The 43,177-nt window shown below is 75.4% G+C and carries 37 protein-coding genes and 1 pseudogene; 18 read left to right on the top strand and 20 right to left on the bottom strand.

Features of this window, described 5'->3' with window-relative positions:
- On the bottom strand, positions 1–1,692 hold a 1,692-nt coding region (locus IE287_RS35950), incomplete at its 3' end, for a hypothetical protein (RefSeq protein WP_189853610.1).
- Positions 1,693–2,143: 451 nt separating this feature from the next.
- On the opposite strand from IE287_RS35950, the gene IE287_RS35945 reads away from it, so the two are divergent.
- Complete coding sequence (locus tag IE287_RS35945) at positions 2,144–3,574, top strand: polysaccharide lyase 6 family protein (RefSeq protein WP_189853609.1); 1,431 nt, start codon at positions 2,144–2,146, stop codon at positions 3,572–3,574.
- 49 nt (positions 3,575–3,623) lie between these two features.
- On the opposite strand, the gene IE287_RS35940 is transcribed toward IE287_RS35945, so the two are convergent.
- On the bottom strand, positions 3,624–5,192 hold the full coding sequence (locus IE287_RS35940) for a serine/threonine-protein kinase (RefSeq protein ID WP_189853608.1): 1,569 nt from the start codon (positions 5,190–5,192) through the stop codon (positions 3,624–3,626).
- 513 nt (positions 5,193–5,705) lie between these two features.
- Between IE287_RS35940 and IE287_RS35935 the strand changes: the two genes are divergently transcribed.
- The 5 genes and pseudogenes from IE287_RS35935 (at position 5,706) to IE287_RS38935 (ending at position 10,358) form a co-directional block, all read left to right on the top strand.
- A complete protein-coding gene (locus IE287_RS35935; RefSeq protein WP_308436916.1) occupies positions 5,706–6,506 on the top strand; it encodes a hypothetical protein in 801 nt (266 codons plus the stop codon).
- A 295-nt stretch (positions 6,507–6,801) separates the two neighbouring features.
- A pseudogene (locus tag IE287_RS35930) lies at positions 6,802–7,185 on the top strand (threonine--tRNA ligase); the annotation flags it as partial.
- A gap of 262 nt (positions 7,186–7,447) precedes the next feature.
- Positions 7,448–8,185 (top strand): VOC family protein, encoded by a 738-nt coding sequence (locus tag IE287_RS35925; protein WP_189853607.1) that lies wholly within the window; start codon positions 7,448–7,450, stop codon positions 8,183–8,185.
- An 87-nt stretch (positions 8,186–8,272) separates the two neighbouring features.
- Positions 8,273–9,313 (top strand): vWA domain-containing protein, encoded by a 1,041-nt coding sequence (locus IE287_RS35920; RefSeq protein WP_189853606.1) that lies wholly within the window; start codon positions 8,273–8,275, stop codon positions 9,311–9,313.
- Positions 9,314–10,052: 739 nt separating this feature from the next.
- A complete protein-coding gene (locus IE287_RS38935) occupies positions 10,053–10,358 on the top strand; it encodes a hypothetical protein (protein ID WP_229883962.1) in 306 nt (101 codons plus the stop codon).
- A 245-nt stretch (positions 10,359–10,603) separates the two neighbouring features.
- Here the strand turns inward: IE287_RS38935 and IE287_RS35910 are convergent, their stop codons facing one another.
- Entirely contained in the window at positions 10,604–11,212 is a 609-nt protein-coding gene (locus IE287_RS35910; RefSeq protein WP_189853605.1) for an SMI1/KNR4 family protein, read from the bottom strand.
- 94 nt (positions 11,213–11,306) lie between these two features.
- Complete coding sequence (locus tag IE287_RS35905) at positions 11,307–11,759, bottom strand: anthrone oxygenase family protein (protein WP_189853604.1); 453 nt, start codon at positions 11,757–11,759, stop codon at positions 11,307–11,309.
- 90 nt (positions 11,760–11,849) lie between these two features.
- Here IE287_RS35905 and IE287_RS35900 point away from each other — a divergent pair, with 90 nt between their 5' ends.
- Positions 11,850–12,428 (top strand): TetR/AcrR family transcriptional regulator, encoded by a 579-nt coding sequence (locus IE287_RS35900; protein WP_189853603.1) that lies wholly within the window; start codon positions 11,850–11,852, stop codon positions 12,426–12,428.
- A gap of 117 nt (positions 12,429–12,545) precedes the next feature.
- On the opposite strand, the gene IE287_RS35895 is transcribed toward IE287_RS35900, so the two are convergent.
- The 3 genes from IE287_RS35895 to IE287_RS35885 all read right to left on the bottom strand — a co-directional run bounded on the left by IE287_RS35895 (position 12,546) and on the right by IE287_RS35885 (position 15,151).
- The gene (locus IE287_RS35895; RefSeq protein ID WP_189853615.1) at positions 12,546–13,322 is read right to left on the bottom strand and encodes a 2OG-Fe(II) oxygenase family protein; all 777 of its coding nucleotides are present in this window, start codon (positions 13,320–13,322) and stop codon (positions 12,546–12,548) included.
- On the bottom strand, positions 13,306–14,577 hold the full coding sequence (locus IE287_RS35890) for a hypothetical protein (protein ID WP_189853602.1): 1,272 nt from the start codon (positions 14,575–14,577) through the stop codon (positions 13,306–13,308). Before IE287_RS35890 ends, IE287_RS35895 begins: the two co-directional genes overlap by 17 nt.
- 145 nt (positions 14,578–14,722) lie before the next feature.
- Positions 14,723–15,151, bottom strand: a complete 429-nt coding sequence (locus tag IE287_RS35885; protein WP_189853601.1) for a YunG family protein — start codon at positions 15,149–15,151, stop codon at positions 14,723–14,725.
- A gap of 342 nt (positions 15,152–15,493) precedes the next feature.
- Here IE287_RS35885 and IE287_RS35880 point away from each other — a divergent pair, with 342 nt between their 5' ends.
- The gene (locus IE287_RS35880) at positions 15,494–16,078 is read left to right on the top strand and encodes a hypothetical protein (protein WP_189853600.1); all 585 of its coding nucleotides are present in this window, start codon (positions 15,494–15,496) and stop codon (positions 16,076–16,078) included.
- Positions 16,079–16,156: 78 nt separating this feature from the next.
- Here IE287_RS35880 and IE287_RS35875 read toward each other — a convergent pair whose 3' ends face one another.
- From IE287_RS35875 to IE287_RS35865, 3 genes are all read right to left on the bottom strand, one after another.
- Positions 16,157–19,306 carry a tetratricopeptide repeat protein gene (locus IE287_RS35875; RefSeq protein WP_189853599.1) on the bottom strand — a complete coding sequence of 1,050 codons (3,150 nt, stop codon included), beginning with the start codon at positions 19,304–19,306 and terminating at the stop codon, positions 16,157–16,159.
- On the bottom strand, positions 19,307–21,196 hold the full coding sequence (locus IE287_RS35870) for an HSP90 family protein (protein ID WP_189853598.1): 1,890 nt from the start codon (positions 21,194–21,196) through the stop codon (positions 19,307–19,309).
- A gap of 384 nt (positions 21,197–21,580) precedes the next feature.
- Positions 21,581–22,555, bottom strand: a complete 975-nt coding sequence (locus IE287_RS35865) for a hypothetical protein (RefSeq protein ID WP_229883961.1) — start codon at positions 22,553–22,555, stop codon at positions 21,581–21,583.
- Between the two features lie 611 nt (positions 22,556–23,166).
- Here IE287_RS35865 and IE287_RS39575 point away from each other — a divergent pair.
- On the top strand, positions 23,167–23,439 hold the full coding sequence (locus IE287_RS39575; RefSeq protein ID WP_373307974.1) for a hypothetical protein: 273 nt from the start codon (positions 23,167–23,169) through the stop codon (positions 23,437–23,439).
- A 53-nt stretch (positions 23,440–23,492) separates the two neighbouring features.
- Here IE287_RS39575 and IE287_RS35855 read toward each other — a convergent pair whose 3' ends face one another.
- Positions 23,493–25,076: a carboxylesterase/lipase family protein gene (locus IE287_RS35855; RefSeq protein WP_189853613.1), complete on the bottom strand. Its 1,584-nt coding sequence runs from the start codon at positions 25,074–25,076 to the stop codon at positions 23,493–23,495.
- Between the two features lie 213 nt (positions 25,077–25,289).
- On the opposite strand from IE287_RS35855, the gene IE287_RS35850 reads away from it, so the two are divergent.
- Complete coding sequence (locus IE287_RS35850) at positions 25,290–26,174, top strand: NAD-dependent protein deacetylase (RefSeq protein WP_189853597.1); 885 nt, start codon at positions 25,290–25,292, stop codon at positions 26,172–26,174.
- Between the two features lie 47 nt (positions 26,175–26,221).
- On the opposite strand, the gene IE287_RS35845 is transcribed toward IE287_RS35850, so the two are convergent.
- From IE287_RS35845 to IE287_RS35835, 3 genes are all read right to left on the bottom strand, one after another.
- Positions 26,222–27,070, bottom strand: a complete 849-nt coding sequence (locus IE287_RS35845; protein WP_189853596.1) for a sulfite exporter TauE/SafE family protein — start codon at positions 27,068–27,070, stop codon at positions 26,222–26,224.
- Positions 27,071–27,203: 133 nt separating this feature from the next.
- Entirely contained in the window at positions 27,204–27,971 is a 768-nt protein-coding gene (locus IE287_RS35840) for a helix-turn-helix transcriptional regulator (protein WP_189853595.1), read from the bottom strand.
- A 131-nt stretch (positions 27,972–28,102) separates the two neighbouring features.
- Positions 28,103–29,812, bottom strand: a complete 1,710-nt coding sequence (locus IE287_RS35835) for an amidohydrolase (RefSeq protein ID WP_229883960.1) — start codon at positions 29,810–29,812, stop codon at positions 28,103–28,105.
- Between the two features lie 433 nt (positions 29,813–30,245).
- Here IE287_RS35835 and IE287_RS35830 point away from each other — a divergent pair, with 433 nt between their 5' ends.
- On the top strand, positions 30,246–30,905 hold the full coding sequence (locus tag IE287_RS35830; RefSeq protein ID WP_189853593.1) for a hypothetical protein: 660 nt from the start codon (positions 30,246–30,248) through the stop codon (positions 30,903–30,905).
- A 101-nt stretch (positions 30,906–31,006) separates the two neighbouring features.
- Entirely contained in the window at positions 31,007–31,738 is a 732-nt protein-coding gene (locus IE287_RS35825) for a class F sortase (RefSeq protein ID WP_229883959.1), read from the top strand.
- 40 nt (positions 31,739–31,778) lie between these two features.
- Here the strand turns inward: IE287_RS35825 and IE287_RS39235 are convergent, their stop codons facing one another.
- Positions 31,779–33,887 carry a glycosyltransferase gene (locus IE287_RS39235; RefSeq protein WP_189853592.1) on the bottom strand — a complete coding sequence of 703 codons (2,109 nt, stop codon included), beginning with the start codon at positions 33,885–33,887 and terminating at the stop codon, positions 31,779–31,781.
- A 364-nt stretch (positions 33,888–34,251) separates the two neighbouring features.
- Between IE287_RS39235 and IE287_RS35815 the strand changes: the two genes are divergently transcribed.
- A complete protein-coding gene (locus IE287_RS35815) occupies positions 34,252–35,658 on the top strand; it encodes a glycosyltransferase (protein ID WP_229883958.1) in 1,407 nt (468 codons plus the stop codon).
- On the opposite strand, the gene IE287_RS35810 is transcribed toward IE287_RS35815, so the two are convergent.
- Together IE287_RS35810 and IE287_RS35805 are read right to left on the bottom strand one after the other, a co-directional pair.
- Complete coding sequence (locus tag IE287_RS35810; RefSeq protein WP_189853590.1) at positions 35,597–36,166, bottom strand: RNA polymerase sigma factor; 570 nt, start codon at positions 36,164–36,166, stop codon at positions 35,597–35,599. The genes IE287_RS35815 and IE287_RS35810 overlap by 62 nt on opposite strands.
- Positions 36,167–36,557: 391 nt before the next feature.
- Positions 36,558–36,941 (bottom strand): DUF6479 family protein, encoded by a 384-nt coding sequence (locus tag IE287_RS35805; protein WP_189853589.1) that lies wholly within the window; start codon positions 36,939–36,941, stop codon positions 36,558–36,560.
- A 378-nt stretch (positions 36,942–37,319) separates the two neighbouring features.
- Between IE287_RS35805 and IE287_RS35800 the strand changes: the two genes are divergently transcribed.
- From IE287_RS35800 to IE287_RS35785, 4 genes are all read left to right on the top strand, one after another.
- A complete protein-coding gene (locus IE287_RS35800; RefSeq protein ID WP_189853588.1) occupies positions 37,320–37,526 on the top strand; it encodes a hypothetical protein in 207 nt (68 codons plus the stop codon).
- A gap of 236 nt (positions 37,527–37,762) precedes the next feature.
- Positions 37,763–38,017 carry a DUF6479 family protein gene (locus IE287_RS35795; RefSeq protein WP_189853587.1) on the top strand — a complete coding sequence of 85 codons (255 nt, stop codon included), beginning with the start codon at positions 37,763–37,765 and terminating at the stop codon, positions 38,015–38,017.
- A gap of 69 nt (positions 38,018–38,086) precedes the next feature.
- The gene (locus IE287_RS35790) at positions 38,087–38,803 is read left to right on the top strand and encodes a nitroreductase family protein (RefSeq protein ID WP_189853586.1); all 717 of its coding nucleotides are present in this window, start codon (positions 38,087–38,089) and stop codon (positions 38,801–38,803) included.
- A 327-nt stretch (positions 38,804–39,130) separates the two neighbouring features.
- Entirely contained in the window at positions 39,131–39,589 is a 459-nt protein-coding gene (locus IE287_RS35785) for a VOC family protein (protein ID WP_189853585.1), read from the top strand.
- Here the strand turns inward: IE287_RS35785 and IE287_RS35780 are convergent.
- From IE287_RS35780 to IE287_RS35770, 3 genes are all read right to left on the bottom strand, one after another.
- Positions 39,574–40,125, bottom strand: coding sequence for a lyase family protein (locus tag IE287_RS35780; RefSeq protein ID WP_268255018.1), 552 nt, complete (start codon positions 40,123–40,125; stop codon positions 39,574–39,576). The genes IE287_RS35785 and IE287_RS35780 overlap by 16 nt on opposite strands.
- A gap of 135 nt (positions 40,126–40,260) precedes the next feature.
- A complete protein-coding gene (locus IE287_RS35775) occupies positions 40,261–40,908 on the bottom strand; it encodes a fasciclin domain-containing protein (RefSeq protein ID WP_189853584.1) in 648 nt (215 codons plus the stop codon).
- An 85-nt stretch (positions 40,909–40,993) separates the two neighbouring features.
- Entirely contained in the window at positions 40,994–42,577 is a 1,584-nt protein-coding gene (locus IE287_RS35770; protein WP_189853583.1) for a molybdopterin-dependent oxidoreductase, read from the bottom strand.
- 304 nt (positions 42,578–42,881) lie between these two features.
- Between IE287_RS35770 and IE287_RS35765 the strand changes: the two genes are divergently transcribed.
- Positions 42,882–43,177 (top strand): sigma factor (locus IE287_RS35765; protein WP_268255017.1); only part of this gene is annotated, 296 nt, incomplete at its 3' end.

Raw genomic sequence — 43,177 nt, 5'->3', positions numbered from 1 at the left:
GCCCGTCTTGTCGCGGGCGACGAAGTCGGAGGGGCCGGAGCCGACCGAGCCGAGCACCTCGATCCGGTCGTAGGCCTGCCAGCCGCCGCCGATCCTGACGGGCGAGTGGACCTGGGCGAGGGTCTTGCCGGCGGCGTCGTACTCGCCGTTGAGCTTCCACAGCACGCCCGCGGTGTCCCGGGCCAGCAGGTCGGGGCTGCCGTTCCAGCCGAGGTCGTGCTGGGTGGCGGCGTTCTTGACGGCGGTGAAGCTGCCGGAGGCCTCCACGGCCGGGCCGACGCCGTTCTGGGGGCGGGCCGTGAACGACCAGTCGTAGGTCCCGGTGGCGGCGTCCCGGCCCATCTCGGACTCCTCCGCGATCTGCGACCACCTGATGCCGAAGACGTCGTCGCCGTAGTAGTACTCGCTGCCGGCGGACTCGCTGTAGAGGTGCAGCGTCTTCGAGAAGGACTTGCCCGTCGCCCGGTGCGTGATCCTCAGGTCGACGTCGGCGTTCTCCCGCGACAGCTTCCACGTGAGTGCCATGTGGGAGGCGAGGTCGAACGGCTGCGGGACCCGCGCGCCGAGGTGGCGCAGGGCCACCGGCCTCCCGGTGACGGCGACCGCCTGCGCGGTCGGCACGCCGTCCGCGCCGATCGAGATCCGGTAGAGCCCGTCGCCCTGCTCGACGGTGCCGCCGCGCACGTACGCCGTGTTGCCGGGGCCGGCCATGACCGTCCCGTAGGCGTAGTCGAGGAGCTCGACCGTCCGCCCCGAGGCCAGGGACTTCGCGGCGAAGGGCACCAGCGTCCGCGGGTTGCCCGTGCCGTCGCCCTCCAGGGTGGTCCAGGTCCCGTACAGCTGCCACGAGTCGAGCAGGCCGACGACCATGCCCTCGTCCTCGGTGAGGCGGAAGTCGGTCACGGCCTCCGCGCCGGTGGCGCGGTCCTTGGAGTGGACCTTGCCCTCGTCCGTCCATACCAGGTGCGTGGCGGAGAGCGCGCCCCGACGGGGGCGGGAGTCGGGCCGGTGGACGGAGGTCACCTTCGCGGTGGCGAGGTCCACCACGGCGAACTCGCTCCTCCACTCCGTCCCGTCCTGCAGGGAGTACGTGAGCAGGACCGAGCCGTCGCGCGCCTCGGTGGAATGGGGGTACTGGATGCCGGCCGGGACGCCTTCGACCTTCCGCTGGGTGAGGGTGCCGCCGGCACTGGTGACCAGGTGCAGCTCCACGGAGCCGTCGGCCTTCGTCACCTGCGCCAGGATCGTGTCCGGGGAGACGGCCTTGACGTAGGTGGCGTTCAGCGGGCGGAGGTCCATGGTGACGGTGCCGCCGCCGGGGGCCATGTCGCGCAGCTGCAGCACCAGGGAGCGGGCGGGGGTCGACCCCTTCCCGGTCATGATCACGTCGGTGCCGGTGGAGTCGGCCACCGGCGCGTCGATCACGGTGGTCGCCCCGTCCGCGAACCGGGTCCACCGGAGCATCCGCTTGCCGTTCACGGTCGTCTGGTTGAGGAAGCCGGTCCGCCCCACCGCAGCGGGCGGCTCGCCGCCCACCGGATAGGGGACGGGTGCCGCCGCCGTCACGGCCGTCACCGCGGCGGGCAACGGGGCGGCGTGGGCCGGGGCGGTCAGGACGCCCGCGCCGAGCGTGACGGCGAGGACGGTGGTGATCGCGGCGGACACACCCCGGCGGGACGCGGATCCGGACATGAAGTTTTCCTCCCGATAAGCGAGCTAGCGGCGCATTGGTACCGGCGCCGCTCTCTGAGACCTCCGTCCGGACCGGAAGGTTGTACGAGTGAACCGTCCGGCCTGCTCAGGGCCGTCCCGTGACCGTTGGTCACGGAAGGGGACGAGGCGGAGCGCACGGTCGTCTCCTTTCCTGAAGCCGCGATCGGCCCTGACGCCCCCCGCCGGTCCGATTCCCACGGCGAGGTCCGGCAGTTCGGGTCCGGGGACAGGCCTGGGGCGGGCTGGGACGGGCCTGGGCACGGGCCCTGCGTCCGGGCCCGGGTGCGGCTGTGCACACCGGTCCGTGGGCGCTCGTGGCCCGTCCGGTCTCCGGCGGCGAGGGACTCCGGGACGCTCGCGCGTTAGCGGGGCGTCAGCGAGGCGTCAGGGCGGGGGCCGAAGGTGGAGGCCGACCACACCAGGAGGCATCATGCGTCGACGTACGTTCCTCAAGGGGACCCTGATGGGCGCGGCCGCCACGGCCGTCCCGCTCTCCGCCCTGGCCCAGGGCTCGGCCGCCGCGGCCGGCACCGTGACCGTCGGCAGCATCGCGGCGCTGCAGAGCGCGATCGACGGCGCGGTCGCCGGGGACCGGATCGTCCTGGCCGACGGCTCCTACACCGTCCCGTCGTCCGGCATCCGCGTGACCGGCCGGAACGGCACGACCAGCGCCCCGATCAGCATCGTCGCGGCCAGCCGCGGCGGGGCCGTCCTGAACGGCCCGGTCAGCTTCGTCCTGTCGGCCTCCAGCAACATCACGATCAGCGGCTTCGCCTTCCGGCAGACGACCGGCCTCGCCATCCCCGCGGACTGTCCCCGCATCCGCCTCACCCGCAACGACTTCAAGCTGGCGGACACCGCCGGGCTCGACTGGGTGACGGTCCGCGGCGACGACGCCAAGGTCGACCGCAACCACTTCCACCACCGGACCTCGCAGGGCATCTTCCTGGTGGTCGACGGCCCCGGCACCACCGCCATGGCCCAGCGGACCCACATCCTCCGCAACTACTTCGCCGACCACTCCTACTCCGGCGCCAACGGCGGCGAGGCCATCCGCCTCGGCGTCAGCCACCGCGCCCTGTCCAGCGCCGCCGCCCTGGTGGAGCACAACCTCTTCGAGCGCTGCGACGGCGACCCCGAGGCGATCTCGGTCAAGTCCTCCGGCAACACCATCCGCTACAACACCCTCCGCGACAGCAAGGGCGGCATCGTCCTGCGCCACGGCAACGGCACCACCGTCGACGGCAACCACGTCCTCGGCGGCGAGAACGGCGTGCGCCTGTACGGCAACGACCACCTCGTGGTGAACAACCACGTCTCCGGCACGACCTCCCGCGGCATCGTCATCGGCAGCGGCACCACCCGCGACCACCACGACGGCGAGACGACCGAGCAGCGGCGCGGGAACGACGCCTGCGACCGGGCCGTCATCGCGCACAACACGCTCGTCGGCAACTCCGCCACCCTCTCCGGCGAGAGCCGGACCCACGAGCCGCGGGACGTCGTCGTCGCGGACAACATCCTCGTCGCCTCCAGCGGCAGCCTGGTGGACCTCGGCACCACCACCGGCTTCACCTGGCAGGGCAACATCCTCTGGGGCGCGGCCTCCGACGGCACCATCCCCTCCGGCGGTTTCCGCCGTGTCGACCCGCTGCTCCGCAAGGACGCCGACGGCGTCCACCGCCTCACCGCCACCAGCCCGGCCGTCGGCTCCGCCACCCTCGCCTCGCTCTCCCTCGCGGAGGACGCCGACGGCCACGCGCGCGGAACGACCCGCGACGTCGGCGCCGACGAGTACTCCTCCCTCGCGCCCGTCCGCCGCCCGCTCAACCCGACGGAGGTGGGCCCGAACGCGGCCTGAGCGACGCCCGGGGGCGGCCGCGGGGGCGGTCCCGCGGCCCGTGCCGCGGTCACCCCGCCGGAACCGCCCGGAAGCCGGTGCAGCCGAACCGCGTCCACGCGGCCCGGTCGTCGGTCTCGGCGCGGTACACGACCACCGTCCAGTCGCCGTTCCCCGACGTGACGGGCGGGGCGCCGGGGAAGTCCCGCGGATAGGCGAGGGCCCGCGGCTCCGGCCCGACCCGCACCGGCCGGGAGAGGTGGCCGAAGCCCTTCCCGCCGGGCGGCTTCACCCCGGCCACCAGCCGGTAGGTCCGGTCGCCGGAGAACGAGAGGCTCACGTCCGCCGAGGGCGCGCCGGAGCGGTACGCCACCGAGGTCGAGGACCTGCTGCCGGACGGTCCCGCCTCCGGGGGCCGGTCGCACTCCCCGGCTCCGAGCCGCGCCTGCCGCGGGTCCTTCGAAAGGACCCAGCGGACGTCGGAGGCCGTGGACGACGCCGTGCCGGGGCCGGTGGGCGTGCCGGGGCCGTTCCGGTCGCGTTCCCGGGGCGGGGTCGGGGCGGGCGTCCGGGAGGCCGGGGGGTCCTGCGCGCCGGCCGCGCCGCCGCCTCCCGCACCGCCGCCCGTGCCGTCCTCGTACCACCCCTGCCACGCGGCCGTGCCGAGCACGGCGGCCAGCGCCAGGGCCAGGACCGCGCCTGCCCACCGGTCGCGCCGCACGGAGGGCGCGACGGCGCCCGGCCCGGGACCCCCTTCGCGCACCGGATCGCGCTCGTCGCGCTCGTCGCGCTCGTCGTCGACGCGGGTCGGCGGCAGGGCCGTACCGCTCCCTCCGCCGCAGCGCGCGATGACCTCCGCCACGCCCGGCCGGTCCGCCGGGTCCTTCGCCACGCAGGCCCGGATCAGCCCGAGCAGTTCGGCGTCCCCGCCGGCGTCCACGGGCAGGTCGATCTCCTCGTGCACCGCGCGGTAGGAGACCGCTTCGGCGGGCCCGTCGCCGAACGGAGGGCGGCCCGTCAGCACGTACGCCATCGTGGCGCCGAGCGCGAAGACGTCGGCGGCCGGGGACGTCTCGTTGCGCAGCAGCACCTCGGGCGCGGTGAAGCCGGGTGTCCCCGGTGCCGCCCCGGTCCGCGTCAGGGCGGTGTCGTCCGGGCCGCGCGCGATCCCGAAGTCGATGAGCCGGGGTCCTCCGGCGGCCAGGATGACGTTCTGCGGCTTGAGGTCCCGGTGGGTGATCCCGTGCGCGTGGACGCTGTCGAGCGCCACCGCGAGCGCCCCGAACAGCGCACGGGACTCCCTCGCGCCGAAGGAGCCCCGCTCGCCCACGGCCTGACGGAGCGTCGGGCCGGGGACGTACTCGGTGGCCAGCCAGTACGGCTCCCCGTCCAGCGAGGCGCCGACCAGCCGCGCGGTGTGCGGGCTGCGGACGGCACCGACGGTGGCGACCTCCCGGCGGAACCGCGCCAGGACCTCCCGGTGCCCGGTGATCTCGTTCCGGATCACCTTCAGCGCGACCATCCCGCCGTCCGGTGAACGCGCCAGGTACACCTGCCCCATGCCGCCGGCCCCGAGGCGGCCGAGCAGGACGTGGTCGCCGATGCGCGCGGGGTCCTGCCCCGGTCTCAGTGGGTCCACGCCGCCGTACTCTAGTGCGGGCGCGGTCCGCGCGGCGGGGTCGCCGTCGCGTCCACGGTCCGACGGCCGGACTTCTCCCGTTGTTCTCGTCCCCGTCGTACAACCCTGTGGGCGCCCTGTGAGTCTTGCAGTCGATCACACCCCGATCGGAGCGATCGGACGTCCGAGGAGACCATCATCACCGCGATACGCAAGACCCTCACCGCCACCGCCGTCGTCGGCGCCGTCCTGGCGGGCTCGGCCGCCTGCGGGACGGTCGAGCAGCTGTCCGCCGGCAAGAAGCTCGACCAGGCCTTCGAGAAGCTGGGGAAGGCCACGTCGCTCTCCTTCGAGCTGGACCTCGACGTCGACGCCGAGACCCTCAGGGAACTGGACGCCTCGTCGGACCCGGAGCCGGGCGAGGAGATCCCGGACGAGGCCGCCGAGCTGATCGGCGGCGCGAAGATCAGCTTCACGGTCGAGTCGAAGAAGCCCCTGGCCGAGTCGGAGGAGAAGGACATCTCCGGCGCGGCGATGAAGGTGAGCACCGCGGACGGCGACCTGGTCGAGTACCGGGTCGTCGGCGACTACACCTACATCCGGTCCGACGTCCGGCAGCTCGGGGAGGCGATGGGCATGCCCCTGCCCTCCGCCGACCAGCTGCCGGCGGACGCCGGCGCCTTCAAGAAGGCGCTGGAGGGCGAGTGGATCAAGTTCGACACGAAGGCGATGGAGAAGGCCGGCGAGGAGCTGGGCGAGGTGCCGGGCGCCGACGGCGGCGCCCCGGCCGGCGAGGCCTCGCCCGAGCCCACGCTGGACCCCAAGACGCAGAAGAAGCTCCTGGAGGCGCTGCGCGAGGTCATCGCCCGCGACGTCGAGTTCACGACGGCCGGCGGCGCGGACGGCACCGAGCACATCGCGGCCACGGCGCCCTTCCGCACCCTGATCACGAACCTCGTCGGCGAGATCCGGCCGCTCTCCAAGGAGCTGCCGCCCGGCCTGGAGCTGCCGACGGCGGCCGACCTGAAGGACGCCCCCGACAGCAAGGTCACGGCCGACTTCACGCTCAAGAACGGCGAGCTGACCGAGGTGTACGTCGACCTGGCCAAGCTCACCGAGAACGCGAAGGTCGAGAAGTTCGGCTTCTCCCTGAAGCTGAGCGACGGCGTCACGCCGGTCGCCCCCACGGGCGCCACCGAGATGTCCCCGGAGGAGTTCATGGGCGGCTTCGCCGGCGCCATGATGCCGGAGGGCGAGGAGTTCGACGAGGAGTTCCTCGACACCGAGGGCCTCGACGCGGCCGAGGGACCCGAGGGGTCCGCGAACGCGGCGTGACGCACGGGACGGCCCGTGCCGGGGAAAACCGGGTGTCGCGACGCCCGGCCCCTGTTGGCGTCTCCGGCATGAAGCCCGCCGCTGGGACGACGACGCCGGAGAGCGTCCCGGCGCGCTGACGCTGTCTCAGTCCGAAGCCCCGGGGCGAGTGCCCCGGGGCTTCGTGCCGCGGTCGCCCGCCCCGTCCGCGAGGAGACCGCACCCCGTGAACGCCCACGCGCCGTCCCGGGACCGCGACCACGAGCACCTTCACGACCACGGGTACGAGCACGCCCACCGCGGGCTCGGCCGGGAGCTGGAACTCTTCGGCACCGACCCGCTGATCGGCGCGGGCCCGCCGTACTGGCCCCCGACGGCGCGACCGTGCGCCACGCCCTGGAGGAGTACATCCGCGAGGCCGAACGGCGGGCGGGGCACCGGCACGTCCACTCGCCCGTCCCGGGCACGCGCGAGCTGTACGAGCTCTCGGGGCACTGGGCGCACTGCAGCGACGGCATGTTCCCGCCGACGGACCTCGGCGGCGAGCAGGTCGTGCTGCGGCCCGGCCTCCGCCCGCACCACGCGCTGATCCACCGCTCCCGCTCCCGGAGTTACCGGGAACGCCCCCTGCGCCTGGCCGAGCTCGGCGGGATGTACCGCTCCGCGCCGGCGGGGGCTGGGCGGGCCGACCCGGATGCGGGGGAAGTCCTCCGCGGTGCAGTGGACGCGCGGCACTCCCCCGGTTCCCCTTCCCCGTCCGGTCTTTCGGCCAGGGCCTGAACCTTCGCGTCGGCGCGGTGGCGAACCTGGAGGGCCGCCTCGGCCTGTACCCGGCGCCGGCCGCCGCTGCTGTCGCGCACCGGCGGATCCGACGGCGCCGCGCACCGCGGTGCCGGTGCCACGGCCCGAGGCGTCGGTGCCACGGACTGCGACGGCATCGGCGAACTCCTAAAATCCGGTGCATGGCAACGCGACTCGTGCAGATCAACATGAAGGCCCACGACGACTCGGCGCTCGGCCGGTTCTGGGCGGAGGCGCTCGGTTGGGGCGTCGACAGCGAGGGACCCGGCGTGACCAATCTCGAACCCGTGGGCTTCGTCTACCCCGACCCCGTCGCCGTCTGCGTCGACCTCATCTCCCACCCCGAGCCGAAGACCACCAAGAACCGCGTGCACCTCGACCTGGCCACCGCCTCGGCCGCCCACCAGGAGGAGTTGGTCGCCCGCTTGAGGGGGCTCGGCGCGACGCTCGCCGACGTGGGGCAGGGCGACGTCCCCTGGACGGTCATGGCCGATCCGGAGGGCAACGAGTTCTGCGTGCTGGAGCCCCGTCCGCGGTACCGGGACACCGGGCCCGTCGCCGCGGTGGTGGTCGACTGCGCCGACCCGCGGGAGATGGCCCGCTTCTGGGACGGGGCGATGGACTGGACGCTGCACGAGGTCGCCGACGACCACGCGACCATGCGGTCGGCCGAGGGCGTCGGCCCCTACCTGGAGTTCGTCCGCACCCCCGACGCCAAGAGCGTGTGGAACCGCGTCCACCTCGACGTCAGGCCCTACCCCGGCGAAGATCCGGCCTCCGAGGCGGACCGGCTGCGCGCCCTGGGCGCCACCGACCCGGACTTCGACCGGTCCGCGATCCACTGGACGATCCTGGCCGACCCGGAGGGCAACGAGTTCTGTCTCCTGACCCCCCGCTGACGGAACGGCAGATTCCGGATCTTGTTCGATTGTCAGTGGCGGCTGGAACGATAGGAGCATCAAGCCGCCGAAGACGGGGAGTCTGCCATGTCCGGAAGCCAGAACTACATCAATCACGTCGCCCTCGTGCTGGACGCGAGCTCGTCCATGTCGCACCTGCGGGGCAAGGTCGTCGAGGTCGCCGACCAGCAGATCGCGTACCTCGCCCGGCGGTCGCGGGAGCTGGACCAGGAGACCCGGGTCACGGTGTACGTGTTCGCGGACAAGGTGGAGTGCGTCATCTACGACAAGGACGTGCTGCGCATGCCGTCCCTGAAGGAGCTGTACAAGGTCGGGGGGATGACCGCGCTGCTGGCGGCCGCGCTGAAGTCGCAGCGGGAGCTGGCGCAGACCGCGCAGCTGTACGGCGACCACAGCTTCCTGACCTTCGTCCTGACGGACGGCCAGGAGAACGCCAGCCACCGCTGCCCGGACTCCCCCGGCAAGCAGCCCCGCGCGCTGGTCGCGGCGGTGGCCGAGATGATCGAGAAGCAGGACGACAACTGGACGCTGGCCGTGCTCGTGCCGGACCAGATGGGCAAGCGCGAGGCCATGAACTGCGGCTTCCCGAAGGACAACGTCGCCGTCTGGGACGCCACGAGCACCCGGGGCTTGGAGGAGGCCGGCCACGTCATCCAGCAGGCCACGGAGAAGTTCATGGTCGGCCGGTCGAAGGGCATCCGCGGTTCGCGCGCGGTCTTCTCCGTCGGCGCGGAGGCCGTCAACAAGGACACCATCGCGGCGGCCGGCCTCACTCCGGTCGACGCGTCCGGCTACCAGCTGATCCCGGTCGCGCGCGACGTGGCGATCCGCGAGTGGGTGACCGAGTCCGGGCACACGTACCGGACCGGATGCGCCTTCTACCAGCTGAGCAAGTCGGAGAAGATCCAGGCGCGGAAGCGGATCGCCGTCCTGGAGAAGAAGACCGACCGCGTGTACACGGGCCCCGAGGCCCGCGCCCTGCTGGGCCTGCCCGACGAGGAGGTCCGCGTGAAGCCCGACCACAACGCCGACTTCACCATCTTCGTGCAGAGCACCAGCGTCAACCGCAAGCTCGTCCCCCAGACCCGCCTGCTGCTGATGAACTGACCGGCACCGGACGCCGGCACCCGCCCCGCCCCGGGCGCTCCCCGAGAGGAGAGCGCCCGGGGCGCCGTACGCACCGAGGACCCCGGCCCCCTCTTTCCCCGCCCCCGCCCCTCCCCCGGCCTCGGATCACAACGCCCGGCTGTCAGTGGTGGTCGGCAGGGTGGACACGTGACGAACCGAGACGACGAACACCGCACCCCCTCCGGCCCGGGGCGCTCCCGGCGGCCGAGGACCTCCTCCGGGAAACCGACTGGGGCGCGCTGCGGCACGCCTACGGGAGCGCCGAGGACACCCCGGCGCACCTGGTCCTGCTCCTGAGCGAGGCTCCCGAGGAGCAGGCCGAGGCCCTGGCGGTGCTCGAGATGTCCGTCCTCCACCAGGGGACCCCGTACAGCTCCACCGCACCGGCGGCCCTGTTCGTCGCCGCGGTCCTGGCGCATCCCCGGGCCTCGGCCGAGCACGAGGGCTTCTTCCCCTGGGACGACCGGGCCCGCCCCCCCCTGCGGGCCGCGCTGCTCGACCGGCTCGGCCGGATCGCCGACTCCGCCGCCTGCGGAGAGAACGCCGGCGGCGGCGAGGAACACTCCGTCGCGGACGAGGACACGGACGCGTACGAGGAGGAGCTCGAAGCGACCCGAGCGTGCCGGAGCATCCGGTCCGAGCTCCACGACGCGGTGGACCCTTCCTCGACGATCCGCATCCGGATACCCGCGGTTTCCTCGACGACCGGGATCCGGCCGTGCGCGCCTGCGCCGCGCTGGCGCCGAGCGTCGCGCACCTGCCCCGCGCCACCGACGTCCTGCTCACGGCCCTGCAGGACCCGGCCGCGGCGGACCGCTGGTTCCCGGAGCCCCTGCCCCTCGTCGACGGGTGGTTCCGCTTCGCCCTCCTGAAGGCCGCCCCCGACCGCGTCGGCGCCTTCGAGGACCTCGCCCCGGCGGCCATGGCCCTGGTGCCGCTCGCGAACGACCACACGGTCGACAGCGACTGGGGGCCCCTGCTCGTCAAGGCCTCCCGGACGGCCACCGCCCCGACCTGCCGCTGACGACCGCCCAGCGGGACCTCCTGGGCGCGATCGCCGCCAACGACGCGTGCTGGGGAAACATCGCCGACAAGACCCTCTGGCTCAGGAAAGCCGGCCTGCCCGAACGGCGCGACGCGTTCCGGGCACTGCTCTGAGCCCGCGCACGCACGCCGGGGGCGAACCCGTCTCCCGCCCCTCCGCGCACGGCGCGCCCCTCACGTGGGCGATGCGCCCTCCCGCCCCTGGAGTCCGGGGCACCACGGTCCTCAGGCGTCCGGGAACCAGGAGTCGCCCCGGCTCCAGTGGGTCGCCCAGCCCGTGAAGCCGGGGGTGCCGGGCATCGGGGAGGTTCCCGGGCGGGTGCCGAAGGGGACGGCGCCGTACTCGTCGATCATCCAGATCTGGCCGCGTTCCGGGCCGGTGACGACGAGGTGCCAGTACATGCCGCAGCCGTCGGTGCCCAGGAGCAGGGAGCCGTGGTCGTACGCGGCGTCCGTCCGGGCCTCCAGCTCCTCCTGGGAGAGCTCGCCCTCCTCACCGGTCTCGTCCTCCTCGTCGGCTCCCTCCCACTGCCACGGCTCCGTGAGCGGGAAGGGCTCCGCCAGCCGGCGTTCGGGACGGTCCGCGCCCCAGTCGGAGGGAGTGCGGGCGAGGGGAAGGAGGCCGTAGTGGGGGGGTCCTTCGCGGAGGCCGTCGCAGATCTCCGCGACGAAGGTGCGGTACGGCTCCGGGAGGACGATGCCGTGCTCCGCCTCGAAGGACCGCACCGCCGCCCAGCCGGCCGGGGGCGCCGCCTCGGGGCGGGACGCGAAGAGCTCCCGGAGGGCGGCCGCCTCGGCCGGGGCGCAGGTTTCCGTGTTCACGCCGGTCATCATGCACGGCCCCACGGGAGCGGTCCGACAGCGGGGTCCGGCTCGCCGCGGCCCCCGTCGCATCCCGGGCCCCGCCACCCGGACACCGGCCCGGGGCTCAGGCGGAGGTGAGGGCCGTGACGAGGAGGGTGAAGGCGCCGATGACGACGGCGACGCGGACGTAGTGGTAGCGGTCCCAGCGGTTCGCCTGCTCCTTCCAGTCGGCGGGCCGGTTCTCGGGGGTCCAGGTCTTGCCCCGGTTGTTGATCGGGACGAGCAGCAGCAGCGACATGACCACGCTCAGGACCAGGAGTCCGGCGGCGGTGACGACGAGTCCGGTGCCGGGCCGGTGCCATCCGGCGACGGCCCAGACGCCGGCGAGGACGAGCGAGGTGACGTACCAGACCGGCATCACGGCACCGAGCATCCGGCCCCCGCGGGCACGGGCGAGCACGACGCTGTCGTCGGGAAGTCCGCCGAGGATCGGGTTGATGACGAAGGCCACGGAGAACTCCACCCCCACCATCAGGCCGACGGTCACGGTGGTGAACACCTCGAACACGTTGAACATGACGCCCCCTCAAGGATCTAGCAGTGCTAGCTGATGAGGCAACGCTAGTACTGCTGCCGCTCTATTGTCTAGCGGTGCTAGCATCGAGACATGTCGGTACAGGAACGCAAGGAGCGCGAGCGGGCGGGCCGCGAGCGCCTCATCGTGGCCACGGCCCGCGAACTCGCCGAGGAGCAGGGCTGGGACGCGGTCACCACCCGCCGGCTCGCCGAGCGCATCGAGTACAGCCAGCCCGTCCTCTACAGCCACTTCCGCGGCAAGCGCGAGATCATCGGCGCCGTCGCCCTCGACGGAGCGGCCGAGATGGCCGTGGCGCTGCGCGCCGCGTCCTCCGCCGCCGACGGCCCCCGGGCCCGGGTCGCCGCGCTCGCCCGCGCCTACCTCGACTACGCCGTGCGCAACCCGGCGGTCTACGACGCCATGTTCCGGCTCGACGGCGGCCTGGCGTTCGCCCGGGAGGACACCCCCGCGCCGCTGAAGGACGCCTTCGCCGCCCTGCTGGAGACCCTCGGCGAGGTGGCGGGCGACGGTGTCCACCCGGGACTGTTCACCGAGACGTTCTGGGCGGCCCTCCACGGACTCGCCACCCTGACCCGGTCCGGGCGGCTCCCTCCCGAGCACACCGACGTCAGGGTGGACCTGCTGGTGGACCGGCTCGCCGCGCTCTGACGCCCCGTCCGGGACCGTACGCGGCCGGGACGGTGACGCCCTCCGCCACGACCGGTGCGCGGCCGGGGCGGTGGCGCTCTCTCCGCCCCGGCCGGTGCGCGGCCGGGGCCGTGGCGCTCACGGCCGGACCGGCGGCACCAGGTCGCTCTCGCTGACGGTGTACGTCAGCGGGGGGTAGGTGAAGTCCGTCTCGTCGTTCTCGCGGCGGCGCAGCCGGTGGAACGCGCGCCGCTGCTCCTCGTCGGCCTGTGTGAGACGCGCGCCCCACGGAAGGTACGGGTGTCCGCCCCGGAACCGCAGGAGGGTCTTCGAGGTGCGGAACGTCACGCCCAGCCACGGGTTGTCCGCCGCCTGCGCGGGCGCGTCCAGGACGATGCGGTGCCGCAGCCGCCGGTTCGCGTCGACGGAGAAGGCGACGACGCCGTGGTGCGCGAGGGGGACCTCGAGGCTCTCGCCGCCGGCGCCCTTCTCTTCGACGATCAGCGTCCGCCGCGCGCCCGCTCCGGGGTCCCGGTAGCAGGAGAAGACGGCGATGGACGACCCGTCCGCGAGGTCGAGGGCCTGGTCGGAATGGGCGCCCATCCTCCTGTAGGCGTTCGTGTAGCTCTCGATGAGGGCGTTGTCGAAGTCGTGCGGGAGCGCCGCCCGTTCCCGTATCCACCGTGCCAGCCGTTCGTGGACCGGCCGGAAGCACTGCGCCGGGGCGGTGTACCGCGTGGTGGTGCGGACGAGGGGCACGCCGCCCTCCTCGTCGACCCGGGTGAGCACGGCGCCGCGCCGCCCCTTTCCCAGCTCTTCGAGACGGGCCGACGCCGACAGCTCCTCGAAGAGGTTCGCCTCGGCGGACAGGGAGTACGAGCGGATCTCGTCCGAGACCCTAGATCCGGGGCGCAGCGTAGTCTCCCTCGTTCATGCTGAAGGTGAAGGCGTCGCCGTAGTCGACGAAGGACGAGCTCCTGTTCTCCTCGGCGTACAGCCCGCGCAGCTCGTCCATCCCGGCCGGGGTGGGCGGTTCCAGCTCCACCGGGCCCCCGGCCGTCTTGAGGAAGGTCCGGCCGTCCTCGTGGACGGCTTCGGCGTTCGAACACCGCACCACGTACCCCAGCCGGGTCGGCAGCAGGTCGGCGTCCAGCGTCGACGGCCGGATCTCGTGCGTGTACAGGCGGTTGGTGGAGAGGGGCATGAAGAAGACCGAGCCGGGGTGGAGGGTCAGGGTGAACTGGGGCGGAAGGGCGGCCCCGCCCCCCTCGCCCGCGGGCTCCTTGAGGCGGAAGTGGAGCCGGGTCAGCGCGCTGGTGTTCCCGACGCCGCGGTCGAAGGGGTCGTCGGGCAGGGGACGCAGCCGGTCGAGGCCGTCGTAGAAGGTGCAGAAGGCCATGACGCCGTTGACGGGCATGTCCTTGGTCTTGTCGGCGTGGGAGGAGATCCTGGCCTTGGACTGCTTCCGCTCCGGCGTGGCGGGGGTGTTGTGGTAGGTCTGGGCGAGGACGTGGTTGAGCGGCGCGTGGTCCCGGAAGACGGCGGCGGCCTCGCGGTTCAGCGCGTCGACGATGCCCGTGTCGGTGGGACGGAAGCCCTCGGTCGGGCCCGAGAGGTTCGTGGAGCACCGCAGCAGACGGAAATGCAGGGCGTCGCCGGTGCGGACGACGGGCGTCAGGTAGATGCCGCTGCGGCGGGCCGTACCGGCCTTGTCGGACTCCCTCAGCGACTGGAACGCGTGCTCCGCGCGGATCCGCCCGAAGTGGTCCTCCTCGGGTGCGAAGTAGCGGTGGTAGTACACGCCGACGCCGTGGACGCGGACGGGGACCCGGCCGAGGCCGACGGAGGTCAGGGGGGCGCCGGCCGCCCCACCGCCGCCGTGCGACGACTCCTCGACGGCGAACACCCGGTCGGCCGCGCGGAGCGGGCGGGAGCCGGCGGGACCCGCCGGGCCACCGCACAGGTAGACGGTCTTCCCCGCCAGGTCGGGCGCACCGCCGGCCAGCTCCTCCGGCGTGATCGTGGTCCCGAAGAAGTCCCTGATCACGACGTGGTCGTGCATGGAGGCGGGCGCGACCAGGACGTTGTTCCCGTCCTCGACGCGGGCTTCCCCCGGCCCTGTCAGCTCTCCCGGCCGTGCCTGCTCTGTCGGCTCTGTCCTGTGGTCCATCGAACGGTTCCCCCCTGTTCGGATCGGATCCCGAGGGCGCCCCGGCCCCTCGTGGCCGCGCACCCCTTCACCCGCTCTCGTCCTCGTCCGCTCTTGTCCTCGCCCGCGCCCGCCCGCAGTTCGGCGGGGAGCGTCCCCGGGGGCGTCACGCCGGGAGGCCCCCTCCGGTCGCGACGGGCGTCCCGTCCCGCCGGCCGAGCCGGTCCAGGACGCGGTCGCGCAGGAGCTCGTACTCCGCGTGGAGTCTGCGCCACTCCTCGAAGGGCGGGCGGGGGACGACGACGCCGTCGGTGACGGTCTCCTCCGGCCCGAACTGCTCGCGGGTCAGGTCGATCTCGACGCCCGTGCCCAGGCGGTTCCACCAGTGGTGGTCCACGCGCTCGCCGGCCACGTGGACCTCGCCGCGGAGCAGCTCGCCGCCCAGGAGGTCGTTGACCACCATCGCGGTCACCCCGCACTGGTCGCGCGCCGGGTTCTCCTCGGTCCAGCGCGCGCGGTACTCGGGCGTGCAGGTCTCGGCGCTCCAGCTGTCGCGGACGGCTCGTTCGATGTCGGAGAGGAGCAGAGGCGTCATGCCCGTGATCGTGTCACGGGGCACCGACAACGCGCTCCCGGGCGTTCCCCGGCGGGTGCGCCGGCCGCCCGCCCGCAGTGCGGAACCGGCCACTTGCCGGCGCAGGGCCGCCCGCCGGACTCCCCCGCCCGGGCGGGGGAGGCCCGCCGCGAGCAGCCACGGGCACGGGACCTGGTGACGGGGCCACGTCCCCGTGGGGGTCCCCGCCCTTGATCGCCCTGCCGCGCAAGGGAAGGAACAGGCCACCGATCACTCGCCGACACGACGCGCCGGGTGCGAGGATCGCCGCACGGACGGGGACGGCGGACGGTCCGCCGGTCCCCCGCCGAGGGACGGTGGCACGTGGACGACGACGGGATCCGGGCACGGTTCGACGACAGCGTCCGGGTCGAACTGCTGCTGGACGCCCGCGCCGTCCCCGCCTCCCGGAAGGAGCGGATCCGGAGCATCGCCCATGCCCTCGGCTACGAGCTGCTCACGGTCGAGACGACCGGGTTCGCCTTCGGCGCGGTCGGGGACGTCTTCGGCACCACCGGAACCGCCGCCGTGCGGTTCGTCTTCGGGCGCGTCGAGGCTCCCGACGCCCGCCGCCGCCGCGAGCGCACCCTCGCGCGCCTGCGGGCGGGCGGACCGGTCCTCCCGCCCCTGGGCGAAGCTCCCCCTCCCCCTCCCCAGCCCCCGCCGCCGGCCCGTCCGCCGGCGCGGGGGCCCCGGCCCCGCGCGAGCGTCCTGCCTCCCGGCCCGCCGCCGCCTCCCCCGGTGGCCGGGCCGCGCGAACGCGGCCCCCGTGTCCCGCCGATGCCGCTCGGCCCCCCGCCGCCTCCGCCACCGCCACCGCTTCCCCCCTCCCCTTCGCCTCTCCCGCCTCCCCCTCCCCCGGCCGCCGTGCCGGCGCCCGGTACCGCGCCGCCGGCCGGCGCCCGCTGACCGGGCGGGACGGCGCAGGGGCGGCGGCCCGGCCTCGAAGGCCGGGCAGCCGCCCCCGTGGCGCCGGATGCCGGTCGGTCAGCGGGACATGAGCTCCTGGCGGAGGGCGTCCAGGACCTGGGCGGCCTCCGGATGGCCGGCCTCGCGGCAGCGTGCCGACGCCGTCGTGAGGCGGGCGATCGCCTCGTTGGCGCGGTCGAGGCCGTTGCCTTCGATCAGGGCCGCGACACGGACCGCCTCGGCGCGCGGCAGCTCGCCCTGCTCGCCGCCCTCGCCGTGGGCGGCGACGGCGGCCTCGGCCTCCGGCAGCGCCTCTTCGTGGCGGCCGGCCTCGGCGAGGACGCGGGCGCGCCGGTAGTGGATCTCGCCGCGTTCGTACCAGACGGCGAAGCCCTCGTCCCCGGAGGGCAGCGCGGCGAGGACCCCGTCGGCGGCGGCCAGGTACTCCAGCGCGGCCTCCGTCCCGGGGTCGGCGGCGACGCTCCCGGCCCCCTCTCCGGCTCCGGCCCCGTCACCGTCCCCGGCGGTCCGCGCGGGTGCGCCTGCGCCGTCCCGGTCCTTCGGCGTGAGACGGGCGAACTCGCGCATCATCAGCAGGACGATCGGCGGGTTGGGCGCCTCGGCGTGGGCCGCCACGGCTCGCTCGTACGCCTTCGCCGCGGCGTCCCAGCGGCCGGCCAGGGCGAGGGTGGTCGCCGCCTCGGCGGCCACCAGGGTGAGGACTCCGGCCCGCTCGTCCTCCGGCCAGCCGGCGACGGTGTCCGCGAGGCGGAGCAGCTCCTCGGCGGCCGGCAGGAACTCGTCCAGCTCGCGCAGGCCCCGGCCGAAGGTCAGGCGGGCCTGGGCGAGGGTGCGCGCGTCGACCCCGGACGCCGCGTCGTCGGAGAGGACCGACTCCAGGACGGCGACGGCGTCGGCCGGCCGGCCGGAGCGGGCGAGGACGTCCGCGAGCTGGAGGCGCGCCTCGGTGGCGCTGCCGGGCTCGTCCGCCTGGTCGAAGCGGACGGCGGCCTCGGAGAGGTGGCGGACGGCGCCGCCGTGGTCCCCGAGGTGCGAGGAGGCGTGCCCGAGCAGCAGGTACGTCGGGGCGGCCGCGAACGTGGTGTCGTCGTGCGCGACGGCGTCCGCGAGCGCGGCGTGGAGCAGGTCCACCGCCTCCTGCGGCTGGTCCTGGGCGAGCAGGACCTGGGCAAGGAGGGCCGACGGGCGCGGCCGGCGCCAGGGCCGGCCGGCGGTTTCGAGGTCCTGGAGGGCCTCGCGGAGTTCCCGTTCGGCTTCGGGCATGGCGCCCCGGCGGGTGAGCACGTCGGCGCGGAACTGGCGGGCGTTGGCGCTCTGGTGCGGGTGGCCGAGGCGGAGCGCCTCGGCGCGGAGGGCGCCGACGCTCCGCTCGAACCGTTCGGCCGCCCCGGCGGGGTCCCGGGAGGCCCCCGCGTCCTCCGTCCCGGTCCCTGTCCCGCCGTCGCCCTCGCCGCCGTCGCCCTCCCGGGCCAGGACGCCGAGCAGTTCCTGGTACGCGGCGAAGGCCACGGAGTAGAGGAAGGAGAGGTACGCCAGGGTGCGCTCGGTGCGCAGGTCGGCACCGAACGCGGCCTCCGCGGCACCGAGCGGCTCGCCGTCGAGGGGGGTCTCGGCGAGCAGCTTCTCCGCGAGGGCGCTCAGCTCGTCGAGGGCGGCCCGGGCCGCGGCGGGGTCCCGGACGCTCCCGTCGCCGTCGCGGGAGCCCGGGGTGGTCGTCCAGGCGAGGGAGCGGGCCCGGGCGGAGAGGGCGTGCCAGGGCATGTCCAGGCTCTCGAAGCGGGCGATGGCGGTGGCCAGTTCGGCGACTCCGCCGGTGTGGCGGTCGGCCAGCCAGAGGCGCTGGGCGTCGTGCTCGGCGAGTTCGGCCAGGAGGAGCTCCTCGGGACCGAGGGCGTCGTCGTGCGGCGCGGCGGCGTCGGCGCGGAGCTCCGCGATCCGCGTCCAGAGCCTGGTCTCGCCGGGGTGGCCGTCGCGCGACAGGCGGCGGGCCTCGCGCACCAGAGCGGCGTAGTCGTCGGGGACCTCGATCCGGGCGGCGGCGGGGACGGCCGACGCGGAACCGGTGCCGGATCCGGGGGTGCGGGTGACCGCGCGGGCGCCGGCGGAGGCGCGCAGGCCGAGCGGGAGCGGCTCGTCGAGCAGCGGGCGGCGGGCGAGCCGGTCCCCGCGCCGGTCGCCGACGGCACCGGTGCCGTTGCGGGCGTCGAAGGCGGCGGCGAGGGGTTCGGCCTCGGCGCGGACGTGGGCGAGGAGTCCGGCGGCCGTCCAGTCGCGCCCGGGCGGGCCGGCGACGGCGGTGGCCTCGTGTCCGTCCTCGACGAGGCGGGCGAGCAGCACCTCGACGCCGGTGAGGAAGGCGAGGCGGTCGAGCGGGGCGCCGGTCGCCTCGAAGAGCGGCCGGTTCTCGGCGAGGATCTCCAGACCGCGGCCCTCGTTGCGGGAGAGGGCGCAGAACTCCAGGTGGAGGCCGACCTCGGCCTGCATGCCGGTGTTGCCGCGCACCTTGCGGTAGCCGGTGAGGTGGTGGGAGCGGGCCTCGTCGACGCGGCCGGTGCGCAGCAGCGGCAGCAGGGCGCGGGCCTGGCTCATCTGCGGTTCCTCGCTGCACCCCTGGTCGCCGTCGAGGACGGGCCGCCAGGTGTCGAGGGCCGCCGCGTCGTCGCCCTCGCCGACGCGGTGCCAGGCGTGGTGCCGGGTCTCGCAGGCCTCGCAGTCGCTGAGCTCGGTGCGGGGGCGGGTGGCCCAGAGGTCGTACGCGTCGGCGGCGGCGGTGCCGGTGTGGTGGGCGAGGTGGTAGCGCATGGCGGCCACGGGCTGGACGCCGTGGCCGGCGGCCTCGTACCGCTCGCGCATCTGGTCGATCCAGCCGCCGATGGCCGTCAGCGGCACCTCGGGCACCTGGAGGAGGGAGGTGGTCACCCACTTGAAGCGCCAGAAGACCTGGTGGGCCTCGTAGGGGCTGAAGGAGTCGGGCGCGGAGTCCCACAGCTTGAGGATGCGGGCGAAGGCGACGGGCGACTTGCGCTGCTCGCCGGTGAACTCGTACGCCGTCATGAGTTCGAGGAGCGCGGTGACGAGCACGTCGGGCTTCTCGAAGGCCTCGGCGGCCTCGACGAGTTCCTCGGCGGTGACGGTGCGTGCCAGGCCGTGGGGGCGCTCGTGGTTCTCGCGGAGCGCTTCGACGACGGCCTCGGGAGTGTCCAGCATCTACAGTTCCTTCCGGGGCTCGGAGCCGGGGGCGGCGTCGCCGGGGTGGTGCATGGCGTGGGTGAGCAGGCCGATGAAGGCCCGGTTGAGCAGGGCGCTCTCGCTCGCCCGCAGCGGGCGGCGGCTGAGGAGCAGCGCCTGGCCGTAGAGGGCCTCGGCGGTGGTGACGGCGAGGCCGCGCTCGCCGATGGTGAGGGCCTGGCGGACCAGCGGGTTGAGGTGGTTGAGGACGAGCTGCGCGCGCGGGGTCTCGTTCCGGAGGGAGCCGAGGATGTCGGCCCACAGGCCGTCGCTGTCGGCGGCGAGGCTCGACCGGGTCCGCTCGTGCCGGGCGTCGCGGTTGTCGAGGAGCAGCGCGGGCGCGGTGACGGGCTGGAAGTCGCGCAGGACGACGTCGCAGTCGTGGACGCCGATCGTCTCGCGGGCGACCGCGAGGAAGGCGGCGGCGCGGAGTTCGGCGCCGGGGTCGACGGCGTCGAGGTGGGCGGTGACGGTGGCCGGGTCGAGGTCGGTGACGGTGCTGCCGGGCCGGATCTCGGGCAGTCGGTGCACGAGGTCGCGGTCGTAGGTGTAGCCGCCGTTGACGACGCCGAGTCCGGCGGCCGAGGCGATCGGCGCGACCTGGCGGAACTCCTCGACGCTGCGGGTCACCAGGAGCGTCGGGTGGGTCCGGGCGAACTCCTCCAGCGTGACGTTGCCGTCGGTGGTCTCGAACGGCAGCCAGGGCAGCACGATCCGCAGCAGCTCGTCGTCGTAGCGGGCGAGCGCCTTGACCGCGAGGTGGTGGGTGTCGATGAAGCGGTGGAGGAGGGCGGGGTCGCTGGCGGCGAGCCCGGTGAGCCAGTCGCGGATCCGGTCGCCGAGGGCGTCCCGTACGGCCGAGAGCGTGCCGTCCTCGTACAGCGACTCGCGGGAGGCGGTCGGCCGCAGGCTGGTGGTGTCGACGACGCAGCGCACGAAGAACGCCCACTCGGGGAGCAGTTCGGGCGCCTGGTCGGTGAGGAGCATGCCCTTGAGGTGGACGCGGTGGCCGGCGCGCTGGGCGGGGCTGACGGCGTTCGGCAGGACGTAGGCGACGCCGCGCAGTCCGGCGGCCGGCAGGTCGAGCTCGATGGTGTCGAGCGGGGTGAAGTCGAAGAGGTCGCGGCAGTACGCGGTGTACGCCTCGCGCTTGGCCAGCGGGGAGCGGTGCGTCCTCTCCCACGGCGGTGCCTCGTTGATCCGGTGGTCGTCGCCGCGCGCGTCGACGACGGTCACCTCGTGGCGCAGGAGCCGGCCGTAGTGCCGGGCGAGGGCGACGACCTGCTGGGGGCCGGTCCACTCGGCGTTGTCGGCGCGCGGGACGAGCTTCACCGTGGTGCCCGGCTCGGGGAGCGTCGAGGACGGGAGGGTGCGGATGGTGTAGCGGCCGTCGGAGTGGCCGCGCCACTCGACGGTGGGGGCGGCCGGGTCGGCGGCGGACCTGCTCAGCACCGTGATCTCGTCGGCGACGACGAAGCAGGCGAGCAGGCCGATGCCGAACTGCCCGATGAACTCGCCGCGCGCGGCGTCCAGTCCCGCGCCGTCGAGCACGCCCTCGGCGGTCCGCTTGGAGCTGCGTCCGATGGTGGCGAGGAAGCGGTGCACGTCGGCCTCGGTCAGGCCGATGCCGGTGTCCGTGACGGTCAGCGTCTCCCCGGTGCGCACGGTGATCGTGCCGGCCGCGCCGGGCGTGAGCGCCTGCCGGGCGGTGATGGCGTCGACGGCGTTCTGGAGCAGCTCGCGCAGGTAGACGCGGGGGCTGGAGTAGAGGTGGTGGGAGAGGAGGTCGACGAGGCCGCGCAGATCCACCTGGAAGGTGTGGTCCGTCGGGGAGGTCGGCGACGTCTGGGGGGAATCGGGGTGGGACACCTGGCGCGGTCCTTCGGTGCGCGCCCGCGCACGAGGGGCGCGGGCGGGGTCGGGGTGTGTGGTCGGGCGGATCGGGGGAGGGTGCGGGCGCTACGCGTCCCGCGGGCGCGGGACGGTGCCGGGCCCGGTGCCGGGCGGCGGCACGGATGTCCGTGCGGACGCGCCTCGGACGCGGTGGCGGGGCGGGGCCGGGCGCGGGAGGCTGTGGGCGGGCTCAGGTACGGGTACGGGCGCGGGAACCGGTGGCCGGGTGCGCGCACCCGTACGGGACCGGTGGCGGTTCCGGAGGCGGGAGGAGCGCCGCCCGGCTCCGGCCCGGAGGTGCCGTCGGGGAGCACCGGTCCCGCGCCGCCCTCCCGCGCGCCGGTCCCCGGCGTCCGCCGCTCAGCGTCCGGCGAGCGCGCGGCGCGCCTTGTAGGACGCGACCGGGTCGCCGTCGAGGTAGTACCAGGGGAACTCGGTGACCCGTCCCTCGGTGGCCAGGAAGAACTCGCGCGCGGCGGTGTGGTCCCCGGCCAGGGAGAACGCCATGGCGAAGGTGTTGAGGACCTGGAGAGAGCCGCGCCCGGGGACGAAGTCCCGGTGCCGGACGGAGTGGTCGGCCGCCCTGTGGAGGGAGGCGATCACCTGCGGCTGCCCGATGTAGCGGGCGTCCGCTCCGGAGTCGAGGTGGAGCCAGTGCTCGATGTGCGCGACGGCGACGAGCTGGCCGAGGAGCGTCCCGCCCGGGGCGTCGAAGGCCGACCGGTGGGCGAAGTCGTGCATCTCCTCGTGGGAGCCGCCCCACTTCCGGCAGAGCTGCTGGAGCCGCTGCTGGTGCGCCCCCAGGTGGTGCGGGTCGCGGCGCACCGTGGCCTCGAAGCGGCGTCGCGCCACGTCGGGTCCGACTTCGAGTCCGCGGCCGGTGACCTGGAGGGCGTACCAGGGCGAGGTCCAGCCGGGTTCGCGCTCGGCGACCTCGTAGAGCCACGTCTCGGCCTCGGCGAGCCGCTCGTGGAAGACCTGGAACTGCTCGCGGGAGACGTGCCGGGCGCTTGCGGAGGTCCTGGCCTCCCAGGCCCAGCTGATGTGCCGGACGCCCGCGACGAGGCGCGGCAGCGGGGCCTCGGGCTCCGCCGCCACCACGTCGGCGATCCATCCCTCCACGCCGGCGACGTCGCCCACCGCCCAGAGCAGGCCCGTGCGGTCCTCGCTCTCGGGCCGCGCGTCGAGCACGTCGCGCACCGCCGCCCAGTCGCGCGCCGCCGCGGCCTCGCGGACGCGTCCCGCCTCCGGGTCCCCCGCGTCCTCGTCGACGCGCGCGACGGGCCGTCCCGTCAGCCGTCCCAGCGTGTTCCCCAGCTCCCTGAGCAACGCCATGTCCCCACCCCTTGCCGTGTTCGCACGGGGTGGACCGGTGATCGTCCCGCCCCGTGGATGTAGTGACTATCACGCACGACCGACATGCGCACACCCGTTTGGCCTCGCCCCGGCTCCCGGAGGACGTGCGCGAGGACGACGGGACCGCGGGCACGGGCGCTCCGGCCGTCGGCGGTGCGCCCCGGGGTGGGCCGGCATGACGGACGTCCCTCCTCCCGCCGGGGCCGGGACCACCGCCGCGCCGGTCCGGGAGCCGCCGCGCGAACAGCATCCCGATCCGGCCGGTCTGCCCGTGCGGCTCGGAGCGCGCGGCCGGGACGACCGGCTGCGGCGGCTGGGGGACGGCTCGACCGTACGGCTGCCGCGGGCGACCGGTGCGGCGGACGCGCGGCCGCTGAGGGAGCACACCCGGGTGCCGGTGCCCTGGCGGTCCGGCGGTCCGGGGAGCCTCCGGAGCGGTTCCCGCGTCCCCGGCTGGTCACCGCCTGGGTTCCGGGCACTCCGGGCGACCTCGCACCCGTGACCGGTGCGCCGGACGCGGCCGGGCGCGCCGCCGCGTTCCTGACGGCCCTGCACCGGCCCGCTCCGGAGGGGGCGCCCGCCGGACGCGGGTGCGGCGGACCGCCGGACGCTTCCACCGCGCCCACCGCCCGGCGGTGGGCTCCGCGGCCCTCCGCCGCGCCCGGGGCCGGGCGGTCTTCCGCGCGCTCGGCGGCCTCCTCATCGGCGAGGCCGGCCGCCTCGGCGGCAAGCCGACCCGGGGACCGCCCGCGGCCCTCGCCCTGCGCCGTCCGGTCGCGTCCGCCCGGGGCGGCTCGGCCGGGAGCCGTCCGGACGCGGTGGGGAGGGCCCGCGCCCCGGACCGGACGGAGCGGAAGCGGTGAGGGCCGCATGGCCGCGGGACGCGCACTCGCGTACGCCCTCCGCACCGTCCGTCTCACGGGCGCAGCACCGGGAAGCCGACCGTCGCCCACAGCTCGCGCGGCGGGGTGGCGGGCAGGCGGTCCGGGGTCTGGTCCTCGGGGGTCCACACGTGGACGGTCCGGGCGGGGACGGCCCGCGCGTCCGGGGCACCGAGCGGTGCCCAGCCCGGGTCGCCGGTCGCGGCGAAGCCGGCCCAGGCGCGGACCATGCGGCGGGCGAGGCCGTGGTCCGCCTCGGTGGGGGCGCAGCCGATGAGGAACGACAGGCGCGGGTCGGCGTGGTTGCCGAAGGCGAACGGCACGTCCGCGCAGTGCCAGGCCCGGACCGCCGTACCTCCGCCGTCCCGGCTGCCGCTCCCGGCCTCGGCTCCGCTCCCTCCCCCGGTCTCGTCCCCGCCCGCGCCGCCCCCGCGCCGTCGGTCGAACCGGGACAGGTACGTCCGGCCGCCCGCCTCGGCGTGGGCGTCGGCGAGCCGGTTGCCGAACTCGCCGAAGAGCAGGTCGCCGAAGACGGCGAGGTACACGTCGCGGACCGGGGCGTGGGGCCGCGCGGCACGGTAGCCGTCGACCAGTTCGGCGGGGAGCCCGAAGTCCTCGGCGAAGCGGGTCAGTTCGGCATCCGTGTTGAGCTCGGCGCAGCTGCCGACGGCGTCGAGCAGCCAGTACTCCTCGGTGGTGTGGCAGACGAGCAGGTCGACGTCCCGGCCCGCTCCGGCGGCCAGCGCCGTGAGGGGGTCGACGGGCAGCGCGTCCCCGCCGAGGACGGGCGCGAAGAGGGAGGGGTCGTAGTGGCGGGACCCGGAGGCGGGGTCGGCGCGGTACGTCTGGACCACCCGGTCCGCCGCGGCGACCAGGGCCTCCGGGGGCGCCGAGGCCAGGCCTTCCGGGGTGGCGGGGCGGCCGGCCTCCGCCGCGATCTCGCGGGTGGTCGCCGCGGCGACGGCCCGGGTGTGGAAGACGCTCGCGGGACTGTGCGCGATCGCGCGGCGGAACAGTCCCCGGGCCCGGTCCGTCACCATCAGGCAGGCCACGGCGGCGGCGCCCGAGGACTGGCCGGCGACGGTGACGTTCCCGGGGTCCCCGCCGAAACCGGCGATGTTCTCCCGCACCCAGCGCAGGGCCGCCACCTGGTCGAGCAGCCCCCGGTTGTCGGGGAGGGCCTCGCCGCCGGTGCCGGGCAGGTGCCCGAAGCCCTCGAAGCCGAGCCGGTGGTTGAGCGTCACCACGACCAGTCCGGCCCGCGCCAGGGCCGTACCGTCGAAGTCGGGCTGGGCGGAGGAGCCGAAGGCGTAGGCGCCGCCGTGGAACCAGACGAGCACGGGCAGGGAACCGCCGTCCGGAGCCGGCGTCCACACGTTGACCGTGAGGACGTCCTCGTCGCCGGGCGACCAGACGGGCGCGCCGGGGAGCTCCGCCGACTGCGGCGCGACCGGCCCGAAGCGCGTACCGTCCCGGACCCCGCTCCACGGCGCGGCCGGCTGCGGCGCCCGGAACCGGTCGGCGCCGAAGGGCGGCGCGGCGTACGGGACGCCGAGCACGGCGACGACGTCGTCCGCCGCCCGGAAACCCCGGACCTCACCGCACGTCGTCCGGAACACGTCGTCCACGAGCACTCCCCCTGCGTCTCCCCGGGCGGCGCGCCGACGGTCCGACGCGCCGGACCCAGCCTCCCTGCCGCCGCCCACCGGGTCCAACACCGGAACGGGCGTGATCCACTCGCCCGCGATGTGAAAGAGCGGTGCCCCGGGGCGCCACCGGCGTCCGCCGCTCTCCGTCCGCCGTCCCGGATCGTTCTTCCGTACGCTGGCCGCATGCGTATGCGTCCCACTCTGACCTGGACACCGGCCGAGGACCTTCCGCCGGGCACGACGGATCCGGAGCCCGTCGTCGACCTCGTGCGGGCGGGGGGTGTGCTGGTGCTCAGCGGGGCCGGGATCTCCACCGAGTCGGGGATTCCGGACTACCGGGGCGAGGGCGGGAGCCTGAGCCGGCACACGCCGATGACGTACCAGGACTTCACGGGCGGGGCGGGGGCGCGGCGGCGGTACTGGGCGCGCAGTCACCTCGGATGGCGCACGTTCGGACGGGCGCGGCCGAACGAGGGGCACCGGGCGGTGGCGGCGTTCGGGCGGGCGGGGCTGCTGGCGGGGGTGATCACGCAGAACGTGGACGGACTGCACCAGGCCGCCGGCAGCGAGGGGGTCGTGGAGCTGCACGGCGGGCTCGACCGGGTGGTGTGCCTGGAGTGCGGGGACGTGAGCGCGCGGCGCGAGCTGGCGCGGCGGCTGGAGGAGGCCAACCCCGGCTTCGATCCGGTGCCCGCCGCGGTCAATCCCGACGGGGACGCCGATCTCACGGACGAGCAGGTGGCGGGGTTCCACGTGGTGCCGTGCGTGGTGTGCGGCGGGGTGCTCAAGCCGGACGTGGTGTTCTTCGGCGAGACCGTGCCGGCGGAGCGGGTGGAGCGGTGCCGGGAGCTGGTGCGGGGCGCGGCGTCGCTGCTGGTGCTGGGGTCGTCGTTGACGGTGATGTCGGGGCTGAGGTTCGTGCGGCAGGCGGCGCAGGCCGGTACGCCGGTGGTGATCGTGAACCGGGATCCGACGCGCGGGGACAAGCTGGCCGTCGCCCGGGTCGGGCTTCCCCTCGGGAAGACGCTCGGTTCCGTCGCGGAACGGCTGGGCGTCGGGGCCGGGTGACGGGACGGCCCGCGGGCCGTCGGCGGGCCGCCGGGCGGGCCCGGTGGTCAGACCAGGGCCTGGGCGGCGTAGAGGCCGCCGATCGCCGTGGCCAGGGCGCCGAGGAGGAGGCGGAGGGCCCGTTCGGGCAGGCGCGGCTGGAGGCGGGCGCCGAGGTAGCCGCCGACGAGACCGCCGAGGCCGCAGGCCAGGCCCAGCCACCAGTCGGGGGCGATGTCGCCGGCGCCGGTGAGGGAGAGCACGGCGAAGGCGGCGGCCCCGACGACGGAGGTGACGAAGGTGGTCGCGAGGGCCGCGGGCGCGACCCTGGCCACGGGGAGGCCGCGGGCGACGAGGAGCGGGCCGATGAGCGAGCCGCCTCCGATGCCGTAGACGCCGCCCACGACGCCGACGGCGAGGGCCAGGGCGGTGAGGCCGGCGGGGGACGGTTCCCCGGCAGGGGTTGGGCCCCCGGCGGGGACGGCGGCCTCGGCGGGGGCGGCGGTCTCGGCGGGGCGGGCGGCCGCTTTCGCCGGGCGGGCGGGGCGGAAGGTGCGGACGCACAGCCACACGCCCAGGGGGAGCAGGAGCCCGGCGATGAGGAGGCGGTAGACGGTCGGGCCCGGCAGGGCGTGGACGCGGATCACCGCACCGGCCACGACTCCGGGCACGGTGCCGGCGACGAGCCGCCGGGCCAGCGGGCCGCGGAGGGCACCGTCGCGGCGGTAGCGCCAGAGGGCGCCGGGGCCGGCCACCACGTTGAAGAGCAGGTTCGTCGGGGTGACGGCGGGGTTCGGCACGCCGAAGACGCTGAGGTGGACCGGGAGCAGGAAGACGGCGCCCGAGACCCCCACGGGCGCGGTCACCACCGAGATGAGCAGGCCGGCCGCCACGCCCGCCCACAGCGTCCACTCCACGGTTCGCCCCCTGTTCCCACCGGTACCGCCCCACCGGCCTTGCCCCGTCGGTACCGACCCCGCCGGTGCCCGGCCGGGTCGATCCCGGCCGGTTCGGTCCCGGCCAGTATCCGGTGCCGCGGGGCCGGGGGGTTCAGCGGGTCGGCTCGATCCCCCAGCCCGCGGCCCGGGCGGCGGCGGCCGCGCGGTTGGGGACGTCGAGCTTCGCCAGGATGTGCTCGACGTGCGTCCCCACGGTGCGGGGCGTGATGTAGAGGCGCTCGGCGATCTGCCGGTTGGTGCGTCCGGCCGACAGCTCGGCAAGGACCTCCCGCTCGCGCGGCGAGAGCCCGCCCGGCCCGGCCGCCGGGCCGGGCGCGGGCGCCGCCGCCTCCGCGGGCGGGGCCGGGCAGGAGGCGACGGCCGCGGCGAGGGACTCGGTGAGCAGGGTGACGACGGCGCGCGCCGGGTCGGGGGTGCGGAGCCGCCGCCGGACGCTGACGTTCAGCATGCCGACGTACCGGCCGTCGGCGGCGAACAGGCACTGGGCGACGCCGTCCTCGACGCCGAGGGGCGACAGCACGTCCCGGAAGCCCGGCGAGGCGGCGAGGAGCCGCTCGGGGACGTCCCCGAGCCACACCCCGCCCCGGGCGGGGCTGCGCATCACGGGGAAGACCGGGTCCTGGTGGAGGCGGGTCTCGATGTAGGCCGTGGCGTCCTCGGGGTAGCTGCCGGCGAGCGTGGTGTGGCGCCGCCGCCGGGGGTCCCACCGGGAGAGGGAGGCGTGGTCGTGCTCCACCACCTCCGACAGGGCCGTCAGGACCGTGTCGACGCCGGCCGCGCCGGCCGTGGCGCTCCGGGCGGCTTCCCGGACGCGGAGGGCCGAGTCCAGGATGTCCGCCGTGTCGCGCTGTGCCGCCATCCCCTCAGGATGATCATCGGCCTGGGGTACGTCAACCGGCCGGGGTGTCGCGCGGTCCCGCGCCGGGTCCCGCGCGGCAGCCCGCCGCCGCGCTCCCCGCCGTCCCGTCGCGCACGGTCCCGCGCCGGGCGTCACCCCAGGGCGTCGTACACGATCCGCCCGTCCAGGACGGTGAGGACGACGGGCATCCCGGGGACGGCGTGCGGGTCGGCGCCGAGCAGGTCGCCGCCGACGACGCACAGGTCGGCGACCTTGCCCGGCTCCAGGGATCCCTTCCAGTCCTCGGCGAAGTCCTGCCGGGCCGCCTCGATCGTGTACGTGCGGATCGCCTCGGCCAGCGCGATGCGCTGCTCCGGGCCGCTGACCCGGCCGGCGGCCTTGGACTCGCGCAGCACCATGGTGGCGACGCCCTGGCGCCAGTCCGGGTGGGTGACGGGGGCGTCGGAGCCGCTGGCGACGCGCACGCCGGCGTCGATGGCGTCCCGGTAGGGCCAGGCGTAGGCGGCGCGGCCCGCGCCGACGAAGTCCTCCTCCATGTCGGCGACGGTCCACTTGATGGTGGGGTTCATGTTGACCCCGTAGTCGTGGGCGGCGAGCACCTTCATGGCGTGCGGGGTGAGGAAGTCGCCGTGGATGACGTAGTGGCGGGCGTCGGGCCTGGGGTGGGCGGCGGCGGCTTCGGCGAAGGCGTCGGCGACGGTGTCGATGGCCCGGTCGCCGGTGGCGTGGACGCCGAGCTGGTGGCCGGCGGCGTGGGCGTGGCGGACCATGGCCCTGATCTCGCCGACCCGCTCCTCGTCGAGGTCGCCGCCGACGCACAGGGAGCCGCAGCCGCCGCCGACGTACGGCTCGTGCATCCAGGCCGTCTTGTTGGGGACGATGCCGTCGGCGAAGACCTTGACGCCGTGGATCGCGAGCCGGCGCGGGTCGTGGCCCCCCGGCGCGTCGGCGGCGTCGAGGGCGTCGAGGTTCCGGGCGAACTCCTCGGCGGTGCTCGTCATGCCGGTGGGCAGGAGCAACACGCCCACACGGGCAGTGAGTTCGCCGTCGGCGAGCAGGTCTCGGTAGACGTCGAGGGTCTCGGTGCCGAGCGCGCCGCGCATGATGCCGTCGCCGCCGGGGCCGAGCCCGGGCTCGGTGTAGCTGGTGATGCCGAGGGCGGCGAGCGTGGCGAGGGTGGAGCGGATCGCCTCGGCCCGTTCCCGCCGGCCGAGCGGCGGCAGCGCGTTCTGCACGAGGGCCTGCGCCCCCTCGTGCAGCAGCCCGGTCGGCTCCCCCCGCTCGTCCGTCACGATGGCCCCGCCGGGCGGCGCCACGGTGCCGCGGTCGACGCCGATGAGCTCCAGCGCCTTGGAGTTGACCCAGGTGGCGTGCCCGGAGAAGGAGTACAGGACGACCGGGTGGTCCGGGCTGACGGCGTCGAGGTCGCCCCGCGAGGGCTGCCGGGACGGATCGGCGACGCACTCGTCGAGGTAGCCGGTGTCCCAGCCGTGCCCGGTGATCCACCGCCCCGCCGGGGCCCGCCCGACGGCCTCCCGCACCGCCCCGGCCACGTCGGCGAGCGACGAGACGGCGGGGTGGCCCAGGTCCAGCGAGAGCGGCGGGCTCGCCATGCCGAAGGCGCAGCCGTGCAGGTGCGAGTCGTTGATGCCGGGCAGCAGGGTCGCCCCCTCCAGGTCCACGACGCGGGTGTCGGGACCGACCAGCGGAGCCACGTCCTCCCGGCCGCCCACGGCGGCGATCACCGAGCCGGTCACCGCCAGCGCCTCGGCCACGGAGAACTCCGCGTCGACCGTGACCACCTTTCCGCCGACGAACACCAGATCCGCATACGTACCCACAGCAGGGTCCTTTCGAAGACCGGGCGCCCCACGGGCACCCGCGAACGATCTACGAGAACCATCGCCGGGACCGCGCCCGCCGCACATCGGTCATTCCACCGATACGGGCGCCCGCGCCTCGGTCGCCGCCGTGCTCCCGCGCCGGGGCGCGCGACGCGAACGATTCCGTACCGCGCCGAACGGCGACGGGTGCGCGGCGCCCTCCGGCCCGCCCGCACAGGTCCCTCCGCGGCACCCGCCCGCCTCCGGCCCGCCGCGGTCGGCTCCGGCACGCGTTCCTGACGCCCTTTCGGCTCTCTTCGGCAGCCCTTCCTTCCCGGATGCACTAGCTCAAGTGGCAGGCGCGCACAGGGCCGCTGACGGTGGGCCATGTCGCCGCGTGCGAAGAGCCGGCAGCGGGCCGGCTCGCGCGGCGCACGGAAGGAAGCCCCCGATGCGCTCTGCCCGCATTCTCTTCGCCACGACCGCGACCGCCGCCGTCCTGGCACTGACCACGCCCGGCGCGTACGCGCTGACCTCGGGCGACCGGGACAAGGACGACGCCGCCCACAGCCAGAAGCGCGACCACGACAAGCCGCACGGCGGCATGCACACGGGCTCCGGCGCCCTGGCCCTCACCGGCGGCGACGACTGGTCCAAGGACGAGCAGGGCAAGAAGGACCGCCCCGAGGGCGGCAAGGAGTGGGGCAAGCCGCACGGCGGCGTGCACGCGGGCGGCGGTGCGCTCACCGCGGTGGACGCGGACGACTGGTCCAAGCCCGGCTCCGCCTCCGAGCCCGCGCAGAAGGACCGGCCGAAGGAGTGGGGCAAGGAGCACGACAAGCCCAAGGGCGGCGTCCACGCCGGCGGCGGTGCGCTCACCGCGGTGGACGCGGACGACTGGTCCAAGCCCGGCTCCGCCTCCGAGCCCGCGCAGAAGGACCGGCCCAAGGAGTGGGGCAAGGAGCACGACAAGCCCAAGGGCGGCATGCACACCGGCGGGGGCGGCCTCGCGGGCACGGGCACCGACGTGACCGGCGCCGTGGTGCTGGCCGCCGGAGCGGCCGCGTTCGTCCTCCACCGCCGCAAGAAGGCCGCGGGCGCGGCCGCGTAAGGGGCACCGGCCGGAACGCGTGAGCCGCCGTCAGGGAGGGACCACGCGCTCCGGCCCCGCCCAGGCCCCGATCCGACGCGCACACGAAAGGCCCCCTCCCGGTGAAGACCCGGCCGAACCCCGCCCGCGAGCAAGACCCCCGGCGCACCATGCGGTGGGTCGCGCCCGCGGTGTTCTGGACGCTGGTACTGGTGCTGCTCCTGACCTTCTTCGGCCCGGGACTGTTCGCGCCCGGCACGACCGCGCCGCCGCGGCCCGCCGCTTCCACCCCGGCCGGGGACCTTCCGGTCGCCGCACCGGAACCCGGCTCCGCCGCGTCGCGTCCGGCCCCGTCCCGCCCCGCACCGCCGTCCGGCACCGCCATGCCGAGGTCCGCGCCGGTGCGCCTGACGATTCCCGGGATCGGCGTGGACGCGCCGTTCACCGATCTGCGGATCGGGGCTTCCGGCGCCCTGGACCCGCCGCCGGCCGACGACACCAACCTGGTCGGCTGGCACGCCGCCGGCGTCTCGCCCGGCGAGCGGGGGACCGCCCTCGTCGCCGGGCACCTCGACACCGCCACCGCCCCGGCCGTCTTCGCCCGCCTCGGCGAGCTCGACGCCGGAGACACCTTCGACATCGCCCGCGCGGACGGCACCACCGCCGTCTTCCTCGTCGAGTCCGTCGAGAGCTTCCGCAAGGACGACTTCCCCGACCGGCGGGTCTACGCCGACACCCCCGAGGCTCAGGTGCGGCTGATCACCTGCGCGGGCCCGTACGACCGCACGGCGAAGGACTACACCGAGAACCTCGTCGTCTTCGCCCACCTGCACGCCATCCGCCGGACCGGGTGACGGGGCCGCGGTCCCGGGCCGGCGCCGCCGCGCGGCCCCCTCACGCTCCGTGCGCGTGCCCCCCGCGCCGGGGAGGCACCGCCGGGAGGGGGCGTCCCGCCGGCGCGGCGCGGCTCGCGGTCACCGCCGCGTACTGCTCGGCCAGCGCGCGGGCCATGGCCGCCGACGAGTAGGTGGACCGGACGAGGCTCCGGGCGCGGGCGGCCATCACCGCCGCCCGCGCGTCGTCGACGGCGAGCAGACGGGTCAGCCCCTCGCCGAGCGTCCGCGAGGTGGAGGTGTCGACGAGGAGGCCGTTGCGGCCGTCGGCCACGTAGTGCGGCACGCCGCCGCGCAGGGGACCCGCCACCAGCAGCCCGGCCTCCATCGCCTCGAGGAGCGCGAGACCGAACTCCTCCTTGGCGCTGGGACACACGTACCGCGCGGAGAGCCGTCTCGCGGGATCGGCGAGGGCCCGTTCGAGCATCCGGACCTCCGCGTTGGGGAGGGCCGGGAGGAGCAGCAGGCGGCGGCGCGCTTCGGGACGGGTGCGGAGCGCTTCCTCGATGCGTGCGCGCATCATGCGCTCGACGGGGTCCCCGGAGTGCGGGCCGCCTCCGACGAGCACCAGGACGGCACGGCGGTGGCATCCCGAGGCGATCCACGCACGGACCAGCAGATCCTGCTGTTTGACCGGGTGGAGCCGGCCCACGCTGAGCAGCACCGAGGAGGCGGCGCGCCCGTCCTCCGGGTCCGGCTCGGCGGCGTCGTCGATCGCCCGCAGGAGCACGCCGCGCCGCCGCGCCCCGTGCGCGGGCGGCAGGTACGGCGGGATGCCCTCCGGCGGGGCGCTCGGCGCGCCTCCGGCGCACCGGTCCACCAGCTGGGGGAAGTACCGCACGAGCTCCGCCGCTCCTCCGTCCCGCCCCGCGATCCCCACGACGCGGTCCGCCCTCTCCACCAGCCGGTCCGCGAGGAAGACGCGGTGCAGGTCGTTCCTGAGGGCGAGCGGGTCGGCGCCGGGAGCGCCGTACCGCTCGGTCATCTGCCGGTGGGGATCCGGGGTGGCGGTGAACACCAGGGACGTCCCGGCCCTGCGCGCGGCTTCGGCGAGGGCGAGCGAGCCGTCGTCGGCGTAGCGGACGTGGAGGACGTCGACCGGCCTGCGCAGCGAGGTGAGGAGGACGGTCGCCCACCACGTCATCGCCTCCCGGTGCTCCCCCGTCTCCTCGGGTCGGATCTGGTGGTCGCTGTCCACGGGGATCCTGAGCACCCAGTGCCCCCGGCCGCGGCGGCGCAGCAGGCACGGGTCGGCCTCCAGCCCGGCGAGGTCGGCCGTCACGACGGTGAGGACGCCGGCGACGGCCTCGGTGTCCGCGAGCGCGTCCCCCAGGGAGCCGAGCAGAACGCCCAGTCCCCCGCTCATGCCTTCGCCCGGACGGTCGAGGTGCCCCATCAGCATGGACTGGGCGACGAGGAGGCCCGGCCGCGCCCCGGTCGGGTCCGGGCCGATCGGGGGTTTCCCGCCCAGAGCGGCCAGGAGCGCCCTCTCGTACGCGTCCCCGGCGACGTGGACTCCCGGTATCAGGGAGTGTTCGCCCATCGCGGCGAGGAGGCGCCAGGCGGCGTGCCGCACCCGGCGTCCGGACGCCGGCGCCGACGCCGCTCCGGCGAGCTCGGTCCGGGTGAGGGGCCACAGCCCGGCCGCGGCGGCCAGGTCCAGCATCTGCGGGACCGCCTCGGGTGCGCGGCCGGCCCGGAGGCCGGCGCGCAGGGCGGTCTGCGCACGCGCCGGCCCGTGGAGCCGTACGACGTCCGGCCACGCGTCGAAGACCGCGGCCCGCGTGTGGTCACCGCCTTCGAGGAGCAGCCGGACGCACTCCGCCGGCGTGGGGGCCTTCCCCAGCCGCAGCCGCCTCCTCAGTCCGGCCAGGACCAGGTCCTGGGGCGAGGCGAGCGCCGGGGGCCCCGGTGCCGCCGGGCCGTCCCGGTGGTACTCGGCCCGCACGAGCTCCGCCAGGAGGTTCGGTGCGCTCGGCCAGCCCGTGGAGCCGTCCGCGGCTCTCCCCCAGTGCCCGGCCCGCACGGCCAGGAACGGCTCGGGCAGGGCACGCCCGGAGCGCCGCGGCAGGTGTCCCGCGTGAGCCGGAGCAGGGCGGGAGCGTTTCATCGCAACTCCTCGTCGTCTACGGTCGGCCGCCGGTCCTCGTCGTCGGCGGTCGGCCGCCAGGTGTTCGTGACGGACCGGAGGACCGGATGCAGCACCCGGGCGCCCCGCGGAGGTGCGTGATCGCGACGGACCGGATCACGGACGGACCGGATCACGGACGGACCTGCGGGCCGGGGCACGGAACCGGAGCACGGGCAGGGGCACGCAGCGGAGCACGGGCCGGAACGGGGGCCGGAGCACGGGCCGGAACGCGGGATCGCGGAGCGGGCCGCGGGCCGACCGCGCCGCCGGTGCATCCGGCGGTACGGCGGGAGGCGAAAGCGTCGGCATGGAGCCCTCACCCCCGGAAGGTCGCCGTCCGCGCGTGGTCGTCGTCAGCCCTCCGTTCGCCTCGCACGCCCAGCCGCTCTCCGTGCTGGCCGGGGCGCTCGCCCGTCGGGGCGCCGACGTCTTCTTCGCGTGCGCCCCGGAGTTCGAGGGGTTCGCGCAGCGTGCGGACGTGGGGTTCGCGCCCCTCACCGTCACGCGGAACGCGAACACCGGGGTGGCCCGGAACACCCCGCAGGCGGCCGGGGAGCGCGCCCGCCTGGACGAGTTCCTCGACTCCACCCGGCACGGAGCCGTGTCCGCGCTGCTCACGCAGTGCCGCCACCGCGGCCAGGACATGCTGCCGGACCCGGAGGGCACGCTGACGCGGATCCGCTCGCTGCACGCCCGGCTGGCGCCGGACTGGTACGTGGTCGACCAGCTGAGCTACCCCGTCACGCTGGCCCTGCACTGCCTGGGGCTGCGCTACGCCACGTTCTGCCCCGGCCATCCCACGTACGTTCCCGCCTCCGGGAGCGCGCTCTTCGGCGTGCCCTACGCCTGGCCCGAGGCGATCCGGCCCTCCGACGAGGAGCTCGCGGACCTGCGGCGGGCGGCGCTGGCCGTCGACACGGCGTTCACCCGGCGCTTCGCGGAGACGGCACGCCTCCACGCTCCGGCCGCCCCGCCTCCGGGACGGGCCTTCGCCCTGGCCTCGCCGCACGCGGTGGTGTTCAACTACCCCGACTTCCCCTGGCTGCCCCGGCGGCCGGAGAACGGCACGGCCTTCGTCCACGGAGGACACTGCGTGCCCGCCGCGGAACCGGGGCCGGGCGCGCCGTGGGAGGCGGTGCCGCGACGGCTCCGGGCCACGCACCGGCGGCTGGTGCTGATCGCCCTCGGCACCTTCCTCTCCGCACGCGACGACGTGCTCGCGCTGCTCGTGGGGGGCCTGCGGACGCACCTGCCCGACACGGCCGTGATCGTGGCGGCGGGCGACCGCGCGGCGGCCCTGTCGCACCTGGCGGGACCCGGTGTCCACGTCGACGCGGTGGTGCCCCAGCGCTGGCTCCTCGGGAAGGTGGACGCCGTCGTCCACCACGGCGGGAACAACTCCTTCACGGAAGCACTGGCCTCCGGGACGCCGGCGCTCGTCCTGCCTTTCTCCAGCGACCAGTTCGCCATCGCCCACGACGCCGAACGCGCCGGCCTGGCCCGGTGCCTCGACCCGTCGCGACTCGACGGGAGGACGGCCGGGGCGGCCCTCCGGCGGCTGCTCGACGAGCCTCCCCCGGGCCTTCGTCACTGGTCCCGGCGGGTGGCGCGGCGGGGGCCCGACTGGATGGCGAGAAGACTCCTGGGGGCGATGGCACCGGACGGCGCGCGGCCCTCCCGGACGGACGTCACGCCCGCTCGCCGACGACCCCGGCGAGCGAGCGCAGCGCCCTCCTCGTATGGCTCTTGACCGTGCCGAGGGGCAGCCCGAGGCGCCGTGCGATCTCGGGCTGCGTGAGTCCCAGGTAGTAGGCGAGGAAGAGGATCTCGCGGCGCTCGGGCGGCAGACCGGCCAGGTGGCCCGCGAGGCCCAGCCGCTCCACCGCACGCGCGCAGGCGTCGGGGCTCTCCGGGGCGGGCCCGCGGCCCAGGCGGCGGAAGCCCTCGTGGCGGCGCACCAGCGCGCCGGACGCGTCGGCCGCTTTGTGGGTGGTGATGCCGCGCAGCCACGGGCCGAGGCCTCCGCGGCGCGGGCAGTACCGGCCGGAGTGCGACCAGAGGTCCGCGAACACCCTCTGGGCGACGTCTTCGGCGTCCTCGGGATCGATGCAGCGGCGTCGGGCCCAGCGCAGCACGACGGGGTACCAGTCGGTGAAGAGGGACTCGAAGGCCTCGCGCACGACGTCGCCGTGCGGCGGTGCGTCGTCGTCGCGGGCCAGGCAGTGGGCGCACGGGGGCGCGGGGGGTCGGGAGGGCACCGGTCGTCTCCGGAAGCGTCCGGGGAAAGGGACGGGGTCGCGATGCCGACGGCCGTAAGGGGTCCCTCGGGACGAGGCCGCGGCGCAGAGATGCCCACGGCCCCAGCGGAACACGGGATCCCGCCGGCCGCCATCCCCCGGGGCCGACCGTGAGCCCCGTGCCGGCGCGGCGCCGGGCGCGGGGCGGACGTGGGGCGGACACAGGACGGGCGCGGGCCGGGCGCGGGGCGGACACAGGACGGACGCGGGCCGGGCGCGGGGTCCGCTTCGGCACGGCCGTGGACGCGGGAACGCGCCTCCCCCGCTGAGCGGGCGGGGGCAGGGAGACGGCGCGCGAGGGAGGGATCCTCGCGCGCCGTTCACCGCTCCGCGGGGACGGGACCGGGGCGTCTCAGTCGCCGTGCCCCGTGCCGCCGCTGCCGAAGCCTCCGCTGGAGATGCCGCCCCACTTGCGCTGCTCCTCGCTGGGCGGATCGGCCGACGCCTCACCGGAGTTCTTCAGGTTGTAGGGCAGGAGACGGTGCTCCCCGTCGGTGTGCGGCATCTCGGAGGGCTTGCGGTACTCGGACATCTCGCCGGGGTGCCGGTCGGTCTCGGGGCGGTGCGGCTGGGTCTCGGGGTCCGGGGGCGGAAGCTCCTTCCTCGTGAGCCTGATGCCCAGGACGAAGGCGCCGATGAGGACGACGACCACGACCAGGCCGCCGAGCACCTGGGCGAGTCCGGACTGCCAGACGCCGGCGGCCAGTCCGTCCACCGCGAGGGTGTGGGTGTTCATGAAAGCCTCCCCGATCGTCGATCCCCGCCCGTGAGGCGAGGCCCGGTTGGGACGTTGCTCTGTCGCGTACCTCCGCGGTGCGACCGTGCGGCCGGGGCCGGGAGGTCGACGGGGCGGAGGAAGACCAGCGTCCCTCCGGCGGACGGGCGCGACCAGTCGCATCGTTCGTGCAGCGTTGTGAGGCCGCAGCGTTTTCCGGGACGGAGCGGCGGGGGCCCCGTTCCGTGCCCGGCCCCCCGGTGAGGACAGCGGGGCACGCGCCCGACGGCGGTCCGGCGGGCACCGCCGTCCGGGTGGTCCCCGGGGGCCGCGCATCCGCGCGGACGCCCGTCCGTGAATTCCGGCCGCCCAGTCCCCCAGAGAAAGCCAGGACGCCTCATGGCCCCGTCTGTCACGTTCCTGCCCGGCCACTACACGCCGGCGGCGGGCGCATACGTCTGCGACTGCACCGGAGGGCACGTCTGGCGGATCGACCTCGCCGGACACCTCTTCCCCCCGTTCCCGCCGAACTGCGGCGCCCGGACGTGGCGCGCGGCACAGGCCTCGGACTCGGCCGACCCCGCTCCGGGGCGGTACCGGGCCTGACCGGTCCGGGCGTCGCCGTACCGCCGTCCCGCCCGCCGGGGCGGCACAGCGGTACGGCGACGCCCCGGCGGGCGGGACGCACGCGAGCAGCGCACCCCCGGAGGCGAGGGCACGGACTCGACGCCCCGGGCGCAAGCGGAGTTCGACCGGGCGGGTGGTTCGGAAAGCACGGGCATCCGAAGGCCTCGGTGACGCCGTAGAGGTGGCAAGAATCCGCTCCCTCACCGGAGGTCCCCGTGCACGTCTTCATCGGCCTGGTCGTCGTCGCCGTCCTCATGGCCGGATTCGTCCTCGGCTCCCGCTTGCAGAGGGAGGCGACGCATCCGCCCGTCCCCCCGGAGCGGCCCTGCCGCCCTCCGACCGACCGTCTCCCCGGGGAGACCTCCGAGTTCCGTCGTGCCGTGGCCGTTCCCCGGCGCGACCGGAAGCAGCGGCTCCGGCCCTACCAGCTGCGCGGCCGGACGGAGCGCGTGGCGGCCTCGGAGAACTGAAGCGGGGCCGGCGCCGGGAGGGGCGGCAGCCTCTTGTCCGCACGGTCACGAGGTCTACACTCCGCGATCATGAACGATCTCATCGGTGCGGACACCGATCCCCGTCTCTTCGGCACCATGTCCACCATGCGCGCCATGCGCCGCATCAAGCCCGAGCCGGTCCCCGAGGAGCTCGTCGAGCAGCTCGTCCAGGCCGCGGTCTGGGGTCCGAGCGGCGGCAACATGCAGCGCTTCGAGTACGTCGTCGTCACCGACCGGGACGTCATGGCCCGCCTCGCCCCCTTGTGGAAGCGCTGCGTCGACGCCTACCTCGCCACCACGGGCGCGCTGGCCCCCGCGGGCATGGACGACGCCGCCTACGGCCGCATGGTCGCCGCGATCGAGTACCAGCGCGACCACTTCGCCGACACCCCCGTCCTGGTGATCCCCTGTTACCAGTTCCCCGCACCGCGCGTGACCGAGGAGGGCTACCTCGCCTCCGCGCAGGCCCTCGGCCCGGACGCGACCCGGCGCATGGGGGAGACGCAGGAGCGCTTCATGGCTCTCGCGGAAGGTTCCTGCGTCTACCCGGGTGTGCAGAACCTGCTGCTCGCCGCCCGTGGCCTCGGCCTCGCCGCGAACATCACCATCTGGCACCTGATGCTGGAGGAGGAGTGGAAGCAGGCCCTCGGCATCCCCGAGGACATGCGCACCTTCGCCGCGATACCGGTCGGCTGGCCGATGGGCAACTTCGGCCCCGTGCGCCGCCGCCCGGTCTCGGAGGTCGTGCACCTCAACGGCTGGTAGGCCCCGGGAGCGCGTCGGCGGCCCCGCCCCGGCGGAGGGCCCCGCACGGCCGTGCGGACCGCGTCGGCGGCGGCCCGCACGGCCTCGGCCGCCGCCGGAGACGCGCGGCCGGGAGCACGCCGCGGGAGGGCGCGGAGCGGCGCGGACGGGCGGCGCGAGGATCCGGGCCCCGCACCGCATCCGCGGGCCGGGGCCGGGGGGAAGGACGGGTACCGGCGTCCGCGGAAAGGGCCGGGCCGGTTCACGGACGACGCGGACGGGATGCCGTTCGGCTCCCCGGCCTCGGTACGGGCGGACGCGCGCCCACGCTCTCCCGAGGAGGACGTCATGACGAACGCGGCGGGGGCGGCCGGGGGCGCGGGGGGCCGGGAGGATCCGGACTCCGCCGGCGACGCGGCCGCGGATCTGCACGCCTACCTCGGCTACCGGGACGCCGAAGCCGCCCTGGTCTGGCTCGCGGAGGTCGGATTCGAGGTCGTACGGCGCCAGGACGCGGAGGACGGTTCGCTCGGCCACGCCGAGGTCCGTCTCGGGAACGTGGTCCTGATGCTGGCCACGGCGCACTCCGCGTACGACAGGCCCGCCCTGCACGGCGTCAGCACGGGGAGCGGCCTGTACCTGTGCCTGCCTTCCCCCGCGGCGGTGGACCGCTGGTACGTCCGCGCGGTGGCCGCGGGCGGGGTCCCGGTGATCGCGCCGGAGGAGACCGGATGGGGTGCGCGGCGCGCCCGGGTCCTCGACCCCGAGGGCCACGAGTGGAGCGTGGGCACCTACCGACCGGGCTGATCGACGGGGCCCGGCCGGGCCACCGCCGCACCGTGGTGCGCGGTCGTCCGGCGGGGCCGGGAAGATTCCGCAACAGGCGGTACGTTCGGCGGCTTCACCCCGATGACCTGAAACGTGAGAGCCCGAGAAACCGGCCCTGCGGGCCGTGGACCCGGGATCGGCGTCGAGGCCGGCACCGATGGCCGTTCCCCCGGGGTGACCTCCAGCAGCGCTTCGCGGCCGCCGCCGATCGGCTCGGCGCCGTCGCGCACGGTCAGGGCGAACGCGTCGAACTCCCGCCCGAGGGGCATGGGCACGGCGTCCTGCGGCTGGGCGCGGCCGAGCTCGGCGTAGCTCCCCCGGGCGTGCCCCGTGAGTTCGAGCGCCCCGTTGGCGATGACCTCGTCCGCGTTCGTGTTCGCCGGCGTGCCCGCACCGCCCTGGAGGACGTCGACCGCGAACTGGTCGTGGAGCCGGCCCTCCCGGATCTCCCGGCAGGCGGCGATGACGGCCCGCGCCCGTCCTTCGGGGAGCCTTCCCGGCTCCAGGCGGGCCAGGGCGAGTATCGCTCGTCACCTATTCGCCGCTCGTGAGCGAGAAGTGACGAGAAGGACGAAGCGGCCCCGTGCCCCTCCACGGCGGGAGGGGCACGGGGCCGGGGCTGTCGCCGTCGCCGCTGCCGGCGGGCGGCGTTACTTCGGCATGAGGACGGTGTCGACGATGTAGACGTTGGCGTTGGAGGTCTTCACGTTGCCGCAGACGACCTTGGACGTGTCGTTGACCGTGTAGGACTCCCCGGAGCCCGCGGTGGTGACGGTGCCCTTCTGGAGGGTCTCGAAGGAGCCGTTCTCCAGCTGCTTCGGCGTCAGCTTCTCGCCGACGACGTGGTAGGTGAGGATCTTGGTGAGAGTGGCCTTGTCGGCGAGGACCTTGTCGAGGTCCGCCTTCGGGATCTTGGCGAAGGCGTCGTTCGTCGGCGCGAACACGGTGATGTTCTCGGCGTTGTTGAGGGTGTCGACGAGCCCGGCCTGCTTGACCGCGGCGACCAGGGTCGACAGGGCCGGGTTGTTCGACGCGGCGGTCGCGACCGGGTCCTTCGCCATGCCGTCGAAGGAGCCCGCGCCCTCCTTCGGCACACCGGCACAGGCCGGACCGAAGGGCTGGTCGTCGGTCATCGCGTCCTCGGTGGGCGTCGCACCGGTCTGCGCCTCGTTGCCCGCCGCGCTCGACGGCGCGGCCGCGGTGCCGCTGTCGGAGTCGGAGCACGCCGCCAGGGAGAAGGGCAGCAGGGCTGCTGCGGCGACGGCGACGGCGGTGCGGCGGAACTTCGTGCTGCTCATGACGGGTTGCTCCTTGAGCGATTCGTATCGGTTGTGTGCACAGGTGGTGGTGCTGTCCGGTGCGGCCTCCGGCCGCACCGGTGGTCTAGGTGACGGTGACGAAGACGCCGTGCCGGCCGCTCGCCCCGTCGGGGACGGTCCGGGTGCGCCGCTCGGTCTGGACCCGGCCGGTGCCGTCGGTGGCGCGGACCGTGAGGGTGTGTCCGCCGGGGGTGGCGTCCCAGCGGTAGGACCACTGGCGCCAGGTGTCGACGCCCGCCCGGGCGGCGAGGTCGGCGTCCCGCCAGGGGCCGTCGTCGACCCGGATCTGGACGCGCGTGACGCCGCGGCGCTGCGCCCAGGCGACACCCGCGACGACGACGGTGCCGGCGGCCGGGCGGGCGAAGGGCTTGGGGGTGTCGATCCGGGACTGCGTCTTGACCGGCGCCTCGCGGGCCCACCCGCGCCTCACCCAGTACGGGTCGTAGGCGTCGAAGGCGGTCAGCTCGATGCCGGTGATCCACTTGCAGGCCGACACGTAGCCGTAGAGGCCGGGAACGAGCATCCGGACCGGGAATCCGTGCTCGAACGGGAGGGGTTCGCCGTTCATGCCGACGGCGAGCATCGCGTCCCGGCCGTCCATGAGGTCCTCGACCGGGGAGCCGAGCGTCATGCCGTCCACCGAGCGCGCCACCAGCTGGTCGGCGCGTCCTCCCCGCGACGGAGGGAGCACGCCGGCCTCCTCCAGGAGGTCGGCGAGGGGGACGCCCAGCCAGCGGGCGTTGCCGACGTAGGGGCCTCCGACCTCGTTCGAGACGCAGGTCAGGGTGATGTCGCGCTCGATGAGGGGGCGGGCCAAGAGCTGGTCGAGGGTGTACGTGCGGGGCCGCGTCACGCCCTCGCCGTGGATCCGCAGCCGCCAGGTCCCGGCGTCGACCTTGGGCACGGTCAGGGCGGTGTCGACGCGGTAGAAGCGGGAGGCGGGGGTGGTGAAGGGGGTGATGCCGGGGACCTTCAGGCGCACGCCGGCCGGAAGCGCGGGGGCCGGGGAGGCGGGCGCCGGAAGGACCAGGGCCTCGCGCGAGGCGGCGGCACCCCGTGCCCGCCGGCCGGTGAAGAACCGGCCCAGGCCCCCGGCGGAGGCCGCCGCCACGACCGTGACACCGGCGGCGGTGAGGAAGCCGCGCCGGTTCCATCCCCCGCCCGCGCCCCCGTCGGCGGGAGCGGGCACCGGTACGGCCCTGGAGGCGAGGACGTACAGGACGAGGGCACCCGCGAGGGCACCCGCCAGGGAGGGGAGTGCGTCGCCGGTGCCGGTGGAGTCGGGCCGGCCGAGGGCGGCCGTCGCACCGACGATCCCGAACAGCAGCACCCCCGCGGCTCCCGCGCGCCGGTGCGACAGGGCGAGCGTGCCCAGGGCGAGGGCGACGAGGGCGAGAACCGCGAGGATCCCGAGCCGCAGGACGGTCTTGTCGTTCTCCCCGAAGGCGCGGATCGCGAAGTCCTTCACCGCGGCCGGGGTCCGGTCGATCACCGCACCGCCCACGACGGTGACCGGCCCCGCCGCGGGCCGCACGAGTCCGGCCACCAGCTCGGCCACGGCCAGGGCCGTGAAGCCGGCCAGGAGGCCGGCAGACGCACCGAGGGTGACGCGCACGAGTTTGCTGCGGAAGCTGCTCACACCCGTCATTCGGCGACACCCGCCCGGCGGATGGGTCCGACCTCCGAAAGAGTGAACGGCTCCCCCGTGTTGCCGTCCGGGCGAGGACGGAGCGCCGACGGAGCGGGGCGGCGGAAGGGCCACCCATCCGCGAGCCCTTCCGCTACGAAGAAGAGGCGACACCCACCCGGTTCTCCCGGACCGGGCCGTCCCCGGGGACGGCCCGTCCCCGCACGAGCGACGACACAAGGAGCGGCATGCGATGGATGCCCCGCCCCCCGACGGCCGCCCCAGGCCGCCCCTCCACCTGCTCCCCACGGCCGGAGCGGCACAGGTGAGCCGACCGATCCCCTTCGGCACCGGCCGGCCCGCCGACGCCGACCGCGGCGACCTCACCGACGTCATGCGGCACGTCGCCCAGGGCGACAAGGAGGCGTTCTCCGCCCTCTACGACGCCCTGGCCCCCCTGGTCTTCGGCATCGTGGTCAAAGTCGTCCGCGACCGGGCGCAGTCGGAGGAGGTCGCGCAGGAGGTCATGATCGACCTGTGGCGGCAGGCCGCCCGCTACCGGCCCGAGGCCGGTTCCGTCAGGACGTGGGCGGCGACCGTCGCCCACCGCCGGGCCGTGGA

It is taken from the genome of Streptomyces omiyaensis (assembly GCF_014650895.1).
In the GTDB taxonomy this organism is placed as follows: Bacteria; Actinomycetota; Actinomycetes; order Streptomycetales; family Streptomycetaceae; genus Streptomyces; species Streptomyces omiyaensis.
This window is presented reverse-complemented; position numbering and strand designations above follow the sequence as displayed.

Coding starts and splice junctions, on each gene's coding strand:
- IE287_RS35945 (WP_189853609.1), top strand. CDS start 2,144: ATGCGTCGACGTACGTTCCTCAAGGGGACCCTGATGGGCGCGGCCGCC.
- IE287_RS35935 (WP_308436916.1), top strand. CDS start 5,706: ATGAAGGTGAGCACCGCGGACGGCGACCTGGTCGAGTACCGGGTCGTC.
- IE287_RS35925 (WP_189853607.1), top strand. CDS start 7,448: ATGGCAACGCGACTCGTGCAGATCAACATGAAGGCCCACGACGACTCG.
- IE287_RS35920 (WP_189853606.1), top strand. CDS start 8,273: ATGTCCGGAAGCCAGAACTACATCAATCACGTCGCCCTCGTGCTGGAC.
- IE287_RS35910 (WP_189853605.1), bottom strand. CDS start 11,212: ATGATGACCGGCGTGAACACGGAAACCTGCGCCCCGGCCGAGGCGGCC.
- IE287_RS35905 (WP_189853604.1), bottom strand. CDS start 11,759: ATGTTCAACGTGTTCGAGGTGTTCACCACCGTGACCGTCGGCCTGATG.
- IE287_RS35900 (WP_189853603.1), top strand. CDS start 11,850: ATGTCGGTACAGGAACGCAAGGAGCGCGAGCGGGCGGGCCGCGAGCGC.
- IE287_RS35890 (WP_189853602.1), bottom strand. CDS start 14,577: ATGGACCACAGGACAGAGCCGACAGAGCAGGCACGGCCGGGAGAGCTG.
- IE287_RS35885 (WP_189853601.1), bottom strand. CDS start 15,151: ATGACGCCTCTGCTCCTCTCCGACATCGAACGAGCCGTCCGCGACAGC.
- IE287_RS35875 (WP_189853599.1), bottom strand. CDS start 19,306: ATGCTGGACACTCCCGAGGCCGTCGTCGAAGCGCTCCGCGAGAACCAC.
- IE287_RS35865 (WP_229883961.1), bottom strand. CDS start 22,555: ATGGCGTTGCTCAGGGAGCTGGGGAACACGCTGGGACGGCTGACGGGA.
- IE287_RS35850 (WP_189853597.1), top strand. CDS start 25,290: ATGCGTATGCGTCCCACTCTGACCTGGACACCGGCCGAGGACCTTCCG.
- IE287_RS35840 (WP_189853595.1), bottom strand. CDS start 27,971: ATGGCGGCACAGCGCGACACGGCGGACATCCTGGACTCGGCCCTCCGC.
- IE287_RS35830 (WP_189853593.1), top strand. CDS start 30,246: ATGCGCTCTGCCCGCATTCTCTTCGCCACGACCGCGACCGCCGCCGTC.
- IE287_RS39235 (WP_189853592.1), bottom strand. CDS start 33,887: ATGAAACGCTCCCGCCCTGCTCCGGCTCACGCGGGACACCTGCCGCGG.
- IE287_RS35805 (WP_189853589.1), bottom strand. CDS start 36,941: ATGAACACCCACACCCTCGCGGTGGACGGACTGGCCGCCGGCGTCTGG.
- IE287_RS35800 (WP_189853588.1), top strand. CDS start 37,320: ATGGCCCCGTCTGTCACGTTCCTGCCCGGCCACTACACGCCGGCGGCG.
- IE287_RS35790 (WP_189853586.1), top strand. CDS start 38,087: ATGAACGATCTCATCGGTGCGGACACCGATCCCCGTCTCTTCGGCACC.
- IE287_RS35785 (WP_189853585.1), top strand. CDS start 39,131: ATGACGAACGCGGCGGGGGCGGCCGGGGGCGCGGGGGGCCGGGAGGAT.
- IE287_RS35775 (WP_189853584.1), bottom strand. CDS start 40,908: ATGAGCAGCACGAAGTTCCGCCGCACCGCCGTCGCCGTCGCCGCAGCA.
- IE287_RS35770 (WP_189853583.1), bottom strand. CDS start 42,577: ATGACGGGTGTGAGCAGCTTCCGCAGCAAACTCGTGCGCGTCACCCTC.